Source organism: Flavobacterium chungangense LMG 26729, assembly GCF_000735715.2.
Classification (GTDB): domain Bacteria; phylum Bacteroidota; class Bacteroidia; order Flavobacteriales; family Flavobacteriaceae; genus Flavobacterium; species Flavobacterium chungangense.
In genome coordinates this window covers 57,672-115,342 of record NZ_JASY01000010.1, presented here as the reverse complement: position 1 = coordinate 115,342, position 57,671 = coordinate 57,672, and the positions used below count along the sequence as shown (strand labels likewise).

The following is a 57,671-nucleotide window of genomic DNA, read 5'->3' as shown; positions in this document are numbered from 1 at the left end:
ACTCAAGTAGTTTAGGTATAGACGAAAAAGTCTTTTTAGAATATGGTATGTTAAGAGTAAATGGCGTACTTGAAAATCTGGACGTTTACTCACTTAACGGACAACGTGTGTATCATACCAAATCTGTTACAGAAATAAATTTAAATAGCCTGAAATCAGGAATCTATATTGTCCGTTATAAAATTAATGGTAAACAAGGAGCTGCTAAGGTTTATAAAAAGTAACTCCATAATTTTCTCTTTTAAATAAATACCACGAAGTATATGTTTTCATATACCATATTACAATGAATTAAAAACCAAAAAAATGAAATCATTATTATCAAAATTATGTATTGCTGCTTTATTGTTTTGCAGCATCATTCCTGCAAAGGCACAAATTACACTTCATACCATTGGAGATTCTACAATGGCTACTTACGACGAAAGTACTTCAGATATACGAGGCTGGGGTATGATGTTTCAACAGTTTTTTTCGGCAGGAGTTACTGTTAATAATCGTGCAAAAAATGGTGCAAGCAGTAAAAGTTTTTATATGGAAGCTCCTTATTGGACTACTGTAAAACAACAAATAAAAGCTGGGGATTATGTCATCATTCAATTTGCCCACAACGATGAGAAAAATGGTGGTCTGGATGGAGGAACGGATGCTCTAAATCCAATTAACGGAACAGACTACAGAGGAACAAACCCGCAAACGACTTATAAAGATTACCTAAGAAAGTATATTGACGAAACCCGGGCTTTGAACGCTACACCAATTTTAGCAACCTCTTTGTGTCGAAAATATTTTAGCGGCGGGGCTATTACACGCAAAGGACTTCATGATTTGGGACCTGATTTTAGTCTTCCGGCAACAGACCATACTTATGATTATACCTATGCAATGAAAGAAGTTGCAGCAGAAAAAGGAGTACAGCTTATCGACTTGACTACCTTAACAAAAACACTGGTTGAATCGTATGGAGATGCAGCAAGTACAGCTCAGCTTTATGTTTCTGCAGATTCTACCCACCCAACAGCACTATTAGGAACATTAACTGCCAGATTATGTGCTCAGGAAATGGTAAAACAAAATATTTTAGCTTCTTATATCAACACATCAACAGATGTACTGATTAATCCAACAGCATGTGATTTTGGAAACGCCTATACAGGTCAGACACTTACAAAAGAAGTTAGCATTACCGGTTTTGATCTTACACCTGCTGCAGGAAGTTTTACACTTTCTGTGGATAATGGATTTTTAATAGCTGCAAACAAAACAGATGCTTTTAGTTCTTCTATCAATATGAATTACACAGGCGGAAATCTGGCATTTACAAAATTTTACATCTCAGCTACTCAATCTGTAGGAGGAAATAAAACAGGCACACTTACTGTAACAAACGGAAGTGTTACCAAAACAGTTCCGTTAACTGCTAATTTTATTACATTGACCGGAGGAACTGAAGTTAATCTAATTTGGGGACTAACTGCAAATAACAGCTATATTTTACAAGGACCGGCTACAGCTGTTGATCAAACCCATTCTGGTATGTCTGTGCAATCCTATGCTGCACCTAATACTACTACTGTATGGCCTGCAGATAGTAATGCTTATACCACAAGAAAAACACAAAGAAACCTAATTGATGGTGGTGCATGGCCTGCAGGAGAAATAGATGAAGTATCTACACGTTATATCCAGTTTGGAATTTCAGCAGCTCAGGGTACAGAATTAAATATTGATTTAATAAGTATGTATGTTGGCGCTGCAGGCGGAAATGGCATGAGATGTCGTATTTCTTATTCTACAGATGATTTTTCTACTACTTCAGTCGCAGGTGAGTTTACAAGTATGACATCTAATACCATGTATGCCGTTTCAAAAATACCTGTTCTTAAAATTCCTTATGGAAAAACTTTAAAACTGCGCGTATATCCTTGGTATAGCTCAGCATCGACTGGAAAGACACTTTGCCTCGCAGATGTTAAAATTCATGGAGTAGCTCTTCCTGCCACAAACTTATCTACCGATGATTTTTCGAAAGACAAATTAAAATGGATTGTAAAAGATGGTTTTATCAGGATAGAAAATGCTCCATCAAATAGTAAATTTACAATTTATGACATAAGTGGAAAACAAGTACTTAAATCATCCGTTATTAATGACAATTCATCTCTTGTTGAATTGCCTAAAACCAAAGGTGTTTATATTGGTAAAGTTGAATCTGAAAGTGGTACAAAAACAATAAAATTTTTAGTAAAGTAAAAAAATTTTATGCCCGACATCTAAATAAAATCCAGATTCAGGTCTTCAGAAGAGGATAGAATCATACATAGTAATAGTAAAAACCGATACAATATACTTTCATATAGTGTATCGGTTTTATTTTAGAGTAATTTTGTATCATCCTAAGAATTCTGAAAGCCTTCAAATAAGAAAATACAAATCGTTGATTCTCAAAAACCTTATGCTTAACGCTACCAATTAGTTAATCTTAACCAAATGTGCCTCAATGCTGGCTCTGTCCGATTCGTATTGAGCAGGAAGTTTTAGGTTTTGTCCCAATTCTTCTAAGCTTTCATCAACCATAAATCCGGGGTTGTCTGTAGCAATTTCAAATAAGACACCGCCCGGTTCCCTAAAATAAAGAGAATGGAAGTAGTTTCTGTCAATCTGTGGTGTAATAGACAATCCGTGGGCCTCTATTTTTTCACGGAAGTGCATTAAAATCTCATCATTCTGAACCCTGAATGCCACGTGATGTACAGATCCGTTAGCCACATGGCCTCGTTTTTCTTCTTCCAGTTCTACCAAATCAACAATCGCTGCATTTTCTACCGCAGCTGTTGCATAACGAAAACGGTTAACGTCCTGATCAATTAATTTATAGCCAAATATTTCGGTTAAAATTGCTGCTGTTGGTTTGATATTGTTCAATGTCAGTGTAATATTGTGAAAACCTCTTGTTGCCACATCTGCTTTTACTTCGTCGGTTTCCCAAGGTTTTCTGTTATCGTCGGTTTTAGATTCAATCAATTCTAATTTTAATCCGTCCGGATCTAAGAAAGTAAGGTATTTTTCTCCGAATTTTTCAGACGGTTTATTGTAAATCACATTGTATTGCTCAAAACGTTTCTGCCAGAAATCCAAACTTCCTTTTGGAACAGAATACCCAATTTCTGTTGCCATACCGCTGCCTTTTCTTCCTTGCTGGATTCCTTCGCCCCAAGGGAAAAAAGTTAAGATTGTTCCTGCGCTTCCTACTTCGTCACCAAAATAAAAATGGTACGTTCCCGGATCGTCAAAATTGACAGTTTTTTTGATAAAACGTAATCCTAATATTTTAGAGTAAAAGTCGAAATTGCGTTTAGCATCACCTGCAATTGCAGTAATATGGTGTAAGCCTAAAATTTTATTTTCCATGATTTATATATTTAAATTGTTATTGATTTTCTTTTACAAATTTACCGCTGTTATCCTCCTGCATCGATTAACCTAGATTAAGAAATAAAAAAGGGGCTTTTTTCCAGACAAACTTTAACCAAATAACATTCCGTTTACAGCAATCCCTTGTTTCATAAAAAGTTGGATTTGTTTAGCATATGATAGTGATACGATATATCGTAATTTTATGTTCGGAAAATATTTTATTTTAAAAAACTATAGTCATTCTATAAAAGCCATTTCTTACATTTACGTTTTACCGCATAAAATAGTACGCTTTATGGAAAATCCGAAAGATCAGGCCGCAGTTATGAGGAACAGGCTGCAGGAAAGAGAAAGAGAACAATTGCAGATTTTGTCTATCTGCAAAGCACTTTCAGAAGCTTTAACCCGAAAAGATTTCCATAATGTCATAACCGGTTTAAAACAGCATTTTTTATTTGAAGATTTTATTCTGGCTTCCGCCGAAGAAGGCCAAAAAGACTACCACATATTTTATCAGTTTACCAGTCCGCAGGAATTTTCTAAGGTCTATCCGATTAATGACGGTTTTTTTCACCTCTGTATAGAAACGCCTGAAACCGTTGTTTTTGAATTAAAAACGGTACCGGAGAAAAAAAACAGACTTCCGGTTTATCTGGATTCAGTTCACAATAAAGGTTTCAAGAATGGAATAGGAGTCTGTCTGCCAGAGATAAAAGGCAGCCTAAATGTGCTTTTTTTAGTCTTTAAAAACGCTGCCGTTTTCAGCAGGGAATCTAATAGAACTATTCGTGGCATGGCATCGCAACTTTCGATAACAATCCGGAATATAAAACTGGCAACAGCATTTGAAAGGAATTGGGAAGAATTACAGCTTTTGAAAAATAACTTAAGCGAAAGAAAATCACAAAATATAGCTGTAGAAAATCAGGGTTTTCATGGAATTATCGGAAACAGTGATGCCATGAAAAAGGTGTATGAACTGATTTCTCAGGCAGCCCCTTCAGAATCGACCGTTTTGATTTTTGGCGAAACCGGAACCGGAAAAGAGTTAATTGCAAATGCCATCCATAAATTGTCACTGGTTGCTAACGAAAAAATGATAAAAGTGAACTGTGCTTCGATTCCCGAAAACCTGATTGAAAGTGAATTATTCGGGCATGAAAAAGGGGCTTTTACCGGAGCTTCAGATTTGAGGATCGGAAAATTTGAACAGGCACATAACGGCACTATTTTTCTGGATGAAATAGGAGAGATGCCATTAGAACTTCAGGGAAAACTGCTTCGTGTACTACAGGAGAAAGAAATTGAGAGAATTGGCGGTAAAAATACCATCAAAATTAATGTTCGTATAATCGCAGCCACCAACCGATTTTTGGAAAAAGAAGTTGCCGAAGGCCGTTTTAGAAGCGATTTGTATTATAGATTAAACGTTTTTCCGATTGCATTGCCTGCTTTACGCGAACGTGTGGAAGACATTGAAGTTCTGGCTGGTTTTTTCCTCGAAAGGCATTCAATCAAAATCGGAAAAAAAATGAAAGGTTTTTCAAAAAAAGCGCTCAAAAGCATGACACTGAATGCCTGGCCGGGAAATGTGCGGGAATTAGAAAACAGGATCGAAAGAGCTATTTTATTTGCTAACGAAGAGATAATTAAAGAAATGGCTTTCCCTGAAACTTTCAGAATCGAAACTCAAAATCCTGAATCAGATTTGTATACCAAAACCTTGCAGGAAGTAGAGAAGGAGTATATTCTAAAAGTCGTAAAAAAATGCGGGGGCAGAATCTCTGGTCCACAGGGTGCTGCAGTTTTATTAGGTCTTCCCGGAACGACACTGATTTCCCGAATGCAGAAGCTAGGTATTAAAAAAGAACATTTCTTAAGTTGAAATTATTCGTGCAATGGGTTTAATTTCCCCTGAAATAACAGCACATCACTAAAACCATATATTCTCGCATTTTGTTTTATAATTTTATAAAGATTGACTTTCTTATTCTGGGTTCAATATTTTTCGTTTTATGTCCTTTTCCGGCAGTGTCTTCCATCAATAAGACTGAACCAGTTTCAAAAATTCTTTTTTCTCCAAGCGAAGTTTCGATTTCTACGCCGCCATCCAATAAAACGATATATTGGCGGTCGGGCGCATTATGAAAATCGTAATCGTAGGACGGACTCACTTCTCGAAAAACAATAGATTTTACAGGTTCATCATCAGATAAAAAACCGATGTCGCCATTGTTTCTCAACAAAACTTCAAAATCCTCAAAATGACTTTCGCCATTCTTGTCACTGTATACTCTTGTAATTTGGATCATTATTTTTTAGAAAAAATAAGTGCGTTAGCCGTATCAATTTCGTCCTGACTGATGGTATGGCCCATATTTTCGTAGATTTTTTTGGTCACATCGGCACCCATTTTTTCAAGAAGCGCTTCAGATTGATTCACTCTTTCCACAGGAACATGAAAGTCAGGATCACTCGTTCCGATGAAAATTGGAGTATTCCCAAAATTCCCGTGATAATGTTCTTCGTAAACCTTATCACCAATTAATCCTCCCGTAAACGCCACAACACCACCATATTTGGCAGCATTTCTGGCAGTAAATTCAAGCGCCAGGCAAGCTCCCTGCGAAAATCCGAGGAAATAGATGTTTTCTTTTTCGATTCCGTTTTGCTGTACGGCAATTAAAACCTGAGCAATAGCATAAAGTGAATTTGAAAATGAAGGTTCATTTTCGGAAATTGGCGCTAAAAACGAATAGGGGTACCAGGTTCTGTTTTCTGCCTGTGGCGCGACCAAAGCAAAATCATCAACGTTAAGATATTTAGCAACCGAAAGGATATCATGTGCTCCTGCGCCGCGTCCGTGAAGCAGGATCAAAGCTTTTTTTGCCTCGTTTAAAGGCACGCCTGCTGTAATAGTATCTAAGTTCATAAGCTTGTTTTTAAATTATTTTTTCCAGATATCTTCGTATTCGTCCGGATGTTTTTTGAATTGTGCGTGCACATAAGGACAAAGCGGTAAAACTTTCATATTGTGCTCGCGAACATACAAAACCATTTCGTCCAGAAGTTTTTTGGCATATCCTTTTCCTTCTGCCTCTGGCTCAACGCCTGTGTGGTAAACAGTCAGTAAATCTTCTTTCAGGCTTACGGTCATTTCACCCAGTTTTTTACCTTCTGCATAAAGATTAAAGGCGCCGTGTTTTTTTTCGTCTAATTCTAATTTTATTGTTTCCATAAATTTTTAATGTATGTCATTGCGTTTTGTTTTAAACACAGAGGATTATAGTTTGCAATATTGATAAAAAATGCATTTTATTTATTTAAAGGTACATAGAGATTCCGAATCGGCTCTGTTTGAGAAACTAGTTTCTTTTTAATTTTTTTTCTATGCGCTTAGTTTTTTCTCGCAGATTAAGCAGATCTAAGAGATTTACTTTTAATGCTTTAATTTTTAAATTCTAAAACCTTACACTTTTTGTTTTTACAAAATCAGTTGTACCCTTGTTTTATGCCTAATTTTTTCATTTTTGAATACAACGTCTGTGGCTGTAGGTTCAGCAGTTCTGCAGCGCCACCGGGGCCAGAAACTTTACCACCGCAATTTTGCAGCGCAGTCATTATATGTTCTTTTTCCATTTCTTCCATCGTTTTTAATTTACCGCTGTTTTCCTGTAATGGGCTCACGGTATGCAACGGAAGATCAAACTTTTCGATTTCGTTTGTTTTAGCCAACAGCACATTTCTTTCTATCAAATGTTCGAGTTCTCTTATGTTTCCCGGCCAGTCGTACTGCATCAATTGTGCTAAAGCTGGCGAACTGATTGCTGAAACATTTTTTCTGGCACTTGCAGCATATTTTCTGAGGAAATGATTGGCGAGAACCTCAATATCTTCTTTACGGTCTTTTAACGTTGGTAGTTGAATCGGGAAGACGTTTAACCGGTAATATAAATCCAAACGAAAACGGCCTTCGGCAACTTCTTTTTCTAAACATCTGTTTGTTGCCGCTACCACCCGAACATTAATTTTTAGGGTTGAATTTCCTCCCAGACGCTGAATTTCTTTTTCCTGCAGGACACGCAATAGCTTTACCTGAGAATCCAATGGCAATTCACCAATTTCATCGAGAAAAATAGTGCCGTTATGTGCCTGTTCAAATTTACCGATCCGTAATGAATTTGCCCCTGTAAAAGCTCCTTTTTCATGGCCAAAAAGTTCTGATTCTACCAATGACTGCGGTAAAGCAGCACAATTGACCACCACAATCGGATTGGGCTTATGGGTAGATAAATTATGTATCGAATGTGCAACCCTTTCTTTTCCGGTACCGCTTTCGCCAAGGATCAAAACCGAAGTTTCTGCCGGAGATACAATTTTTATTTTTTCAATTACTGCTTTTAGAAGTTCACTGCTGCCAATAATGCCTTCAATTTCTTCATCTGCAACTTTGGGCAGTGTATCGGTAAAAGTACCTTTTTCTTCATTGTAACGGTATTTTGCAATATCGAGCATCACTGCCAAATCTCTCTCTCGAAAAGGCTTCACCATAAAACCATACGGATGTGTTTCTTTCACGGCCTCAAGAGTTGACTGATTTGTATTGGCCGAAATATAGAGAAATGGAAGCTGTATCTCGCGCAGTTCCCAGGCAAGATCAATTCCGGTAAGGTCACCTTTCAGCATGATATCAAGCAGCACCCAGTCTGGTCTTTTGGCTTCAATTAATTTTCGTGCCTGAACCACAGAAGAAGCAATGCCAATTATTTCGTAACCTGTCTTAATCAGCATGATTTTTAAATCGTTTGCTACTATAAATTCGTCTTCAACTATTAGAATTTTTTCTTTCATTTACCTAAAAGTTATATTGGTTCGCGCAATTACCAGCAATAAAAAAACTGTCTTTTTACAAAAAATAAATGTGATGGCTGACAGTATTTAGGAGATTTATAAATCATTTTTTAAAGGTACTCTATATATTAGAAATCTGCAAAGACACAGCAAGCATGCTTACTTATTCCTGTGATACCAGTAACAAATGATCATAGCAGCTCCCGGCAACAGCAAAGTGGTTAAACCAAAATATTTTCCGGCAACAGCTCCTAAAAAACAGCCTGTAAGAAAACCAAAAATAGTAACCAGCTGTTTCTTAAAGCTTAATAAAGAATCGGCATCATTTGTACCGTTTTTAAGCAGGTTTCCCAAATCAAGCGAAGCCTGGGTTACATTTCCCGTCATCATGGTTGTTGGACCATGAGTTTCTTTGGCAAACAATTTTCCGAAAGCATTTTGTAATCCCATCGCAAAGACAGTTGTCATTGCTACAGTGTACATTGCCCATTCTGAGAATATTTCCAAATATCCGAAAACATAAGAAGAAATTCCGCAAAGCACCAATATAATTCCTTCCCAAAACAAAATCGTGTAGCGGTTGACACTTTTTAAGGCGATTCTTCCGCCAACAATAACGGCAAATATAAAGATGGGAAAAGTCAATAATTTGATCCAGGCATGTACATCAGAACCTTTGATAATCTGATAGGCAAAGACGATAAAGTTTCCTGTAACGTGTGCCGAAAATATCGAATCTGCTGCAACGAAAGTTACGGTATCGCAATACCCTGCTATCATAGTGAGGAGCAGGGTTACGTACCAAATATTTTTTTGAATTTCCATGGTTTATTATTTTAAATGGGCACGAAGCATCCATGCCATTTTTTCGTGAGTTTCTACTAAACCTGTTATAAAATCACTCGTTCCGGCATCCTGAAATTCATTTGCAATATTATTTATGTTTTCGCGCAGATAAATAATAATGCTTTCATGATCCAAAAGCAATTCTTTGATAAAACCATTACTGTCATTTTTTTCTTGTAATTCTTCTGTAAGGTGTGTCAGGGCAAGAAAATCTTTAAGAGTGGCAGGCGTGTAATGACCCAATGCTCTGATTCTTTCTGCTACCGTATCAACAATTTCGTCAATAGCATCATATTGCTGTTCGAAAAAAAGATGTTTGTTATAAAAATCAGGTCCTTCAACGTTCCAGTGTGCTCTTTTTGTTTTAGTATACAATACGAATTCATCTGCTAAAATTTTTGTTAGAACTTCTGCAACTTTGGAGATGTTTTCTTGTTTAATTCCGATGTTTGCTTTCATTTTTAAAGTAGGTTTAATAAATAATAATCAAGTGAATATTTTCCTGCTCCCAGCGCAAGAATGAGTAATAAGGATAACGTGTACATATAAGGAACGTCGCGTACTTCTGGCGAATCTTTTCTGTGAACCACAAAATATCCTACGGCTGTAACACCGATAGTTGGAAGTACGGCAAGTCGGGTTCCAAGACCGAGAATAATAAAAATCGGGACTATGGTATCTGAAAATGCAGCCACTAATCCGTTTAGTTTTTCAGGAAGATGGAGCGGATTCGGAACGTGTTCTTTTTGTCCATTTTCAGTTCGAAACTTCTTCATTCCGTGAACTCTGAATAATTCAACTGCAAGTAAAACTCTAAATGCTAAAAGTGTCGCATTGCTGAGTGCTGATCCTAAATCTGAATACAGGATTTGTTTGATAATTTCAGTCATTGTTTTAAAATTTAAAAGGCAAAACAGGAACAGCCCAATGCGCCCCAGAATGCGTTATAATTATCTACAGGAACATTGCTCATTCTCGCAATATCGTGGCTGTGTGCATGAACATCGCAGCTGCCACTGCAACTGTGTATCTGTGAAGTCAGACCAGGCTTTGCATCTGCTTTAGCGTTTTTCTCTATGGTATTCCTGAAACTGCTTTTTGACGGATATCCGTTATAAATATTTGTGGGAGACCAGTCAGGCAAAATCGGAATACGAGGCGGGGAAAACGAAGAGAAATCTCCATTGGCATACACAATTTTTCCGTCGACAATAGTCAAATCCGCTTCTATCTTTTTGATTTCTTCATCGTCAATGTTAAAATAATCGCGGTCTAAAACCACCAGATCTGCAAACATTCCGGTTTTGATATCACCTTTTTTGGCCTGTTCCTGAGAAAACCAGGCACTACCTCTGGTGTACAATTCTAAAGCGGTCTGTCTGTTTAATCTGGTTTCGTTGTACAATTGCAGACCGCCAATTGTTTTTCCAACTGTCATCCAATACATAGAAACCCATGGATTATAGCTGCTCACGCGTGTAGCATCAGAACCTGCACCAACGGGAACTTCCATTTCAATCATTTTTTTGATTGGCGGTGTGTTTTCGGCTGCTTTTGCTCCGTAACGGTCTGTAAAATATTCACCCTGATACGCCATTCTGCTTTGTATGGCTATACCGCCGCCAAGTGCTTTTACGCGTTCAATATTTCTTTCGTCAATAGTTTCGGCGTGGTCAAAAATCCAGGGCAGTCCGTTGAACGGAATTTCCTGATTTATTTTTTCGAAGACATTCAAAAATCTGGTAATGCTTTCGTTATAAGTGGCATGAAGCCTGAACGGCCAGCGGTTTTCAACCAAAAGACGGACTACTTTTTCCAGTTCGGCTTCCATGCTTTCAGGCAAATCGGGTCTTGGCTGCAGGAAATCTTCAAAATCGGCAGCAGAAAAAACCAGCATTTCGCCTGCACCGTTATGACGGTACATATCGTCGCCCTGATACAGTTTTACAGTATCAATCCAATCTGAGAAATCTTCAAACTCGTGTTTTGGTTTTTGGGTAAACAGGTTGTAGGCAATCCTAACTGTTAATTGTTTCTTTTCGTTCAGTTCATTAACAACTTTATAATCATCTGGAAAATTCTGAAATCCGCCTCCTGCATCAATCACACTTGTGATTCCGAAACGGTTTAGTTCTTTCATAAAATGTCTCGTCGAATTGATCTGATGTTCATACGAAAGTGTCGGACCTTTAGCCAGTGTCGAATATAAAATCATAGCATTTGGGGTAGCAATAATCAATCCGGTTGGTTCACCGTTTGAATCACGTTCAATATTCCCTCCAGGAGGAGCAGGCGTATTATTGTTGTAACCAACCGCTCTTAAAGCTGCCCTGTTCATAATGGCTCTGTCATACAAATGCAGAATAAAAACAGGAGTATCTGGCGCAATTGCATTAATTTCTTCCAGAGTCGGCATTCTGCGTTCGGCAAATTGAAATTCAGACCAGCCGCCAACGACACGAACCCATTGCGGATTTGGCGTACGGTCAACTTGTTCTTTCAGCATTCTTAGCGCATCGGCAAGAGAAGGAACACCATCCCAACGCAATTCTAAATTATAATTTAAGCCCCCACGAATCAGGTGAATGTGCGAATCGTTGATTCCGGGAACAACTCTCTTGTTTTGTAGGTCTATTATTTTAGTTTCTTCAGAAGCAAATTCCATTACATGACTGTCATGTCCAACTGCTATAAATTTTCCGTCTTTGATGGCAACAGCCGTAATGTTTGGAGTCTCAGTATTGAAGCTATGAATTTTTCCGTTGAATAAAATTAAATCTGCTTTCATAATGTTATGATTTAGCGTTAAGTTTTGCAATTGCTTCTTTAATTCCATCACCGGCAACGGTATAAAAAGCCGGTCCGGCAAGCAGAATGATTTTGCTTAAAGGTTTGTGATCTGATAATTTTTTATCTTTTAAATATGTTTGCGTTCTGTAAGCTTCAAAAGAACCCAAAACTACATTGGCTGCAACTAACGCTGTTGGCGAATCGATTCCTGCATCTTTTATATCAGACGCAAAAGAATAATTGCTCACACCCAGACGCAAAGCCTCACGCATGGCAACGCTTCCTACACTGATCATTAAATCCGGTGTGAATTTAGTGCGTTCGCCAAGACCAATGAGCAATAACTTTTTGGCTGCCAAAGTACCTTTTGGAGGTATAATCAATAAAGTTTCAAGCGAGTGTCCTGTAAATTTACCGCTTTTGCGTAATTCGGTAATAATGCCTTTCAGGGCATCATCTAAATGTACCATTCCGTTTAGGTTTGCAGGCAGGGCAGGAGGGTTAAAAATATCGCCTTCTGTGTATTCAAAAACACAGGCAACCTGCAGTTCTGCTTCGGCTGCAGATGGTCCCTGAACCAATCCGTTTACTGCAACTCCATCTACTTTACCCCAGGTTGTAGATGACCCGAGTGCGGCATTTTGTGCAAAAGCAGTGTTAGTTAAGCCTGCATATATTAGAAGAATTAGAATCGTTGTTCTAATTGTGTATTTGTTAAAAAGGACTGATTTTTTCATATTTAGAAATTTAGTTGATGATATAACTGATGTAGATTTTGACGCGGATGACGCAGATTTGCTATCGCAAAAGCACGGATAAAACGGATTTCTAAATAAATTCTTTAAATGAATCTGCGTAAATCCGCGTTTTTGCGATAGCAAATCCGTTTTATCAGTGTTCTAATTCAGTAAGAGTATATTTTTATGCTATTAAAATTTAAATCCAAGTCGGACATTAAAGAAAACACCATCTTTAGAATTTGGAATAATGTCGTTGATAAAAGCACCGGTTTTAAAATACTGTATCCCGCTTACGACTGATATATATTTGTTTACACTATAGACAAAATTGGCTAAATATGCTGTACCGATATACCGTTCGTCTGATGCACTTCCGGTTAGATTTAGTGATCCGCTTGGTCTGTAAATCCCGTCTTGAGTTGAAAATCTCCAGTTAAAAACCACATCCACCTGCATCTTCAGCGTTGACAGTAAATCCATTGTGGCATAAGGATGAATATCGATAAGGTTTACCGGCCCCACCTGTGGGCTAAATCCGAAATAACCTCCTTTTGGAAAGAGCGGATTAAAAGTCTGCAGGCTTCCGTTACCTTTGTTTTTATCTCCCGAGATGTAATCGTTCCGAAGGTTTATAGTGGGTTTGAATCTGATATCTTCAAAAGAATATCCAATATCTATAGATCCAGTCCAGGCATTTATATCGCCGGAACCAAAACTTCCAAACTGATAAGCTGCTTCCAGATTATAAATAAAACCACCACCGTATTTCCAAAACCTTGTGCCAACAGTATGTCTTTGTTCTGAAGCAATTCCTTCTTCAAAAACAGCTGCATCTCTTCTGATTCCGAGGTAATACAAATCCAGGTTTCCTGCTTTTGGGAATATTATTTTGGAATAAGCTCCCCAGAGATTCCGTTTTTTTGATATTTTATTATCAAAAACACCTGTATTGATTTCGTCTTCCATCATAGCAAAACCATCAACTGAAAATCGGGCAGAGGAGTACATTATTTTTCCTCCTGTAAAATACAATCTCGCATTAGGGCCTTCTCTTACCGAAATCAGTCTTCCGGAACCGTAATCGAGTTCCTGTCTTCCGGCACGAACGGTTACTTTTTTGTCTTCCTTCTGATATAAATTCACATCCAAAAAAAGATTCTGTACATTCAACTGATCTTCATCAATACCTCTTGACCCGTTAATTCTTCCGTCCTGCAAAGCACTCCTTAGCTGTACAAATACCCTGAAAGTTTTACCTAAATACAGATCAGCATGAAGATCATAACGCTGGAGCAAAAAATTGTTCTGGCCAATGTTAAGCCGACCCCAGTCTTCATTATTGAAATCAACATATTCATATCTGGCTTCGCCGCCAAATGACAGGTAAAAATTGTTCTCGCTGTTTAAGGGAACAAATTTTAAATTCTCATAAAAATTTCGGGTTGAATCTCTTAATGACCCGTAATTTTCGTCGTAACGCAAAAGCTTAAAACTTTGTGCTGAAACAATACTTCCCATTAAGAGAAAAAGAAAAAGCAGCCTGACGTTTTTTGATATGAATGGTGTTGATTTCAACATTATGAAGGGTAAGAGGTTTTATGTATGTTTCAGGTTGAAATAAAGAAATGAATTAGTGTTTTAGCATGTTGTGCGCGTAGTGAATACCTAAACCGTAAGAACCACCGTGTTTTTTCATTAAATTAGTTACCGGAACATATGTTTCTTCGCGTGCCCAGTCTCTCTGAAGCTCTAATAAGTACTGGATAGAGGTTATAGGTTTTGCCCCAACTTGTATCATTCTTTGCACTGCACGTTCATGAGCTTCTTCGCTTACGTCACCACAAGCATCTGTAATTACATAAACTTCATAGCCTTCTTCGATTGCAGATAAAGCCGGCCCAACGATGCAAACGCCTGTCCATAATCCTGCAAGGACTATTTTTTTCTTGTTTTTGCCTGTAATTGCCTTATAAGCTGCTTCGTCTTCCCAGGTATTCATTGTTGTACGGTCAATATATCCTGAAGTGGCAATTGGGTAATATTCTTCGACTTCAGGAAAAACCGGACCCGAAAAACTTTCTTCGGCAACAGTAGTTACTACAGTAGACACATTAAAGATTTTTGACGCTCCGCAGATGATTGCCACATTGTTGCGCAATTCGCTTAACGCAATATTACTCGTAGCAAATGCCATTTGCCCTTCAAAATCAATTAATACTAAAGCGTGATTATCCGGTGACAATAAGTTTGTAGATGGTTTCATGATTATTTATTTTAAAATGTTATGTTTTATAAATGCTTAATGTGTTGAGAGTTTCCGGATCATTTCGGCGGAAACACTATCGGCATAAATTCCGAAAGCGCTGGTTAAAACCCCTTTCAGGGCATAAACTTCTGAGATAATGCCATACACTATATCTTCGTCTCCCGGATCTGTATCGCCCTCAAAACGAAAAATATATTCGATTTTGAATTCTTCCGGCGACATGGATTGTTTGTTGTTATTACAGCGGATACAATTTGTATCGAGATTAAAGTTTTCTGTAAAACCCTGATTGTTGAGCCATTGTAAAGCTTCTGTAACGGTATCAAATGATGGGGGTTGAAACGAACTCATAATTAATATGGTTTTAAACTAGCCTGCAAAAGCAAACTTTACAGGCAGTCTGATTCATTAAAATATTGTTTGCTTATGCTTTTATAAAAGCCAGAATATCATTATTGATCGTTTCTGCTTCGGTAGTAGGCATACCGTGAGAGAATCCCGGGTAGGTAATTAATTTACCGTTTTTTAAAAGTTTGGCTGCTCTCGGAGCCTGCTCATAAGGAACAATCTGATCATCTTCTCCGTGTAAAACCAGAACAGGAATATCTAAGCTTTTTAGATCTTCTGTAAAATCTGATTCAGAGAAAGCTTTGATACCTTCGTAATGTGATAAAACAGAACCCATCATTCCCTGGCGCCACCAATTTTGTTTGATGCCTTCCTGAACTGTTGTTCCTTCACGGTTCCATCCGTAAAATGCAATTGGAAAATCATAAAAATACTGTGCTCTGTTAAATCCAGTACCTTTTCTGATTTCATCAAAAACAGACAACGGCACACCTTCCGGATTCGATTCGTTTTGAATCATAATTGGTGTAATAGCACTAATGATTACGGCTTTTGCAATACGTCCTTTACCATATTTTGCTGCGTAGCGTATCACTTCGCCTCCTCCGGTTGAATGCCCCACATGAATGGCATCTTTTAGATCAAGTGCAGCTGTTAGTTCAGAGATGTCTGATGCGTAAGTTTCCATATTGTTGTTCTCACCGCTTTGTCCTGAACGCCCGTGTCCGCGGCGATCGTGCGCAATAACCCTGTATCCTTGCTGAAGAAAAAACATCATTTGTGAATCCCAGTCGTCACTTGATAAAGGCCATCCGTGGTGAAAAACGATGGGCTGTCCCGTTCCCCAATCTTTGTAATAAATCTGTGTTCCGTCTTTTACTGTAATTGTACTCATTTTGTATGGTTTTAGATTAATAATTCCCGAGATCAACATCCGGTTCGATTCTGTATCCGGACTTGTTTTGTTAAATTGGTTATGCAAACTTAGGACAGCGGCCAAAAGCTGTTGCTTAATCAAGATTAATAAATAAAAATTCAGTACTGTTTTGCTGTATTCTGAATTTATTGACGTCGCAGAACACTAGCCAAATAACATACCTATATCATGATGGCTTTGGATATAAGGAGTTTGGATGTTTTGAGTGTGTTTTTTTATTACGATATATCGTAAAATTATGAAGAGGGTAATAATAATTTAGGAAATTACCTATCTGTTTAAATTAAAAGTTGCTTTTTAAATCCATTAATTAAAAATAAATTCCGCTTTAAGTTTTGCAGAAATTGTAAGGATTCATGATCCTCAATTAAGAAATAGTGAAGCGTTAACTTTTTTATGGAGAATTATTTAAAAGAATCGGGTTATTTCTTAAGAAATATTTTTCCGTATAAATTCAACATCGATTACAGCACCATAATCATTAAAAAAAGAGGCTTCGCCATCAAGCTGCTGAGCTAAACCACTGATTAAGTTTATTCCTAAAGTTGATGAAGTATTAAAATTTTCAGGAAAACCAATTCCGTTATCCTTAATTTGAAGTTTTACTTTCGAATTTTCCAGAGGCTTCATCACAATAAGAATAACACCTTTTTGATTGTCCGGAAAGGCATATTTAATCGAATTTGTAATTGCTTCGTTCAAAATAAGTCCAACAGAAACAGCTTGTGCTTCGTTTAGATGTAATGGATGAAGATCTGTTTCAAAATTAATATGCTGCATATCAAATGTGTCTCTAAAATTATACAACAGGTCATGGATATAATTTTCCATTTCTATTTCTCTAATGATATCTGTTCTGTATAATTTTTGATGTAAAAGAGAAATCGCATACAATCTGTGCTGGCTTTTTTGAATGGCATCAAAAGCTTCTTTGCTTTTTAAGGTTGAAGACTGCGAATTCAGGAGGCTCATAACAATCTGCAGATTATTCTTTACACGATGGTGAATTTCCTGCATAAGAGATTCTTTTTCGTTTACCAATTTCAGTAGTGTCTCGTTTTTTTGATCTATTTCTCTTTTTTTACTGATTAAAAGATCGTTGTTTTTTTTCTTGGATTGATAACTTATCCCAAACAAAAGGATACTCACTAAAAGAAAAACAACAATGCAAATTCCAAATTTTATAGTACTTTGCGCCTGGATCCTTTTTCCTTTTTCAGTATCCATGTCCAATTTTAAATTAGATAGTTCTTTTTCTTTCTTTTCAAGGCCATATAAAATTTGCAGTTCTCCAATTTGCCTGTTCGTTTTTTCATTAAAAATAGAATCATTCAGTTTTTTATATCTCTGAAAATATTTTATTGCGGCAATATAATTTCCTTTAGCAGAATCAATTTTAAACAAATATAAATTTGCGTCTTTGATTTGGGAAAGCTCCACAATTCCTTTTGAAAAATTCAGCGATTTTTGAAAATTGATCCTGGCATTATCATAGTTTTTATGCTCTTCGTAGAATTTTCCAAACTCAAAATAAGCTTTGGATAAATCAATGATATACATTGCATTACTTTTTTCATACAACTCAATCATTTTTTTGAAATTGGCTTCGGCAAGCTTAACCTGATTATTTTTGTTATAACAATAGGCCAGTGAGCCCAAAATTATTGCTTTGCCACTATCATTTTGAGGAGGATATTCTCTTATAATTTTTTGTACTTGTTTTAGTGCTGCTTTTTCTCTTTTTACTTCAATGAGTTCCTTGGCCAGTAAATCTGTAAATTCATATAAGTTATAATAATCAATTTCTTTCTTGAGTTTCAGCGTTTTAATTGCCTTTCTGAGCCATTCTATACTTAAATTATGTTTGCCGATATCTTTGTACGCAATTGCGAGCTGTTGATAAAAATCTGCATCATAATCAAAATCTCCTGTTTTTTCCATACTTTTTACACAGGCAAGAGAATAATAAAGGCTTTTACCCAAATTTCCTTTAAGCCTGTTCACATCTGCTAAAAGATCGTAAGTGAAATGCAGCTTTTTAAAACCAATTTTTTTATAAACAGCGAGAATCTGGAATAATTCTTTTTCTGCCAGATCTAATCTTCCCTGATTTAAATGAGCATCTGCTTTGTATTTTATGAAATAGGCAAATTTTTCTAAAAGGCCCAGATTTTTGTAAATCAGGGATCCTTTATCAAAACAAATTACAGCTTCTTCAAGAGTTTTAAAGCTACGTGGTGACTGCCAGAATAATCTTTTTCCCTGTACAGCCCATAAGTCGGCTTCTTGTTTATACTGTTTCGTTTTTTTATAATAAGCAATTACTTTTTGAATAATTTCAATAGCTTTTGGGTAGTTGTTTTCTTCAAACAAAAGTTCTCCATAGTAAACCAGGCATTTATGTTTGAGGTTTTCATCGTTAATGCTTTTGCTTAAAACATAAGCACGATCAAAATTAGACTTTGCACTGTCCATATCCATTTTATGGCTTTCCGGTTTGTACAGGAAAACGGCTCCACGATCAAGAAAATTAGTAATTTTTGCTTTAGTGGCAGAATCCTTTTGGCTGACAACAGAATTTGAATATGTCGGAATCTCTACAGAGTAGCAATTGTAACTGAGCATTAAGAATGTAAACACAAGCTTTGCTATACGAATTCTTATCATATTATATGTAAGTAACTATTAGAAAGGATATAGATATTGGATGCCGTTCGCATACCAAATAATTAAGTTTTTAAAAGTAAATAAATTACCGCTTGCAAACAAATAGAAACCAACATCTGCAAATTATTAAAGAATTTACCTGTATAAATGGTCAAAAGTATTTAGCTCAACAACTATAATCCTTCAAAATATTTCATCTCCTGATTTTTCTACTGCCAGCACTAACAACTTCAATATTTGTCAAATGCCATTTTAATTATATGCTAAAAAAACATTCTTAATGCTACAAAATCAAGTGTTATGAATAGAGTATAGACAGTACAAAAAAAGCTACCTTTAGCGGGCAGCTTTCTTCATTTTTTGTAATAGATTATTTGTCTATAAATACAATCTTTTTAGGAGTTTTAAACCTGACTTTTTATTTGTCAAGAGGCTCATAAAATTCTGCTTCCACGATTGGCAATTCGCCGTTCTTTTTATCTCCTGATTTTAATCCCGCCTGATCTACTTTTCCTGTAATTTCAACCAGGTTGATTTCGTTACTGTCTTTAGTGGCGCCAGCTAATTCAATTTTGACTTTTTTACCTTTTGTTGGCTTGCATTCCAGCGTTACATATCCTAAACTGGTTGGTGTTGTACCGTTGAATGCTTCCTTATTGTCTACATAAATTCGTATAGGATATTTTTTGCTTCTCCATCCTGCAAATTTTATTACTGCCTGACTGATTAGGGCTTCACGTTCTAATTCAAATTCAATTACCGGATTTCCGTCTTTAGTGTTTGACCATTCTGTTAACTCATTATCGTCATAACTTTTAGCAGCATCTGCCTGATTCGAAGCAGTTTTAGCGTCAATTATGGCAATCGGGGTTCTTGTCTTTTTAAAAGAAGGTGTACCTGGTGACGGTCCTTTTTTAGTATAAGACGGTAATTGATGATCCGGCATAACTGTCGTGAGTTTTGCATTATCTACAGCAATGGTTTTAATCACCAGGGTTCCCGTTTTAAGATTCTCAGAAGAAGCATTTATTTTAATCTCTCCTTGTTTCTCTCCGGCTCTTACCATAATTCGGTTAACGCCGCATTCAACAGGAATGTTTTTTGAACCGATGTAATTATCCGGTCCCTGTGCGATTCCGCCAATAAATGTTCCCTGTCCCTGAACATCAAAATTAATCATATTCAAAGCTGTCGGACAGCGGTTTCCTTTTTCATCTACGACTTCAACTTCTACAATTGCGACATCACTGCCATCTGCTAATGTTCCTCCCGGTCTTTGAATTCCAGTTAGTTTGACTGCAGTAGGTTTGCCGGCAGTTTTAATTTCTGTTTCACAGATTTTTTTGCCCGTTTTGTCATATCCAACAGCACGAATAGTTCCCGGTTCAAACTTTACATTTTCAAAGGTGAATAAAAACTGATCAGACTGAATGCCTTTTCCTAAGCTTTTGTTGTTGACAAACAATTCAACTGCATCAGCAGATGATACAACAGAAATTTTTTTAGTAACAGAACTGTCGTAATTCCAGTGACCGATAATATGAGCACTAGGATTTTCGATATCTACCCATCCATCCCACATTACTTTATGTGCATAAAAACCATCTTTTGGAAGTCTCATTGGATCCACTTCACCACTTCTTCTGTAATTTTCAGCCCCTCTGAAATGAGTATTACTGTCTGAAAAAATAATATTAACACCGCCTGAGCTTACTCTTGTACCAGTCCCGGGGCGCTCACGATAATAATCATACCATCGTGTTACGTTTTCTATGGCATGAGCATCCTGATTGTGATTATAGGAACTTGCATCTGCTACTTTCGATCCATTGACATTGGTATGACTGGTACCGCCTGTTCCTTCTTTATGAAAAGGGGGGGTAAACTCATCCCAATATTTGCGAAGACCTTCGTCACGACTGTATTCTGTAGCCCAAAAAGGAAGTCTTGCACTTTTGTTGATGTACAGCATTTCTCCGCCATATTCAGCAGTTTTGCTGTCAAGCATTTCCCTGCTTCCTATTGCACGTCCTCCATTAGGGTCGTATTTATCTCTAATTGCCTTCATTTCTGCCATGTGTTCTTCAGAAATGCTTTCATTTCCGCATTCGTAGAATAAAATACTCGGATTATTTCTGTTGTAAATAATAGCATCACGCATTAACTCCGTACGTTGTTCCCATCTTCTGCCTGTAACATCTTTTTCAGAGTCTCCTGCTGGCATCGCCTGAATCAGACCAACTCTGTCGCAGGATTCTACATCCTGTTTCCATGGCGTAATATGCATCCAGCGTACCAGATTACCATTGCTTTCTATCATCTGGCTGTTGCTGTAATCGCTCATCCAGGCTGGCACTGACATTCCCAATGATGGCCATTCGTTACTGGTTCGCTGTGCGTAACCGTGCATCATAATAACACGATCGTTTAACCAGATCATTCCTTTTTCGAATTTGGTTTTGCGGAATCCGGTGCGAATCGTGGTTTGATCTACAACTTTATTGTTTACAACCAATTCACTTTTAACATTGTATAAATAACCGTATCCCCAGCTCCAGAAATTCAGATCCTTCAAAGCTTTGGAAGCTTTTAGATCTTTTATTTCATTTGGTTCTATAGTAGCAGTTTCACCTAAAAAAGTAGCAACTACTTTTCCGTCCATATCAGCAACACTGATTTTTAGTTGTGCATTAACAGCTGATGTCTGTTCATTTTTAACTTGTGAAGAAACATTGATTAATGCTCTCTTTTTTGCAATATCAAAATCAGATGCATAAACGTAAGTTCCGGAGGTGCCTAAACCAGAAAATAGGGGCAAGGTTTGATACACATTTGATTTTATATGCAGATAAACATTCTTAGGGATTCCACCATAATTGGCATTGAAATTTTTATCGTTCCACTGAAATCCCGAGTCTGTCGCTTTCTCCTTGTATTTCCAGTCATTATCGGTTTTAACAGCAATTACATTTTCCTGAGGGAAAGGCTTTATTAATGAAGTAATATCAAAACCAAAAGCCATAGCGCCATTTTCATGTCTGCCAACAAACGTTCCGTTTACATAAATTTCCCCCATCTGTCTTACACCTTCAAATTCGATAAAGACTTTTTGATTTTTAGATTTTGCCGGAAGCTGGAATGTTTTGCGGTACCACGCAATGCCCGTAGACAATCTTGTGATATCTACTTTGAATGCTTCTGCCTGATTCCAGGCGTAAGGAAGATTTACTTTCGTCCAGTTTTTATCATTATAACTTGTATTTTTCGCCTGATCATCATCGCCTGTAAAAAGCCTCCAGTCATAGTTGAAATTGTATTTAATTCCGTCGGGGTTTTGTTTTTGGGCAAATGCAAAGTTTGCAAGCAGAAGCAATACAGTTAAAACAGGGTAAAAGAACGTTCTATTCATTTTGGTCTCTTAAATAAGTTAGTAATCTTTCAAAGCTTCTGCTAAAACCTGTAAGAAGCTTTAGCAAATTTAGTTTTATAGGCTGTTTTTCTGCTATCAAAGATTGCCAATACATATCATATTCTGCCATGTCAGGTTATGATAAGAAAGTGTTTTTTTTTTGGATGTATTAATCTGAAATTTAAGCGTTTAATATGAAATGTAAAATGTAAAATGGCTATTGTTATTTGCCATATTGCGAAGGGCTGCAGCCAAAATGTTTCGAAAATGTTCTTGAAAAATTAGAAGCTTCTGAAAAACCAACCTTATAAGCAATCTGCGAAATACTGAGATCCGAATTTTTCAGAAGATTTTCAGCATGATCCATTCTGACTTTTGTAATAAATTCGTGAACAGTAGAACCGCTAACGGCTTTTATTTTTCTGTATAATTGTCTCTGGCTGATTTTTAATTCATTTGCCAGTATTTCAGCACTAAAATCGGTTTCTTCGATATGTGAGCTGATTATTTCAACAGTTTTGGCAAGGAAAACCTTGTCTAGGTTCGGTGATTCCACCTGAAGCTGACTGACGCTTGTTATATTAGCTAATTTATTTTGGAGAATGAGCCTGTTGTCCAGAACGCTTTTAATCTGAGCTTTTAAGACTTCGACGCTGAAAGGCTTCATCACATAAGCTTCGGCACCTAATTCATACCCCTCAATCTGATTTTCATCAGATCCTTTTGCCGTTAATAAGATGATTGGGATGTGACAGGTTTTTTCGTTCATTTTGAGCTCTTTACATAGTTCAGTTCCCTCCATTTCCGGCATCATTACGTCTGAAATAATGATATCAGGAATGGTCTGTATAGCTGTTTCAAGGCCTTTTTTTCCATTGTATTCCTGAATTATGATATACTCATTTGATAGTTCATTATTCAAATAAGCCTGAACATCAGGATTGTCCTCAACTAGCAGTACTGTTAGTTTATTGGTTTCATCTTGTATAATCGTTAAATTACCAGGCGATTTGTCTTCTAAAGGTTCAATTAGTATTTCTTTACTTCGACTAATAGACGTATCTGATGAAGCGTTAAAAGGCAATGAAATAATAACAGTTGTTCCTTGTCCTACAGTGCTTTTAATGGAAATTGTTCCATCTAAAAATTCAACAAGACTCTTTGTTAATGATAGACCAATTCCTGAAGAATATCCGTGAAAAGGGGCAGGGCCTGAATTATTGAAGGGTTCAAATATTTTTTCTAACTCTTTTGCGTCTATACCAATACCATTATCCTGAACAGTGATTTCTAATGCACTTCTTGTACCGTTCAAATATGCTGAAAGTAAAACAGTACCTCCATCTGGTGTATATTTTAAGGCATTGGATATTATATTGATCAGAATCTGATCTGTTTTTTCGAAATCTAAATAACAATTCAGAGGTTCTTTTTCTATTTCAAGCGTAAAATTGATATTGCGTTTGTCTGCTATATATTTAAAAGTGTCGTAACATTCTTCGATGAATGTATTAAAATTCTGTGTGCTGGAATTTAATTTTAATCTTCCAATTTCTGATTTTCTGAAATCTAAAATCTGCTGGATTAACCTTGTCAGATAGTTTAAATTTCTGTTGATTATTGAAAAATAAAGTGTCTTCTCATTTACTGATAAATTTTTATTTTCCAGCTGTTTTATTGGATCGGCAATCAGTGTTAGCGGCGTTTTTAAATCATGGGAAATATTGGTAAAAAACTCTAATTTCTCCCTATTCAATTCTTCCTGCTTTTCTGTATTCAGTCTTACCAGTTTGATTTCGTTTTTAAGGCGGTCTCTGTACAAAATCTCTTTAAAAACCCAATAAACAAAACCAATTATGAGTACTACAAACAGCATCTTAGCTAGAAGTGTATCATACCATGGCGCACTAATGTTTACTTCTAAAGTGCGGATTGGGGATTTTGTATCATTAGGGGAAATTATCCGGACTTTAAAAATATAGTTTCCCGGCGGTATTTTGTTATAAATTATCTTAGTGGAATTGGTTTTTATCCATTTATCGTCATAGCCTTCGAGCTTATATTCGAAGATTTCTTTATTGGTTCTGTTGTAATTCAGTGAAGCAAATTCTATTGTAAAACTTCGGTTTTCGTAATCGAGTTGAATTTCTTTGGTTTGCGAAAGGTCCTTTGAAAGCACTTTTTTCCCATTAATGAGCTTCATCGGAATCACCTTTTCATTGGCTAAATACAAAGATTTAAAAACAAGTTTATTATTCGCTTCTGCCGTTTTAATTTCATCCGGATTAAAAGCTACATATCCGTTTTTATCGCCAAAATATATTTTCTTTTCTAAAGGATCTTTATAGACAGCTCTTTCTGAAAAGGTCCATAATCCAAACCGGTCTTCTTTCTGGTAATTTGAAATTTTATTCGAAGCAACATCAATCATTGAAATTCCCTGTTTGTGTGCGATCCAAAGATTTCCCTGACTGTCATCCGTTATAGAAGATATGTATGAATTTGGAATTTCAGAAAGAGGCTGGATTTTTTCAATCCGCATAGTACTGGCAGAGGTGGAAATTTTGTTTAATCCTTCACTGGTTCCTGCCCAGATATTTCCGCGTTTGTCTTTGTGTAAAGCAAATATGATATTATCTGAAGTTTTATAATTGGGATTTTTCCGGAATGAATTTAGCGAAACTGCATTATATACCATGCTTTTAGAATCTAATTTTACACGTACAATACCATTACCTTCTGTTGCCAGCCAGAGTTCATTATTACTGACAGACAAAATATCCATTACGCTGTGTTCATTGATCTCTTTTGACAAATTAAAAAACCGGATGCTGTCATCGGCTAAGTTAATACGTGCTATTCCGTTATAAAGACCAATCCACAAGTAATCTGAACCAATAGATTCTAAGGAAAATATTGACCATGTTTCTAATTTGGGAGCCAATTCTTTATTGATTACGGCTTTGCACCGGTTCGTTTTAGGATCGTAGCATTCAAGTCCGGTGATTCCTCCAATCCAGATTCGGCCTTTATTGTCTCTCAGTAAACTGCGTACATTCTTAATACTGCTGTTGGATTTATAAAAAGGATCGTTAGAATCCTGTTCATTATTTTTGTAAATCAGAATCCCTTCATCAGTACCAAGCCAAACTTTTTCTTCGGATTTTGTTACCGCTCTTACCGTTGCCAATTTGGTATTGCCGCTTCCTTTTCTAAAACTGTAATGCAGTTCAAAAGGATTGCGGTTCGGATTGGCTTTATAAATATCTCCGCCTCTGGTTCCTAGCCAAATAATATTCTGATCATCAATAAAAAAATGAGTTATATAATCATCAAGTAAACTTCCAGGGTGATTGATATTGGCTCTATACTGAATCTCTTTTGCTGAGCTCAGATCGTGTGAGGTGAAGAGGTGAGAGGATAAAAAATATCTTTTTCCGTCTACAATTTTATTTTTGTTTAATGTATTAGAATTGCTGCCAAGATCTTTGACGACAGATTTAGGAACATTAGCAAAATTGACAATTTTAAAAGAATTTAGTTTGTAATTGAATTTTACATATTTATTGTCAAAGGTTAAAAACCAAAGCCCTGTTTTTTTATCAGAAATAATATTTCGTATCCGGTTGTTAGGGAGCGATGTATTATCGTTTGGATTGTGATAATAAAAGTCAAATGTTTTGCCGTCGTATCTGTAAGCTCCATTCCAGCTTCCGATCCAGATATAACCTACAGAATCTTTTGCAATACCGTGTATTTGAGTTACGGGATTTACTTCTCTTCCGGTAATTTTTTCAAAAAAAAGATTTTGTGCATTTAAGTTCGTTATGCACAAGAAAGAAATGAAAACAAAACACAAATAGGTCTTTTTATTTTTAACTATATCCATAATCATTTGTTAGACATAATTTAAGTCATGTATCTAAAATTACTTTAAAAGGCGAATATAATGTTATAATTTAAATTCTATAGAGTATCAGATTGCATTTAGTAAATCTGATTCAAATACGATCTCTATAGCTGATTCTGGATTTATATGTTATATTATTTTTACTAGTATAATCTAAAGTCTGATTTTTGGATTTCTACTCCTAAAAATTGCATCAATAATTCATAAGTGTCTAAAAATGAGTATTTATACGTGCTGTAAAATATCTTTATAGGTTTATATTTGAAATATATTTTGATTATTCTAAATGGTAGAATGGGAGTGAAGACACCCATGATATGAGAACTTTTTATCCTGCATTTGTTGAAATGATAAATTAATTATTATTTAAAACTATTAATTCATAATCCTTTAAAAATATGAGTAGTAATATCAAATTCGCTGGCTATCCCGATGCTTTTGTTTATATTGAACCAAACGAACATTCAAAATGGGTAAATCATTTGCTTTGGGGCGAATGGGTTCAAATTATTGAAGAAAATGGTGATTGGGTAAAGGTTAATGTTCGTGGTGCAAAAGATGGTTGGATGCAAAAAAGTCACTTACAGGAAGATAAATTAGTTGAGCTATATTTTGTCGACATTGGTCAGGGTGATGGTTGCCTTGCAATCTTTCCAGATGGCAAGACAAATGAAGGTGTTCCAAAAGACAGGACAATGCTTATTGATGCAGGTCAAAACGACAATATGTTACGGTTTATTAACTGGAAATTCAATACCAAAAATGTTGAGAATCCGCCTTTCAAGTTTGATGATGTAATTATTTCCCACAGCGATGCAGACCATTATGGTGGTTTTCAGGCAATATTTGAAAATCTTCGGTTTGAATTTAAAAAAGTTTATCATAATGGTTTGGTTGAGCGTTCGATTGGTGAAAGTTTGGGTGGTCATGAAAAGATAGGCAAGCTGACTTACCAAACTGATGTTATCGAAACACCTGAACAACTGGAAAAAATAATTTCTAATCCAGCAGCGATTGGAAAAAGGTTGTATCCAAAATTGATGAAGACTGCTGCTGGACGAGGCGCTAAAATTTGTATGATGTGCAATGAAGATAAATTCATTCCTGATTTTGGAGAAAACAGTGAGATCAAAATTCGTGTTCTGGCTCCCGTGGTTGAAAAGCTTGAACAATATGGCAGCAAACGTCTTTTACGCAGATTTAAGAGTAATGATGGCAAGACAAAAAATGGACATTCTGTCGTTTTACGGCTTGAATATGGCAATGTAAAAATTCTGCTAGGAGGCGATTTGAATGTTCCTTCCGAAAATTTCTTACTGGAACATTATGGCAAGGCAGACCCAAAAACAAAAGATCTGGTAAAGCTGAAAGAATTGGTTTCAGAGGCTAATAAGTATTTCGGTGCAGATGTTGCCAAGGCATGCCATCACGGAAGTGGTGATTTTTCGACAACATTTTTGAGGGCTGTAAATGCTGCCGCAACGATTGTTTCGAGTGGCGACGATGAGCCACATTGCCACCCGCGTCCAAACACCTTGGGGGCATTGGGAAAATATGGGAGGGGTGAATTTCCACTAATCTTCAGTACAGAAATGGCACGTTCTGCGAAGGAAAAAATTAAATGGCCAAGTGAAATTAAAAAGGAAATCGAATACTTGCAAAATGAACTATTAAAGCTAGCCTCAGAAATTGATAGTGAGAAAAAGGCAAAGAAAGAATTACAACTTGAAAAGAAAAAAAAGGATCTTTTTTTAAAAATCGGCAGAACAGTAGAGGTTTATGGTATGATAAACGTACGCACAGACGGTAAAAAAATTTTAATAGCCCAAAAGCTAGAACAAGTTTCAGACAGAGGTTTATGGGATATCCATCTTTTGGAACCAGTAGAACAAGAAGATGGAACAACTATTCTTGTGTATGCTGATAATATGGAAAAACATGAATAAATACATCAAAAATAATTTTAAGAGGAATACATAAATATTTAAGTCAATATTTGGAATAAAAAACAATCTACAAAATATAAATCATGGCACTTATCAATCCACACATTAACTTTAACGGAAATGCCGAAGAAGCATTCAGTTTTTACAAATCAGTATTTGGCGGAGAGTTTGCAAAGATTATACGATTCAAAAATATATCAAGCCCTGAATATCCAATTCCGGAAAATGAAGCAAATAAGATCATGTATATTGCTTTGCCTATTGGCAAAAACCTTTTAATAGGTAATGACGTTCCGGAAAGTATGGGACAAGTAAATGAAAATGAAAACAGGTCAAAAATAGCCATTAGTGCAGAAAGTCCTGAAGAAGCTGACAAATTATTTAACGAACTTTCAGAAGGGGGAAGAATTGAAGTGCCTTGGGATTCAAATTTTGGAATGTTTAGGGACAAATTCGGAATTGAATGGATAGTTGATTTTGACCCGAAATAGAAGGTATCATCATAAAATATTATATGTGAATGTTTGTCACTTCTTACCATTTTATTTGATATGTAATGAATTTATAAAGATGCTTATAAATACAGCTATTGTAAAAACCCTGAATATCAAACATATAATATCTAATCTTCATTTTTTTTTATTTTTATGTTATTTTTTGTTTGTACATCTCACATTTATTCCTATATTTGCACCCGCAAACAGCGTTCAATAAAGCTACTATAGTTAAGCAAAACACTGTAAAAATGGCCTCGTGGCGCAACTGAATAGCGCATCTGATTACGGCTCAGAAGGTTACTGGTTTGAATCCAGTCGAGGTCACTAAATTAAAATCCCATTTCTAACGAAATGGGATTTTTTTTTGTTATAAATTATATTATTAGCGGTTAAATTTTTAAGTTATTTAAAACTTATATTTGATTGTACAGATGCTGGAGAACCAAGTAACTAATCTTTTATAAAAAAATTAATGAGCAATCGATTTTCTTCCAGTAACCAAATTGAAATCGTATCTACATTTTCAGATCTTGTACACACCAATTTCAAGGGCAAAATAAATGCACTATGCTGGCACAGAAATTTAGATGGCGATTTTAATGAGATCGTAACCAAGTTATCTTTAGAAGAAAATATAACCGAAGTTTATCCTGCAGATTTAATCGCACTCCAACTATCAGAAAAAGGTAATATGGCAAGGGAAATAATCTTAAATGATTTACAAGTATTAACTGATTTTGGAGCTTCGCCTTCTCTTAATTTAATAAAGTGTTATGAGCGAGATGATGAATTTGACTTCATATCTACTGATGTGTATTCGTTTCATGTTGATCGCTCGCCCATTACAACAGATACTTTTTTATGTACCTATCACGGAGCAGCGAGTGATATAGTATCGAATTCGCAGGCTGAGCAAAAAATTCTAATTCCGGAAATCCGATCAAAACTAAAGGAACTGTATGATGGACCATCAGAAGAATTCGAAAACTTTTTGAAGGATAATTATTTTGATTTGCATTATCAGCTGCATCCAGCTGCAGAACCTATAAATTTAGGATTAGGGCATCTTTGGCGACTGGCTGTAGATCATCCAAAACAACAAGTGCTGCCTTGTATTCATAGAGCACCAATAGAAAATGAAGGTGAATATCGATTGTTGTTGATTTGTTAGATGACATTGGAGACTGCTATAGAAAGTAATGTAGTAAATTATATTAAAATTTTCAGCATTGAGCAAGTCTATTAAAGACAAAAAAATGTGTACATTTGATATATGAACAAACAGACGTCTTTTTCGGTATGTGGAGAATCATTGTCGGCTCCAATGCACATATGCGGTTTTTTCGATTCCAGAGAACAGCAATATGAGGTAATCATTCCTTACATTATGGAGGGTTTGGAAGCCAATAATAAAGTAATTAACATTCTTGAGGGAGACCGCCATAGCGAACATTGCCGATGTCTGGCTGGTAATGGAATATCAATTACTGAAAAACTGTTAAGTGGTCAGTTAGAAGTACTCGCATCTGAAAACACTTATATAAAGAATGGAGAGTTTGCTGCTGAAAAAATGTACAAAATGCTCGAGCAAACTTTATTATCGGCTTCGAGGGCTGGTTATGATAGCGTTAGAGCGTGCGGCGATATGGTATGGGCTCTCAAAAACCTGCCTGGAACTGATGAACTCTTAGAGTATGAAGCCAGACTTAATTTGCTAACTCCACAACATTCAGTTTCACTAATTTGCATGTACGACATTAATAGTTTTAGCCAAAGTGCAATTACAGATGCATTACTTACACATCCTTACGTAATCAAGGACGGAAAAATCAGCAAAAACCCACATTATGTAGAGCCTTTGGAATTGCTTTCTAGTATTTCGAATTCTCGATCTGGTGCGCTTAAATCGTAAATAATTTTCTTATTAGCTTTTAAAAAGTCGCTTACAGCGAAAAGCTACCATTAAAAATTGTATTGATACTTTTTACTGTAATAAATAATTCATTTATAACTCCAAAAGAGTTACCTAAAATTCAACATTTATAAAGGAACTGGAACACTATATTATATAAGATAGAATTATCTACTAATCAATTTCTCAAGCCTCACCATCATTTCATCTTTCTCTTTCAACATACGCTCAAATAAAACAATTTTTTCTTCGTGTAGTTTTTTTAATTCTTCGATAGGATTGAAATTAAATGTAGAATTAGGATTTCCAACACAAGCATTATCTCCAAAAGTATTAGAAATAACATTCACCGCTTGCTCTTCATCAAAATTCTGAAAAGCTTCAACAGGAATTTTTAATACTGCAGAGATTTGTTTCAGCAGATTATCTTCAATTACATCTTTCTGCTCCAGTAAAGAAATTTTCTTTTGATTCCAGTCTTCACCCAAATCATAAGCCAATGCTTCCTGCTTTATGTTAAGCATTTCTCTGAAGCGTTTTACGTTTCTTCCCTGATGTATTTTCTGTTCCATAATGAATATCAATTTTCTAAAGGCTCAAAGATAAAGCCATTTGGATTAAAAATCCTGAGTTTCAAAGATAAAAAAATATCTCATAAAACATCCTTTTATCAGATATTACACCCCTTTTATTTATGGTTTAGTTCAATGTTTTCTGCTAGAATATTCACTTTTCGAATAGATTGTCTTTTTAAAGAATACAATTTCGCCGGTGAATTAGAAATTATGTCTTTAATAGGGAAGAGGAGAGCAGGATTCGAAAACCGCTTAAGAAATTAAAAACTCTGTTGTATAGTCGCAAAAAAGGTACCAAATCCACTCCTTTATGCAACTCCAAATCAATCCTATTTAAATTCTCTAAAGAAAATTTATCTGTTTTTTTTATCATTGCACTCATAAAAAGACAAATAACCTTTAAAAATACATCAAAAAGGAATAATTACCTGATTTTAATTCTAAATTAAAATTATTCATCTTTTATTTTGAAATTTGCAAGGTAAAAAAACTAAACACCCTCATCAAATGAAAGCGAACATACAAGAAGAAACAATATTAAACGAAAACCAAGACATTGAAAACACCCTGAATACCATCAAGAATGATTTTACATTCACATTAGAGAGCACTTGTTTAGATGCAAACTATCACCCAGCAAGTCAAACGCGTCTGACAACCAATTTTGCAAACCTGGCCAGAGGAGATAATCGCCAACAAAACTTGCGTAATGCCTTAAATATGATTAACAATCGATTTAATGCATTGGCTCATTTGGATAATCCGAAAGGTGACCGTTACCATGTAGAACTTGAAATCATCACAGTAACGATGAGTATTGATGATAAGAATGGTATTAACAATCTGCCAATGATTGAAGTTTTAAAAACGAATATTTTTGACCGTAAGACTAATCAGCATATTGAAGGTATTGCCGGAAATAATTTTTCTTCTTATGTGCGTGATTATGATTTCAGTGTTTTATTGATTGAGTACAATAAAAATAAATCTAGTTTTTGTGTTCCTGAAAATTTTGGTGATTTGCACGGAAAACTTTATAAGTGCTTTGTGAGTTCAACCACTTATAAAGATTACTTTAAGATGTCACCGATCATTTGTCTAAGTGTATCGAGCAACAAAACTTATACTCGCACAGAGTATCAGCATCCGGTTCTGGGTTATGAATATTTGCAGTATCAGTATTCTCTCACTGATGAATATTTCTCTAAAATGGGCTTAAAAGTTCGTTTTTTCATGCCTCAGAACAGTGTGGCGCCGATGGCTTTTTATCATTCCGGAGATCTACTTGCTGATTATACTGATCTTGGACTAATCAGCTCAATCAGCACAATGGAGACTTTCCAGAAGATTTATCGCCCTGAAATTTACAATGCAAATTCAGTGGCCGGGAAAATCTATCAACCTAGTCTTAAGCACGAAGATTATTCACTGACTCGTGTGGTTTATGACCGCGAAGAACGAAGCCGACTGGCTGTTGAACAGGGCAAATATGCAGAAGAGCATTTCATTACCCCTTACAAAAGTGTCCTGGAACAGTGGTCTGCCAATTTCGCTCTTTAATTATACAACAACACATTAAAATTATTTTATTATGAAAAAACTATTATTACCCACCTCAATTGTTGGAAGTTTACCCAAACCTGCCTGGCTTGCACCACCTGAAAAGCTTTGGTCACCCTGGAAATTAGAAGGAGATCAGTTATTTGAAGGAAAACAAGATGCTTTGCGCATTTCTTTACATGAACAACAATTGGCAGGGGTTGATATCATTAGTGATGGTGAACAAACACGTCAACATTTTGTAACGACTTTTATCGAGCATTTAAGCGGTGTAGATTTTGAAAATCGTAAAATTGTAAAAATTCGTGACCGTTATGATGCGAGTGTTCCTGTTGTTGTAGATCAAGTTGCACGTCAAAAATCAGTTTTTGTTGACGATGCTAAATTTTTACGTAAACAGACTAATAAGCCTATAAAATGGGCATTGCCTGGCCCAATGACAATGGTAGATACTTTGTACGATGATCATTACAAAAGCCGGGAAAAATTGGCGTGGGAATTTGCAAAAGCGCTAAATGAAGAAGCAAGAGAACTTCAGGATGCAGGGGTAGATATTATTCAGTTTGATGAACCTGCATTTAATGTATTCTTTAATGAAGTAAACGATTGGGGGATGGCAGTATTAGAAAGAGCTATTGAAGGTTTAAAATGCGAAACTGCTATACATATTTGTTACGGTTATGGAATAAAAGCTAATAATGACTGGAAAAAGACATTGGGTTCAGAGTGGCGTCAATACGAAGAAATTTTTCCGAAAATTCAAAAATCTAAAATTGATATTGTGTCATTAGAATGTCATAACTCAAATGTACCTTATAGTTTAATGGAACTGGTTCGTGGTAAAAAAGTAATGGTAGGTGCAATTGATGTGGCAACCAACACTATCGAAACACCTGAAGAAGTTGCTGATACCTTACGTAAAGCACTGAAGTTTGTAGATATCGAAAATCTTTACCCTTGTACAAATTGTGGTATGGCTCCGTTATCCCGAAGCGTAGCAAGAGGTAAGTTAAGTGCTTTAAGCGCAGGAGCAGAAATTATACGCAAAGAATTGGCTGTTTAGTCCAAATCTATAATTAGAAAATAGAATCTTTTTTGATTCATTCTGTCCGTAGAGTTTAGCTACTCTACGGACTAACAAATAAATCTAGAGAATCCGACCTCGGATTGCTTCTTTAAACCTCTTTTCGTCTAGCCATACTTTGAGCGATTATGCTGGCAGCAATCAATTGCAAGGCATGGTAAAGCATGAGTGGCAACAATATGATACCGGTGATGGTACTGTGCTGAAAAAGCACTTTTGACATAACAGTGCCGTGTACCAATGACTTTTTAGATCCGCAAAATAAGACCGTAATACGATCTTCCTCTGAAAAACCAAGCAAGCGACTGAGTAGCCCGACACAAAGGAATACGGCAAAAAACAAGACCATCATCCCTGTGGCGAGTCCGGCAAGTTCAAGTGCAGTGAAGCCTTCGAAAAGATGCTCGGAGAATGACTTACAAAACGACGTGTAAATGATGGTAAGGATGACTGCCTGATCAAAATATTTGAGCTGTTTTTTATATTTTTCAGCAATGGCGCCAAAACGTGAGTTCAGGCCGATTCCAATGATGACAGGTAACAAGACTTGAAGAACCAACTTTATAACAATATCAGTGACATCAAAATCACCTGTTGCAGAAGCTATGAACAACCCAACCCAGAGAGGCGTAACGACTACTCCAATCAAACTGGAAATGCTCGCATTGAAAATGGCAGCGGGAATGTTGCCCTTGGCGATAGAAACCATGACCACGGAAGAGGAAACTGTAGATGGTAAAGCTGCCAAAAAAAATACACCCAACCAAAGCAACTCGAAGCCGGCGTTGATGAATAAGGGACGAAATGCCAAAACGATGAGCGGAAAAAACAAAAAGGTTGTCAACTGGACGACAATGTGCATTTTCCAGTTGGCAAGCCCGGATTTTAGTTTTTCAACACTCAGTCGCAAGCCATAAAAAAAGAAAATAAACGACACGCCTACATTGGCAATCTCTTCCAGCGAAACAGGTTCTTTGATCATACCTGGCTTCGGCAAAAAATAGGCCAGCAGAATCATGGTGGCTATCATTAACAGGAAACCGTCGAAACCTGCTTTACGTAATACTTCTAATAATTTCTTCAATGTGCTCTTTTTTTAGATTTTTATACGGCAAAAATAAGTTTTACAGGTCGTTAAATCTTCAATATAATTAAAATAAGACTTTTGTATTGTTTTTTATTATATTTGAAGATTATTATTCTTTTTTACAAATTAATTCAACCTATTTTAAGTAAAATATTCTATGGAGCAGATAGACGATATTGATCTTCAATTACTAAATATACTTCACGATAATTCTAAATACACGGTAAAAGAACTGGCAAAGATGGTAAATCTTTCGGCATCGCCTGTTTTTGAGCGTATAAAAAGGTTAGAAAACAACGGTTATATTAAGAAATATATAGCCCTGCTGGATGCAGAAAAACTAAACAGGGGATTCATCGTTTTCTGTAATATCAAACTTAAACAGCACGATCGTAATATTGGAAATCAGTTTGTTAGTGATATTATGAAAATAGAAGAAGTTGTGGAATGTTACAATATTTCAGGTGATTACGATTTTTTAATGAAAGTTTCTGCCAAAGACATGAAGCATTATCAGGATTTTGTGTTTAATAAATTAGGATCAGTTGAAAGCATAGGAAGTACACAAAGTACCTTTGTTATGTCGGAGATAAAAAACACGTATGGATAGTTCTATGAAGGTTTATTTAGTTGGAATTGACAAAGTTTTTTATCTATTGTATAAGTTTTTCCTAAACTAAGAGCTTGATTTCGTCAAGGTCTCGCTTTTCCAAATTAAGTAGTGTACTAAGTTTTTACCGCAAAACTTGTGTTGTCAATTATTTTTAAAATTCGCCTTAGCTTTTGTGGCAGAAAATGTATTAAGGCATCGATTTTTTGCCAAGATTTTGCCATAAAGATGTATTGACCCGAAATTTTATTCGGTTTTAAAAATTTAAAAAGTAGTATAAAACAAAAAAACCTGCGAATCTTACGATTTACAGGTTTTATCTTTTTTGTGGGGAGAGCAGGATTCGAACTATTCGCTTGAAACTGCTGTCAATGCCACTTTTATTTATGTCTTGAACCACTGTGCACCGATTCTGCACCAAATTCAATTTTTTACTTTTTCAATATTAAATCATGCACAAAACTTAAAATACTAACGAACTAATAAGAAGTTGTATTATTCTTTTTGCTTTACAAATATATTATAAATATTTAATATGGAGGCCTTAAGTAAATTTTGGCTTTTTTATAAACTTTGAAAAGTCTCTTTTTAAGCTCTCATCGGAGAAAGAGGGATTCGAACAAAACCGTTGTATCCCGCTTTTATACTGCATTTCTAATATTTTTTTAACTGCTGCGCCACGATTCTGCCACGGAAACTTTCGCTGTTTTTATCAATATTGAAACTTCCAGACCGGCTTAAATCCGTTTAAAATTACGTTATAATTCTTAATTGATTGAAAGACAAACTTAAGCATTTTTAAGACAAATTAGGACATATTTTACGAAACCTTTTAAGTAATATGACAGAGAATTGAAGAAAAGTAAATATTAACTTTTGTGGCAGAAAAGGTATCAAGTCCACGTGATGACAATATTAAAGTAAATATTATAAAATTATCCTAATTTACAAAATAATGACCATTGATCCTACCGCCAACACTTTTGGTGGAAAAATCTATAGATTTGTAATTACTACCTTTTATATATAGTTTTTTTTTTAATTAGCTTAATCAATTAAGCGTCAATTAGACTAAAGTTAACACTAAACAGACCTTTTACCAGCCATCTTAACTGTATACATTTGCCTGAAATGAATTACAGTTTAAATGAAAATTACCATACTTTTTGTGCTACTATTAGCTTCTTTTTTTGGATATGCACAAATTCCGGTTGAAAGAGATTCTATCGAAAAAGTTATAACCAAACTTCCTGCTTTTTCAATTTATAAGGATAATTATTTTGTTACGGGTGGAAACCTAGGAGAAAAGCCTTCAGAGAACACAATGGATGCAAAATTCCAGTTTAGTTTCAAACAGCGTTTATCTAACAAGGCTTCAATTTTTGGGACTTATCCTTATCTTACTTATACGCAAAAATCATTTTGGAAAGTTTACAAAGCATCCAGCCCTTTTGAAGAAAGCAATTATAATCTCGGTTTGATGTTGTTGAAACCTGTTTTTCGAGACAATCGGTTTTTTGGTGCCTTAACATTTTCATTAGAGCATGAATCGAATGGTCGTGACAGCATTTATTCCCGAAGCTTAAATATAGTCTCTGTTGGATTTACCAGAATTTTTTCTCCCAAACTTATTGTGAGTGTAAAAGCATGGATTCCTTTTTTAATTGATAATAACCCGTCTTTGCCCAAATATATAGGGTATGGTGAAGGACAGCTGCAATGGGTGATCAATAAAGACCGATTGTTTTTTGATTTGGCAGTCAGGAAAGGAGCAGACTGGGATTTTAAAGGAAGCATTAATACAGGAATCAGTTACAGACTTACCAAAAATGCCAATCAGCTAATTACATTACAATGGTGGCAGGGCTATAGCGAGAGTATGATCGATTTTAAATCAGAGCGCGGAATGCTTCGTGTGGGATTTGTACTCAAGCCTACTTTTTACAGGTTTTATTGATTATGACATTAGATAAAACGGCAAAATGACCAATCTTGGCTGTAAATTAACCTTTTTGTACAGGACTTATGTGAATATATTTGTTTACACTCAAAATTATCACTGCGTGAAGAATACGAATCTTTTTCCTCTAAACTAAAATTTTAATAGTGGAAGTTATGAAGAACAAATTACAGGATATAATAAATACGGCCTCACTGCTTTTTGCAGGTAAAGGAATCAAGAAAACCTCTGTTGATTTAATCTGTCATAATTGCGGTATTTCAAAAAAGACATTCTACCAATATTTTCCTGATAAGGAAACTATTGTAAACGAAATAGTAAAAAAGGCACTGGTTAATACAGAGAAACATATTGATAAGCTGAGAAAAATAATGGCTGATGCTCCAACAGAATTGAGTACTTTTTTTATGTATATGCAGTGTAACCTGTCTGTATTTACGCCTGTTTTTATGAGTGATCTTATGAAGTTTTACCCAAAAGTATACGATTTGATGCTAGAGTCAAAAAAAAGCAAGTTCCTTCCTTTTTTTACTGAAAATGTAAAACGAGGCATTTCTGAGGGGTATTATAGAAAATCCCTGGATGCTAGTATAACCGCAGCACTTTATTTCAAACAGCTTGATTATGCTCTTGAAGATGAAATAATGCTGTCGGAAAAGTTTAAGTTCTTATCCTATATCAATAGTTTTTTTCTACACGGAATTGTAAACAGGACCGGGGCAGAAGTACTGGTTTCTTCATTTGATGAAGATAATTCAGGCTTATAGAAAATAAACGTATTCACAACTCATATTAATAAACTATCTAATTTAACAGACCATTTTATGACTTTATATCACGCCATAATTGCGGCAACCAATTTTTCTGACACGGCCAATAATGCTGTCACTTATGCTGCTGGTTTTGCAAAAGCTACCGGTACAAAATTGATCCTTTTTCATTCTTTTTCATTATCTATTCACAGTGCCAATTCCAGAATATCCAGTGAAGGAATGCAGCAAGAACTTGATCAAACATCGTTGAGGCTTGAAAGATTGGGTACTGAAATAGCTACTTTGTTTGAAATTGAAGTAGAGTGCTTTTGCAATTATTCTTTTTTAGAAGACCAGCTTCATAATTTAATAGAAGATACTAATGCACAACTCGTTGTTATGGGTATGGCAGACCGTTCTCTGGAGCAGGATTTAATGGGTAATGCCACGACAGCAATCATAAAAAATACCAATATTCCGGTTTTGGCAGTTCCCGCAAATGCCCGTTTTTTAAACTTAAAAAAAATACTTTTTGCTTTTGATAATGAAAGTTTATCGTCTATAGAAAAATTAAGCTGGTTTGCCTCTATAGCAGAATTGTTAAAAGCAGAAGTAGAATTTTTTAGTGTTAATGAAAAAGTAGAAGAGCTGCTTCTGGAACAGGAAAAGATAAACTCGCAGGAAGAACAATCTTATATGGAAGTAAAGTTTGTTTATAAAAACATTCGATCAGGTGCAGTGATCAATGAAATAAAAAAGGAAATTAAAAATTACAATGCTGATATTTTGGTAATGGTGCCACAAAAGTATGGCTTTTGGGATTCGATTGTTCACATCAGTAAAACCCGTATTATGGCCTCTGGTCTTGATATTCCGTTGCTGTCTCTTCCTAATTTTTAATTTTTTTTGATGAAAGAAAACAATATTTGATTTTGATATAGATCTATAGAAATAGAAAGAAAGATGAATGCAACCATAACAGCTGTTGGCGGGTTTGTACCTGCTTCAATATTAAATAATGAAACCATTTCACAGATAGTAGATACAACTGAGGAATGGATTGAAATAAGAACCGGAATAAAAGAAAGAAGAATAGCCATGAGTAATTCTCAGGCTGTTTCTGATCTGGCCTCAGCAGCAATAGATAATTTAATGCAGCATTATGAAGTCGATCCTGCTGAAATTGAAGGTCTGATACTGGCTACTGCAACACCCGATCATATTCTGGTGCCTGCGGCGAGTAAAGTTTGCGAAAAAAGTGGTCTTGTAAATGCTTTTGGTTTTGATATAAATGCAGCTTGCAGTGGTTTTTTGTATGCACTTGAAATGGCTTCAGCAATGATAGAAAGCGGGCGTTACAGCAAGATTCTGGTTGCCGGGGCAGACAAAATGAGTTCTATAGTTGATTATGAAGATCGCAACACCTGTATTCTTTTTGGAGATGGTGCCGGAGTTGTTCTTCTGGAGAAAAGTACTGAAGAGTCCGGAATAATGAAAACGATTTTAAAAACAGATGGAAGCGGCACAGAAGCATTGCTTGTACCTGCCGGTGGTTCGAGATTTCCTGCCAGTATGAAAACCATTTTACACCGAGAACATTATATCAAACAAGATGGTTCTTTTGTATTTAAAAAAGCGGTTGAATCGATGAGTGCTGCCTGCAGCGAAGTGCTGGGACTTAATAATTTAGATAGTCCTGATATCCACTGGGTTGTGCCGCACCAGGCAAACCTGAGAATAATTAAAGCTGTGAGCGAGAATTTAAACATTGATTTTGAAAAATTTAAAGTTAATATTCAAAAATACGGCAATACCACATCGGCTACTATTCCGCTATGTTTATGGGATTTTGCAACTGATTTTAAAGCCGGGCAAAATATTTTGCTTACAGCTTTTGGTGCGGGATTTTCTTGGGGTGCCGCCTGCATGAAATGGGGAGTGCTCCGAAAAGAAAGACCTGTAGCAATAAAAATAATCGCTGTTGAAAAGGAATTTGTCAGCGCAGAATAAAGTCGCTAAAAAGATAATCCATGTAATAAAAAAATACTGTATTCTTTAATTATTGTTGGTTGTGAAAGTCTTCAAATATTTTTTTTGAAGGCTTTTTTTGTTGAAATTTTTTCACGCATATTTTAAAAAGATTTGAGCAGATGATTCTATTAATTTAAATCTGCGTGATCTGCGGACAAAACACTTCTCCCGACAGTTCAATGTTATTTATTTAAATATCTAAAATATTTGCTGGGAATAAATCTATCTCAAAGACGCAAAATCGTAAAGTTTAAAACCATTTTCTATGTGACTTTGCGTCTTGGCTAGAATGATAACTATAAGCTATAAAAAAAGTTTAACTCGCTGTTGTGGGAGATTAAGCAGATTTCTATTTGTTTTAACCCAAAAAAGCCGATTATAATTATAAAAAATTACAATCGGCTGTCAGCTGATTTTTTGGTCGTAATTAAATTACTTTAAATCGTTGATCGCTTTTTTATAGATGGCTTTACTGATTTTGTACGCTGCATTGGCATCAATGGTTTCTGCGTACGCCTGCTGCCATAATACCTGAGCTTCAAGTACATCTTTTCCCACTACGGTTCCGGCATCAAAACGGTCATTGTTCAGACGTAAGTTTTCATCGGCACTGCTCAAGGACTCCTTTGTCAATGCAACGCGTTCTTTAGCCTGGGACAATTGTAAATAGGCGTCCTGAACTTCGAGTGCAATTAATTCCTGGGTTTCTTTCAGGTCGGTTTTTCGGGCTTCGGTTTTAAAATCCTGTTCCTTTACTTTCAGTTTTCGGTTTCCCCAGTCAAAAACCGGAATTGTCACATTCACCAAACCGTAAAACGCCGCCATATCATTTTCTCCGTTAGAAAAATTAATTCTCTTTCCCGCAGCATAAAGTCCGTTGGCGCTTAATGCCACGCTTGGTTTTCTGTTGGCTTCAAGCATTTTAGATTCTAGTTCGCTGATTTCTACAGCATTTTTAAGAAGAGCGGTTTCCGAGCGATTCTGCGATTTTAATTTTCCCTCTTCTTCAAAAGGTAATATAAAATCTTCCTTAAAATCGCCTGCTGCGCTAAAATCAGCATTTGGAGTTCCCATTATTTGGGCAAGGCTCATTTTTGCAAGACTCAATCCGTCTTGTGCTTTTTTTAAATCCAATTGTGCTCCATTAAGCTGTACTTGCACGCGAAGCACATCATTTTTATAAATCAATCCGGCATTGAAAGAGTTGTTTAAATCGGCCAGTAAAGTTTCTAAAAGACTAATATATTTTTTAGATAAAACAACTTTTTCGCTCAGGTCAACAATTTTCCAAAACGTAGTTTCTGTTTTCAGCAGCACTTCATTTGTAGCAAGCTGATTTTGTACTTCGCTTATTTCAACGGCTTTTGAGGCTGTTTTTTTAGCATAATTTATTTTCCCGCCAGCATAAATAACCTGTGTTAATCCCAGAGATGCATTGCCGCTGTACTCGGGCAGAATAGCGCTCAGAGGATCACTTACATACAATCCCATAAGTCCTGCATCCAGAGAGGGTTTGTTAATAGTATGTGCTGCTTTTTCTGCAGCCTGGGCAGCCTGGGTATTTTGTACGGCCTTTTTGATGCTGTTATTGTTTTTGACCGCCATTTCTTTGGCCTCTTCCAACGTGAGTACTTTTTCCTGCGCCCTTGTTTCTGACAAGGTCAAAAAAACAATCAGGCCGAAGAAAATTTTAATATTTTTTTGAATTTTCATGATAGCTATTTTAAAGAAGCGGCTCAGGCTATCAAGACTGCTATGGATAAATCGGAATCCCTTATATTTAATCAAAGCTTTATAGCAGTCTGATAACTTTATGAATTAATGCCCTTCATGTGATGGTTTGTATAATATTTCGTCATCATTATCAGGGTGATAATGTTCGCTGTGCGGTTCTGGTTTTACAAATTTGTAGTAAAGAATAGGAACCACAAATAGTGTCATGATCATCGAAACAACTAATCCAACGGCCAATACACTGCCTAAAGGCGCCCAAAGGGGCGATTTTCCGGCGATCATTGGGATTACTCCAACGGCCGCTGCTACAGAAGTCAGGAATATTGGTCGCATACGTCGTTTTCCTGTAGCAATTGCGGCTGCTTTTATAGAATAGCCGTGCAGGTGTACCAATTCATCGGCATAATCGACCAAAATAATTCCGTTTCTAACTACAATACCAATAAGACTTATGATTCCCATAAAAGCGGTGAAACCCATTGGATTACCTGTTAATTTAAGGCCAAGGAAAGCACCCAGCAGACTTAAAGGAAAAGTGGACAGTACAATTAAAACTTTGGTAAAATTTTTAAATTGAAAAAGCAGTACCAGAAAAATCATAATCAAACTTATTCCAAGAGACATCATCATTCCCGGGCCGGTTTCATTCGTGCTTTCAAATTCTCCGCCATAAACTAATTTTATGCCGTCCGGCAGTTTAATTTTATCAATTTCAGGCTGTACAGCAGCCATTATTTTGGCCGCTTTAATTCCTTTTTGTGCTTCGGTCATTACAGTAAGGGTTCTTAAACCGTTTCTGTGGGCTATAATTCCTGTATGCCATGCAGGTGAAATGTCTGCGACTTCTTTCAAAGGAACTTTTGTTCCGTAAATTGTCGAAATGGTAATGTTTTCCAACTCGGTAAAATCGGCGCGGTTTTTAGAATCAAGGCGCAGTAAAATATCAATAGGTTTGTCTCCTTCATACAAAGTAGAAACAGGATATCCTTTAAGACCCGCACCAAGAGTTTGTGCCACCGCAGAGCTGGATACTCCCAAACGTTCTGCTTTATCTTCTTTAAGAACCACTTTTACCCCATAATAATCTTCCTGATAACTTGATCTTGTCCAGTTGGTGCCTTCAGCTTTTTCCATGATAGCGGTAACCTGCTGAGCAATATGTTTCTGGGCGTTCATATCATCACCAATCACACGTACTTCAAGCGGTGCCGGACTTTCTTTCATAGACAATTGTCGAACCCGTATGTACCCGTCGGTTAAAAAGCCGTTGAACTTCTTGAGGTATTCATCTGCCAGCTGCTGTGTTTCTTCTTTTCCGGCTGTCGTAATAAAGATTTGTGCAAAATTACGTCTTGGGGTTTCGGGAGCATAAGTCGAGTGAAATCGGGGAGAGCTGGTGCCGATAAAACTTGCGGTGCTCAGTACTCTTTCGTCGGATTTAATTTCTTTTTCAATTTGCGTTACGGTTTTTTCAGTTTGTTCTAAACTGGTACCACTTGGCAGCCATACTTCCAGATTAAATTGATTTCTTTCTGCAGTGGGGAAAAGTTCCTGCTCCACGCTGGAAGCTATTATGATTGCCAGAATCACAGAAAATAATCCTGCCATAAGTGTAGCTTTTGGCCATCTAAAGCTAAATTCTAAACCGTTATTAAAAACAGACTGTAATCTGTCGAGCATATTTTTCTTTACAGGACGGTCGCTTACTTTATGTTTTAATCCTTTTTTAATGAAGATATAACTCATGTAAGGCGTTAAAAGCACCGCAACAATAAAGGAAGTAATTAAGGATACCGCCACCGCTATAGGAAGCGATTGAATAAATTCTTTGGCTATTCCGTTAAGAAAAAAGGCAAGCGGAAGAAAAGCAAATATAATAGCCGCTGTTGCAGTAAAAATAGGCAGTAACAATTGTGTTGCACTCTGCCAGCCTGCCGTCCAGGGATCTACGCCTTCATCTAGTTTTTCAATATAATTGTCTACGACCACAATGGCATTATCCACCACCATTCCCAATACAATAATTAAGGCTGCCAGTGTTACCTGATGAATTTCTATACCAATCATATTAAGAACCCCAAAGGTGATTACAATAGCTATAGGACAAGCTACGGCCGATACCATTGCGACTCTAAAAGGCAGCAGAATAATAACCACAACAATTACAGAGAAGATCGCAATAGCAAATTCAAGCATAAAATGGCTGATGCTTTCTTTTACCACTTCGGGCTGATCTACAATGGTTTTGATTTCTACATTGGGTGGCAGTTCTTTTTTTACTTCATCAATTTTTTCACGAAGTTGTTCACCAAATTCTACAATGTTTTTACCGGGCTGCATCTCTACAGTCAGCATCATTACTTTTTGATCTCCCAATTTTATAAAACTTGAAGGTTCTTCGTAACGGCGTTCAATTGTAGCTACATCTTTCAAACGTACTATTTTTCCCTGCGGACTGCTGTACACAATCTGATTGCCGATGTCGGCTTCATTTTTATATTGATTTTTTGCAAATACAGAAATTTCACCATTATCAAGGGTAATTCCGCCGGTGTAATTTGTTCCGTTTTGCGCCTGTAATACCTGGGCAATTGTTGCGAAATCAAAACCGTACTGGTGCAGTTTTTCATCCTGAACAGTCACATAAATCTGCTGTTTTTGTCCCCCGTAACGTTTTATTTTTGAAGTTTCTGGAAGTGTTTTCAGTCCGTCTTCCAGTTTATCAAGGTATTTTTCAATTTCAGCATAACTTCTTCCCGGTGCAGATACGGTAATCATCTGCGCCACAACATCACCGAAATCACTGTTTACAATCGGGCCGACCATTCCGGGCGGCAATGTGTTCTGCATTTTGAAGGTTGTGTTAAGTCCGTGCTGAAGTGTTGCCCAGAATCTTTTGGTATCTTTTACATTTTCATTCAGTTCGCAGGTAATCACAACCTGACCTTCTTTAGTTTCTGATTTGGTTTTTTCTTTTCGAACTTCCTCAAAACTAAAAAGATATTGTTCAATTTTATTGGTCAGCTGTTTTTCAACCTGCAATTCATCAGCTCCGGGAAGTGCTGCTATAATTAATCCGCTTCTTACCGTTATTTTTGGGTCCTCGCTCCTGGGCATGTTGAGCAGGGCAAACAGTCCAAAAATCATCAGTAAAACCGTAACTACAATGGTAACCTGACGGTATTTCATTGCGGCTTCTATGAAATTTATTTTTACTTTTTTCATTTTTATTGCATTGACTATTTAAGACTAAAAAGAAATTTCCTGTCCATCTTTAAGATTTCGCTGTCCGTTTATAATGACTTTATCCCCATTATTCAGCCCTTTGGTTACTATAACTTCGTTCCCTTTAAAATTCCCAAGGCTTATTCTTTTTCTTACGGCTTGTTTTTCAGAAGCAATAAAAACATAATTAATGTCATCAGCATCCCGAATTACCGCTGTTGCCGGAATTGTAATGGCCTGTGTCATTCTGCCGGTTTCTATTTTGATATCGCTGATCATTCCCGGAAGTAGAACGCCTTTCGAATTATTCAGCAATACCTTTACATCAAAAGTTCGGGTTGCTGCATCGGCACTTGGATTTATAATGGTTACTTTTCCGTTGAAGTTTTGGTCAAGCGATGCAATTTTTATCTGAGCCGGAATTCCAATTTTAATGGTGCCAATTTCATTTTCGTTAATCGAAGCTTTGGCATACACATTATCTGTTTTCATGATGGTAAAAGCGGGAACTCCGGGTGCGGCACTTGCGCCTCTTTCAATAAATTTGGCAGTTATAATACCTGTAAAAGGAGCATAGATTTTAGTGTCTTTTAACCTTTTCAGTGCGATGCTGCTGTTGGCTTTGGCCTGTTCCAAAGTTATTTTTGCAGTAATATGATCCCGCTGCGGAAGACTTCCTTTTGTATATAAAAGATCGAGTCTTTTAAAATTATCTGCCGCTTGTTCAAGGCTGGCATTGGCTATCGTGTAAGCACTTTGGTATTCTTCTGTTTCTATTGAGGCAAGCAATTGTCCTTTGGAAACATGCTGTCCTTCCTGAATGGCAACGTTATTTACTCTTCCGGAAACCGAAAATCCCAATGATACGGTGTTATCAGCCTCAATTGTTCCGCTGTAGCTGAATATTTCCGGTTGTGAAGTTGCATCTACAGTTTTTACACTGACTTTTGTGATGATTTTAGATTCGATTTCATTTTTTTTCTTTCCGCAACTGCTCAGCAAAGCCATTATTAGAAGAAGCGTGATGCTGTTTTTTAATGATTTAGGCATAGGTAATTAGTTAAATTTTACTTTTTGATTTAAATTAAGACTCTTAAACAGCTGTCCTGTGCAGCATAATATGTTAAAGAAAGTACCCGTGGGCGTCTCAGCAGTTTGTCTGGAATTATCCAAACCCGAAGTTTTTGTGTAGTTCATTTTATCCACTATAATTTGATTAAATATATAGTGCAAAGATGTGTTGAGAAGGAAATCAAAAAAAGGTCATTTTAATGACATAATTGGTCAGAAACAGTTTTTTGTGGAAACTGTTCTTAGAATAATAAAACTTACCGAAAATATAAAAGAGACTTGAAATAAACCGTTCTGTTTCATTAAATAAATGAATTTGGGCTGGTTTTTCTTAGAATAAGTAAAAAGGGAGATTGGATTTTATTGGGCTAAATCGATTGTAATGCCCAAGAGGACTTTTATCGTTTTTTACGATATTCAGAAGGAGATAATTTCATATGTTTTTTAAAGAATTTACCAAAGAAAGACTGATCGCTAAAATTAAGTTCCTCAGCAATTTGTGCAATGCTCAGCGAAGGATTGGATAGCAGAATGCGCGCTTCTGTAATAATGGCTGTATCGATAAGTTCGCCGGTTGTTTTACCGGAAACTTCCTTTAGTATTTTTGACAAATGTCCAGCAGTCATAAACAATGCATCAGAGTAAAATTTTACCTTTCTTTCGGTAATGAAATTCTCTTCCAGCAACTTAAAGAACTTGGAAGTAAGTTCTTCCTTGCGGGTCATTTTTACCTTTACGTCAGAATTACTTTCACGATAGATTGAAGCTAATTCATACATTAATAAATTGAAACTGTGTGTTAAAAGTTCTTTCCCATGAAAAGGATTTATCTGCGTATTTTTTTTATGCAGTAATTCGATTAACATTTTTATATGGCTTACTTCGTCGCTTTTGAGTTTGAGATGAGGGACACTTTTGGATGCAAAAAAATCGAACGCATCCATTTCATTTTTATTTATACTGTTTTCCAAAGCAAAATTGAGTGTAAAACTTACTCCCATCATGACGACACTATTTTTGATTTCTAAAATACTGATGATGTTATGGGGAGAAATAAAAACCATATCATCTGTCTCTAAATGGTACTTTGCCAGATTAAACTGCATTGTAACTTCACCTGAATGTACTAATAGAACAGTGTAGCTTTCAGACCTGAATGGATAGGAAAAAGGGCTTTCAAAAAATTCCTCTTTGGTATTATAAATATGAAGGCCTTCCGACTGCGGAATCTCTCCTAAAATTTTAAAAGTATCGTTTATAGAATGCCTTTTTATATTTATTTTATCCAAGGATTTTTTTTTGTAAAGTTAGTATTTTAATATAATTATTGGTTTTTATATTAGTTGTAACGACAAAAAAATAAAAATTTTATATTTTTTGTGGAATGACTAACAAGAATAAAAATGAAATATACCATCATAATTCAGTGAATGAGAGTGTTTATGTGATGGCTCTATGAAAAATCTGAAAATAGATTTAAATGTGTTTCCGTATCGTTTGTTTGATGAGAATTAGTTAAAAAGAAAGTATTGTAACTAGCGAGAGCTAGCTGCACATTCGAACCTAAACCTGTCAGCACTTGATTGGCAAGATATTTAATTTTTACAAAATAATTTGTGCAACGATTCTGCCACAACTTCGACTAGTGAAATAGCTGTAAAAACCGCCTTAGTTTTTTGTGGCAATAAAGGTATTCACTCCGGCTCTAATCTGTTAATATATTGGAACTTCATTTTTAAATTATTTTAGAAGCGCGATGTGATTGCGGTTTAGTTTAACTAATCCTCGCTGCTCCATTTTTTTTAGTAATCGAGATACAACTTCTCTGGAGGTGTTTAATTCAGTTGCAATTTCCTGATGAGATAGTTTAACTTCAGTGCAGCCGCATGCTTTTGAATGTCTTTTTAGATAAAATTCCAATCGCTCGTCTGTCGAACGAAATGCTATATTGTCAACAATTTCCAAAATTTCTTCAAACCGGTTCCGGTAGGTTTCAATTACAAATTCGTACCAGGAACGGTGTTCCATCATCCATTTTTCCATTAGCGGAAGAGGAATCATTATCACTGAAACATCTTCGACGACTTTGGCCATGATCTGACTTTTTTCACTTTTGGCTGTACAGATCATTGAAATGGCACAAGCCTGTCCAGGATGCAGGTAATACATTAAAAACTCGCCACCATCTTCTCCTTCACGATAAATTTTTATTTTTCCTTCTAAAATTAAAACGGTATTTTTAATGTATTGTCCTGTACGCATCAGAATAGCGCCGGCTTCAAAATTTTGTTCGCTTGCATTTTCTTCAATCGCCGACAATAGTTCGTTGGAAAAATTTGGGAATATTTGTTTTAAGGTGTTTTGCATTTGTGTAATTATAGGAATTAATATTTCTCAGATACCTTTTACTGAAATATGCTTTTTTCTATCATGCAGTAAGTTAAAGTGCTGCAAGGGATGAATACGTCTATATAATTTCTGAAAAATTTCAGTTAGAATCTTTTCTAATAATCTGGCTCTAAAATGTGCAGCCTGTAGTGAAGGACTGCACATCAGATATCCATTGACCTTCTCCAGTAAATTGTGCAACATGATTTTTTCCGACATCGCGGAGGTAAAAAGTGACAACCAATCCTTGGTGATTAAAAAATCATTTGTAGATGATTTACCATGTGTTTCCCCTGAACTGAGAAAAATAGTGCTATAATTCAATAGCTGGTGTAGTATCTGCAATAGTTTTCATTGCTGTCTTTTTTTAAACTATTATTTTTTAAAGTTTTTGATTCCGCTTTGAAGCCAATTGTAATATTCTTCTATATCAGGATTATAAGCTGAAGTTTCTGTCAAAGATGCACTATTGTGATCTACAATTACATAAAACGGCTGAGCATTTGCCTTATAGGTTTTAATTTGAAGGTCGCTCCATTTATTTCCGATCGTCTTAATTTTCTTCCCAGTGGTTTCAGAAACATACTGTTCCGTTTCAGGAAGTTCTTTTTTATCATCAACATATAAAGAAATCAGCACCAGGTCGTTAATTAAAACTCCTAAAACTTTCGGGTTCGACCATACCAGCTCTTCCATTTTCCTGCAGTTTACACAAGCATATCCCGTAAAATCCAGCAATACTGGTTTCTCTATTTTTTTAGCGTATTGCATTCCTTTTTCATAATCATGAAACGTTATGATGTTCTGCGGACCATATTCTGCTCCTTCTGGAAGCGAATTATTAGAAGTCTCGGCATGAACTTTAGAACCTCCAACTCCGTCCGGAGATTCACTGTAATGCATTGGAGGAGGAAAACCACTGATTATTTTAAGTGGAGCACCCCAAAGCCCTGGAATCAAGTAAATTGTAAAAGTCAAAACAATCAGTCCAAAACTTAATCTTCCAACAGAAATATGATTTAAAGGAGAATCGTGCGGCAGCGTAATTTTTCCCAATAAATAAAAAGCCAAAACCCCAAAAACAGCAATCCAGATCGCAAGGAAAACTTCTCTTTCCAGCCAGTGCAGCTGCAGAACCAAGTCGGCATTGGATAAAAATTTGAAAGCTAAAGCCAGTTCTAAAAAGCCTAAAACAACTTTCACAGTATTCAGCCAGCCGCCTGATTTTGGCAGTGCATTCAGCCAGCCTGGAAACGCAGCAAATAAAGAAAAAGGCAATGCAATAGCTGTTGAAAACCCTAACATCCCTACAATTGGCGCTATACCACCTTTTGAAGCCGCTTCAACCAATAACGTTCCTACAATTGGGCCTGTACATGAAAAGGAAACAATGGCCAACGCCAGAGCCATGAAGAAAATACCAATTAAGCCTCCCTTGTCTGCCTGAGAATCGACTTTGTTTGCTAATGAATTTGGCAGCATAATTTCGAAAGCACCCAAGAAAGAACAGGCAAAAACAACCAGTAAAATAAAGAAAATGATATTGAACCAAACATTCGTTGAAAGTGCATTCAAAGAATCTGCTCCAAAAAAAGCCGTTACAATCGAACCTAATAAAACATAAATAATGATTATAGAAAGTCCGTAAATCAATGCATTGCGAATTCCGGCAGCCTTAGTTTTACTCTGCTTGGTAAAAAAACTGACCGTCATTGGAATCATTGGGAAAACACAGGGAGTCAGTAAGGCTGCAAAACCTGATAAAAAAGCAATTATAAAGATACTAACCAGACCTCTTGAATCTTTCTTGGGTTTTTCCGGTGCGTCTTTAACAACGGGAGTTTCAGCAAGTGGAGTCTTTTTTGCATTGGGCAATTTAAATACTAACTCTTCCGAGGCAGGCGGCAGACAATTTTTATCATCACAAACCATGAATTCAACTTCTGCAGTAATATCGAAAACATCATTAGAATTAAATTTTACTTTTTGGCAAAAAAGTGCTTTATCTTCAAAATATTTTATTTTCATATTGAAGATCTTATCCATTACTTCATGCCCTTTTTCCTCAGTAGTTTTATCAATAAGTTCAAATGGCTTTTTTGAATTGTCAAACGTAAAAAGGGTAGGTGAGGGGCCTCCTTCTTCGATATACTGTCCGTATAAATGCCATCCTGATTGTATTGTGGCTTCTGCTTTTAAAATAAATTCCGTTTCTGAGATTTTCTCTACAGAAGTACTCCACTTTACGGGGTTATACATTTGCCCAAACACGCAGCTGCTGAACAAAACCATAAAAGCAATAATTGTATTTTTCATTTTTTTTGATTTTTTTAAAGAAAGAGCTGTAAAAAACAGCTCTTTCATGCCTCCGTGAAATAATAACTAATTCATAATTTTATAATAATTTGGGAAGGCAGCTTATATTTTATTGAATCGGATTGCCATCTTTATCCAATGAACCTGATTTAATAATTATCATTTTATCAAGCTGGACATATTTAGTTATGGCATCATTAACTTCTTTCAAGGTAACTTTTTGAATATCTTTTGGATACTGCTCGATGTAGCTTGGCTCCAAACCTCTTTCGATGAAACTCAAAATAGTACCTGCAACCCCATTTGTAGTAGAAAGTCCTACTTTAAAACTTCCAATTAAATTAGTTTTTTTATTCTCTAATTCTTCAGCTGTTATTCCTTCTTTCACCCATTTATTTAACTGAACCATCGTGGCATCCAGTCCTTTTTGGAATAAAGACGGATTGAAAGAAGCATTTACCATCCAGTAGCCTCCAGTCATGATATTTCCGCCCATTGAAGAAGAAATACTATAGGTTAAGCCTTCGCTGTCACGAACAGTCTGCATTAAACGGCCGGCAAAACCTGCACCTAATGTATAATTGGCGATGTAAAACGGAATATAATCCGCGTCCGCTCTTTTTAAACCTGTATATTGTCCAATGTATAATTCTGCACTGGGTTTTTCAGCGATGGTAATAACTTCTGTTTTGGAAGGCACTTTTGCAGTTTCTTCAAATTTTAAAGTTTCTGAAACGCCGCCATTCCAATTTTTAAATGATTTTTTTAAAGAATTGTTTAAGTTTGCTCCTTCAGTATCGCCTACAATCACTAAATGCATCGAAGCTGGCCCAAAATATTTTTTATGGAATGCTTTTACGTCATCTAATGTGGCATTTTTAATATTGGTCAAATCTTCTTCTACACTTAAACTGTAATTTGGATTTCCTTTTGGATAAATTGCCTGCGTTAGAGCAATACTTCCCCTTTGGCCTGGATCGTTTAAACCTTGTTGAATATTTCCAGTATACTGCTGTTTTAGGTTTTCGAATTCCTTTTGGTCAAATAAAGGATTTCGGATTTCTTCTGCCAATAAAGCAATCACCTGATCTAAGTCCTTTTTAAGACATTTAAAATCAATATATATATATGTTGTATTTGCATTTACATTTAAATACACTCCTAATTTTTCTAGTTTTTCAGAGAATTTAAATTTATCATTGAGTGTAGTTCCTTTTGACAGCATAGAAGCTGTTAAGGAAGGAATCATAGGATTTTTAGTTTCATTGACAAAATTTCCTAAAGAAATACTTGCAGCAACAGTTACGAAATCTTTAGCCGAAGTTTTTACGGAAACTACATCAATTCCCACTACTTTTTCTCTTTTGTAAGCCGGAGCACTTTTTTCGATTGCTATTTCATTAACAGCAGCATCTGCCATAGTGTTTTTTTGCTGCAATGAAGCTCCTGATGAAGTTTCTTCGTGAACATGTCTGCCTTCCGGGTGTCTATAATAAAAAGGACCAGTAGAAGGAATGAAATTATTTGCCTGCGGCTCACCCTGACTTTGGGTTCCGCTTTGTTTTGGAATAAAATAACCTGTTGTGCTTTGGTCTTCCACCAGGTATTTTTGCGCTACACGAAGTACATCTGCAGGCGTTACTTTTTTAAGTTTGTCTACTCCTGTGATATAAATGGTCCAGTCGCCTGCGGCAATGGCTTCGTTTAGTTCAGAGGAAATAACTCCTGAACCGTCTCGGGCTAAAAGGGTCTCTGCACTTATTTTGGCTGTTACGCGATTTATCTCATCGGTTGTTACGCCGTCTTTTTTTATTCTGGCAACCGCTTCTGCTATTTTAGAGTCGATATCTTCATGATTTGAAGTGGTTGGAAAACCTACACCAATCATAAAAAGGCCTACCTCTTTAAACTGGGATACATTTGCATAGGTATAAATTCCCAATCCGCTGTCTACGAAAGTTGTATTTAAAATTGCCGAAGGTCCTGATCCAATAATTTCTCCTAAAATTTTCAAGGCTGCAAGATCTTCATTTAAAGCACCCGGAATTTTATATGCTTTGTTAACAACGCCTAATTCTCCTGTTTTTTTTATAATAATTTTGCGAGGACCGTATTGTATCGGTTCTTCAGTGTAAGGTTGAGGCATTGCATTTGGGGCTTTTGTAATCCCGCCAAAATACTTATCCACTAAATTAAAAACATTCTCTTTTTTAAAATCACCAATAATGGTCAACGTTGCATTATCCGGCCAGTAGTAAGTATTGTAAAAATTACGCAAAACTTCAATCGGCGCTTTTTCAATATCCGATTTCCAGCCTATTGTAGCATGATGGTAGGGATGCGCAATATAAGCCGATGACCAGATTTCCTGATTCAGTATACTGTTTGGGTCATTTTCGCCGCGTTCAAATTCATTGCGCACAACCGTCATTTCAGCTTCTTTATCCTCTTTTGTCAATAAAGAATTGCGCATTCTGTCGGCTTCAATCTGCAGCGCTAATTCAATTTTATCGCTTGGCAGCGTTTCGAAATAATTGGTGCGGTCATACCAGGTTGTCGCGTTTAACTGTGCACCGGTATTTTGAAGGACATCTGTAATTGTATTTCCGTTATTCTTATTGAAGGTCGGTGTTCCCTTGAACATTAAATGCTCTAAAAGATGTGTTGAGCCCGTGTTTCCCAAAACTTCATTTTTGGATCCTACGCGATACACAATTTGTACAGTTGCAACGGGTGAAGCATTGTCCTGAAGAAGCAGAATATTCATTCCGTTTGGCAGGTACAAATATTCTTCTATTCCGCCTAATTCTTTGATTTTTTTGAATTTATCTGCTTTACTCTGTGCTGAAATAAGGGTGCAGAAAGCCAGTGAGCAGAAGCCCAGAAAGATGTGTTTTTTCATTTTTTTGATTGTGAAGTTTGTTGTTATTTTATGAAACGATTATTACAGTAATAATCGTTTCATATTTTATAGAAGAATTAATTACGATTTATTAAAAATTTCTTTCAGTTTAGACTGCAATTCTGCTTTTCGAAGATTTTTAGCGACTATTTTTCCATCAGGTCCGATTAAGTAATTTGTTGGAACTGCGTTTACACCGTATAAACCAGCTACTTCATTCTCCCAGCCTTTCAAGTCAGAAACATGAGTCCAGGTAAGACCATCTTTTTCAATGGCTTTTTCCCAATCCTTCTTTCTGTCATCCAGAGACACTCCCAAAATTTCAAAGCCTTTATCATGATAGGTATTGTAAGCCAAAACTACATTAGGATTTTCTTCCCGACAAGGACCACACCAGGAAGCCCAAAAATCTACTAAGACATATTTTCCTTTATAATCAGATAATTTTACTATTTTCCCACTTACGTCAGCTTGAGAAAATAGGGGAGCCATTACTCCAACTGCCGTTTTTTCATTAATTTCAATGGTATTTTTTATTTTTTTGCCATAAAAGGATTTTTGAATTTCAGGAGTCAGAACATCATAGTATTTTTTTACTTTCTCTGGTGATCCGGAAGTAGCCACTCTTTCATTAATAATCAAGGCTGCAGCTAGTTTGTCTTTGTGAGAGACAATAAATTTTCCTGTTACATCATCGACAAACTTTCGGATATTTTCCCAGCGTTTGTTCAACATAATTTCTTGAGAGGGAGTCAATTTTACTTTTCCGCTCTGGGTCAAAGAGTCATCTGTTTTGTAATAAGGTTCCATTAATGCTGCAATCTTTTTATATTCATTTTCATAAAAAGATTTGTAAATAGAATCCTGGGTAGCACCCGATACTTTTGCAAAAAACAGGGAATCTTTTTTGGCTTCGAAAGTTATATCTTCATTGTCCAATAAAAATTGAGCTCCATTTTGTGCTTTATTTAGTTTTATAGAGTAAAGTAAAGGCTCCTCTAATTTTCCCTTGAATGTAAAGTTTCCGTCTTTAATTTGAGTAGAATCTGTAATTGTCTTATCTCCATCGGTAAATTCTAAATAAACGGTGCCTTCCTTTATATCGGCAAATTTTCCGTTTATAGTATAACCTTCTTCTTTATTTGAGCACGAAACTATTGTTGCGGCTACTGCAAGACCTGACAAAATTAATTTTTTCATTTTTTGTTTGATTTTTGAAACTTCCCTATCGAAAACCGAATCGGGAAGTTTTATTTTTAATTCTATTTAAGTATTGTGGTTAAATAAATCCTATTCTATCATCTTATTTAACAACATTGAAAGAAAAAAATCCTATTACAAGCTTGCCAGATTTAATTTATCAAAAAATGCTTTTAAGTTTACCTCGTCTGAAGGTCTTATTGCATTTGCATCTATAATATTTCCTTTAGGATCTAAAATTATAAATCTGGGAATTCCCGTAATTTGATACCCTTTGATAAATTCGGTATTGAATTCATTATCAGTTATCAATTGAATACCTTTGAGTGCATTCTTTTTCACCATTTCTTTCCACTTCTGCTTATCCTTTTGAGCATCTACAGAAATACTGACAAATACAATGTTTTTACCTTCATATTGTTTTTCAAATTTCTTCAAATATGGTATTTCTCGTTTGCATGGTCCGCACCAGGTTGCCCACACATCAATATAGACATATTTGCCTCTTAAATGATTTAAGGATGTTGTGCTGCCGTCAAAGTTTTCGTAGTTTTTGAATACCGGTGATGGCTTTCCTTTATCTAATTTAGCAACCGTATTATAGAGTTCTTTTACTTCTTTATGGTGCTTTTTATTAGTAGACAGACTTAAAAATTTATCTAAATCGATTTTTTTAGTAGTACTGGCAGGAAGGCTTGATAAGATGTTTGAATATAGCAGTTCATTTTTTACTTTTTCATTGGTAATCTCACCGCTTGCTCTTACAAATGCCTGAAAATAGAATACTTCATCTTTTGTGCTAATTTCTTGAGCTTTCTCATAAACAATCTGATTTACAATACCTCTATAATCCGAAGAGTAAAAATAATCATCACCACTATTAAGGTTAATATCAATTATTTCTTTGTTAAAGTCTTTAGAAGTTTGAGTTACAACATTATTATTAGTGTTTGTATTTTTGTAAATCAGTTTTTTAAGTAACCTATTGTAATTCAACGAACGCAGCTCACTTTTTTTTATTTCCTCTGGAATATTTTTATAAGTATCCAAATTTTTCTCTAATTCTTTCTGATGACTGTTTATTTGATCTACAAAAGCAGCTTCCGGCAGAGAAAAAAGTTTATTGTCGTTTGCAGAGAAAGAAGTTTCTTTTTTTGTTTTACTGGCATAGTAATTATTCAAATCGGCTTCGTCTCCTGAAAAAACAAAAGGAGAATCCGCATTTTTTTCATCAATTACAAGACCCACATTTGCTCCTTTTTTAAAATAGATGGGAGTGAAATTTTGATCGGTATATAGATTATAAACTCCCGTATCAATATCAAGAGTATCCGCAAAACTGCCATTATTTTTTATTTTAATTTTTTTAGAAAAACCACCGCTGGACATTACAGAAAAATCTTTTGCCGTACTGTTTTTTATTTTTCCAGACAGAATGGTATACACTTTCGTATCAGTCTCATTTTTACAGGACCAAAACAAAGTTAACATTACAACTACTATATATTTTTTCATTCTTATTTATATGAAATTTTACTGCGAAACGATATAAACTAAAATTCGTATCCGGGATTTTGAGTAAGATTCGTGTTGAGCCTTCTTTCCTCGGCTGGAATTGGATAGAGTACAGATGTAGATTTCCATGTGTCTTTGATAACAGAAATTACATCATCTGCTCTTGTTAAGGCAGAATTGTTTAAACTTGGTGTACGTTTCAAGTCAAACCAGCGATGTCCCCACTCGCCAAATAATTCAAACTTTCGCTCATTTTCAACAGCAAGTAAAGTTTGAGCTTGGTTTAATCCAGACAAACCATCTAAACCGGCTTTATCCCTAATAACATTTAAGTCGGCTAGGGCACCGCTGGCACCATCAATATTATTAAGATGTGCGCGAGCTTCAGCTCTTATCAAATATTGTTCTGCTAAACGCAGTACAACATCGTACTCATCACCATTATTCTCTATATCCTGATATTTATAAATGGTGCTGTATGACATAGAACCTATAGTGATTTCTTTTGTCCATACACTTTTTCTCAAATCATTGTCTTCAAAAGAATCAGCCATCGTATTGGCTAAATAAAAATCAGGAATATATCCCGGTTTTTTTTGATAAATAAAACCCAGATTTGAAATACCTCTTACATTGTGAAACTGCAATATGGTTTCATTGCTGCTATTTAAAAATTTATTGCTTAAGTCAACTAATTCATAATTTGCGTTAGTGATTAGTTTCGTGGCTTCTATCTCAGCATTTAGCCAATCTTTTTGATATAAATATACTCTGGCAAGAAAAGCATTAGCGACCGATTTATTGATTCGTGTTCTAAAAGATGTTGACGGGTAGTTTTCTCCCAACAACTCCTGAGCTTCGATAAGATCTTTCGTAATTTGTATCCAAACTTCAGCAGAGGGTGTTCGGGGAAGTTCGGCATTTTCAATTACATTAGAACCTAGCGGAAGGGGAATGTCTCCAAAGGTGTTTACCAGATAAAAGTTAACAAATGCACGCATAAATTTAGCTTCACCTAAAAGCTGATTTTTAACGGAAGGAGTTAAAGTAGTGGATTCTGTCAAACCTTTAATGGCTAAATTGCTTTGCATTATAACTGCGTACGAAGGCATCCATATGTTGTAC

At 35.9% G+C, this 57,671-nt stretch carries 43 protein-coding genes and 1 tRNA gene (2 of these 44 cut by a window edge); 15 read left to right on the top strand and 29 right to left on the bottom strand.

Translation table 11 applies throughout. The annotated features are described in order from the left end of the window. Nucleotides 1-224, top strand: partial view of a pectinesterase family protein gene (locus JE46_RS16995; protein WP_055726144.1) — the 3' portion only. Its footprint begins 2,500 nt before the window's first position; the window shows 224 of its 2,724 coding nt (coding positions 2,501-2,724); its start codon lies off the left edge, out of view; it ends in the stop codon at nucleotides 222-224. Nucleotides 225-306: 82 nt separating this feature from the next. Further along, the gene (locus tag JE46_RS16990) at nucleotides 307-2,253 is read left to right on the top strand and encodes a GDSL-type esterase/lipase family protein (protein ID WP_051872914.1); all 1,947 of its coding nucleotides are present in this window, start codon (nucleotides 307-309) and stop codon (nucleotides 2,251-2,253) included. Between the two features lie 219 nt (nucleotides 2,254-2,472). Here JE46_RS16990 and JE46_RS16985 read toward each other — a convergent pair whose 3' ends face one another. Then, nucleotides 2,473-3,411 carry a ring-cleaving dioxygenase gene (locus tag JE46_RS16985; protein ID WP_031456475.1) on the bottom strand — a complete coding sequence of 313 codons (939 nt, stop codon included), beginning with the start codon at nucleotides 3,409-3,411 and terminating at the stop codon, nucleotides 2,473-2,475. 301 nt (nucleotides 3,412-3,712) lie between these two features. Here JE46_RS16985 and JE46_RS16980 point away from each other — a divergent pair, with 301 nt between their 5' ends. Further along, on the top strand, nucleotides 3,713-5,302 hold the full coding sequence (locus JE46_RS16980) for a sigma-54 interaction domain-containing protein (protein WP_167343446.1): 1,590 nt from the start codon (nucleotides 3,713-3,715) through the stop codon (nucleotides 5,300-5,302). A gap of 76 nt (nucleotides 5,303-5,378) precedes the next feature. Here the strand turns inward: JE46_RS16980 and JE46_RS16975 are convergent, their stop codons facing one another. The 16 genes from JE46_RS16975 to JE46_RS16900 form a co-directional block, all read right to left on the bottom strand. After that, the gene (locus JE46_RS16975) at nucleotides 5,379-5,729 is read right to left on the bottom strand and encodes a cupin domain-containing protein (protein WP_031456473.1); all 351 of its coding nucleotides are present in this window, start codon (nucleotides 5,727-5,729) and stop codon (nucleotides 5,379-5,381) included. Then, nucleotides 5,729-6,349, bottom strand: a complete 621-nt coding sequence (locus JE46_RS16970) for an alpha/beta hydrolase (protein ID WP_031456472.1) — start codon at nucleotides 6,347-6,349, stop codon at nucleotides 5,729-5,731. The genes JE46_RS16975 and JE46_RS16970 overlap by 1 nt, the downstream gene beginning before the upstream one ends. Nucleotides 6,350-6,364: 15 nt before the next feature. Then, entirely contained in the window at nucleotides 6,365-6,655 is a 291-nt protein-coding gene (locus tag JE46_RS16965) for a GNAT family N-acetyltransferase (RefSeq protein ID WP_031456471.1), read from the bottom strand. A gap of 254 nt (nucleotides 6,656-6,909) precedes the next feature. Continuing rightward, complete coding sequence (locus tag JE46_RS16960) at nucleotides 6,910-8,268, bottom strand: sigma-54-dependent transcriptional regulator (protein ID WP_031456470.1); 1,359 nt, start codon at nucleotides 8,266-8,268, stop codon at nucleotides 6,910-6,912. 159 nt (nucleotides 8,269-8,427) lie between these two features. Beyond that, nucleotides 8,428-9,093 (bottom strand): YoaK family protein, encoded by a 666-nt coding sequence (locus JE46_RS16955; protein ID WP_031456469.1) that lies wholly within the window; start codon nucleotides 9,091-9,093, stop codon nucleotides 8,428-8,430. 6 nt (nucleotides 9,094-9,099) lie between these two features. Beyond that, complete coding sequence (locus tag JE46_RS16950; protein ID WP_031456468.1) at nucleotides 9,100-9,573, bottom strand: Dps family protein; 474 nt, start codon at nucleotides 9,571-9,573, stop codon at nucleotides 9,100-9,102. Between the two features lie 2 nt (nucleotides 9,574-9,575). Further along, entirely contained in the window at nucleotides 9,576-10,004 is a 429-nt protein-coding gene (locus tag JE46_RS16945; protein ID WP_031456467.1) for a DoxX family protein, read from the bottom strand. An 11-nt stretch (nucleotides 10,005-10,015) separates the two neighbouring features. Beyond that, on the bottom strand, nucleotides 10,016-11,902 hold the full coding sequence (locus tag JE46_RS16940; RefSeq protein WP_031456466.1) for an amidohydrolase: 1,887 nt from the start codon (nucleotides 11,900-11,902) through the stop codon (nucleotides 10,016-10,018). A gap of 4 nt (nucleotides 11,903-11,906) precedes the next feature. Then, entirely contained in the window at nucleotides 11,907-12,641 is a 735-nt protein-coding gene (locus JE46_RS16935) for a M17 family peptidase N-terminal domain-containing protein (protein ID WP_035136738.1), read from the bottom strand. Between the two features lie 192 nt (nucleotides 12,642-12,833). After that, a complete protein-coding gene (locus JE46_RS16930) occupies nucleotides 12,834-14,222 on the bottom strand; it encodes an alginate export family protein (RefSeq protein WP_031456464.1) in 1,389 nt (462 codons plus the stop codon). Between the two features lie 52 nt (nucleotides 14,223-14,274). Continuing rightward, nucleotides 14,275-14,907, bottom strand: a complete 633-nt coding sequence (locus JE46_RS16925; RefSeq protein ID WP_031456463.1) for a hydrolase — start codon at nucleotides 14,905-14,907, stop codon at nucleotides 14,275-14,277. Between the two features lie 36 nt (nucleotides 14,908-14,943). Continuing rightward, complete coding sequence (locus JE46_RS16920; RefSeq protein WP_031456462.1) at nucleotides 14,944-15,261, bottom strand: hypothetical protein; 318 nt, start codon at nucleotides 15,259-15,261, stop codon at nucleotides 14,944-14,946. Between the two features lie 73 nt (nucleotides 15,262-15,334). After that, on the bottom strand, nucleotides 15,335-16,153 hold the full coding sequence (locus tag JE46_RS16915; protein WP_031456461.1) for an alpha/beta fold hydrolase: 819 nt from the start codon (nucleotides 16,151-16,153) through the stop codon (nucleotides 15,335-15,337). A gap of 471 nt (nucleotides 16,154-16,624) precedes the next feature. Beyond that, complete coding sequence (locus tag JE46_RS16910; RefSeq protein ID WP_031456460.1) at nucleotides 16,625-18,820, bottom strand: tetratricopeptide repeat-containing sensor histidine kinase; 2,196 nt, start codon at nucleotides 18,818-18,820, stop codon at nucleotides 16,625-16,627. Between the two features lie 460 nt (nucleotides 18,821-19,280). Then, a complete protein-coding gene (locus JE46_RS16905) occupies nucleotides 19,281-22,271 on the bottom strand; it encodes a glycoside hydrolase family 2 protein (RefSeq protein ID WP_031456459.1) in 2,991 nt (996 codons plus the stop codon). Between the two features lie 223 nt (nucleotides 22,272-22,494). After that, nucleotides 22,495-26,160 (bottom strand): hybrid sensor histidine kinase/response regulator transcription factor, encoded by a 3,666-nt coding sequence (locus JE46_RS16900; protein WP_031456458.1) that lies wholly within the window; start codon nucleotides 26,158-26,160, stop codon nucleotides 22,495-22,497. Between the two features lie 419 nt (nucleotides 26,161-26,579). Here JE46_RS16900 and JE46_RS16895 point away from each other — a divergent pair, with 419 nt between their 5' ends. From JE46_RS16895 to JE46_RS16875, 5 genes are all read left to right on the top strand, one after another. Beyond that, nucleotides 26,580-28,127, top strand: a complete 1,548-nt coding sequence (locus JE46_RS16895; protein WP_031456457.1) for an MBL fold metallo-hydrolase — start codon at nucleotides 26,580-26,582, stop codon at nucleotides 28,125-28,127. 83 nt (nucleotides 28,128-28,210) lie between these two features. Further along, nucleotides 28,211-28,618 (top strand): VOC family protein, encoded by a 408-nt coding sequence (locus tag JE46_RS16890; protein ID WP_031456456.1) that lies wholly within the window; start codon nucleotides 28,211-28,213, stop codon nucleotides 28,616-28,618. Nucleotides 28,619-28,874: 256 nt separating this feature from the next. Next, nucleotides 28,875-28,948: transfer RNA gene (locus JE46_RS16885), tRNA-Arg, on the top strand. A gap of 148 nt (nucleotides 28,949-29,096) precedes the next feature. Continuing rightward, nucleotides 29,097-29,795 carry a hypothetical protein gene (locus JE46_RS16880; protein ID WP_031456455.1) on the top strand — a complete coding sequence of 233 codons (699 nt, stop codon included), beginning with the start codon at nucleotides 29,097-29,099 and terminating at the stop codon, nucleotides 29,793-29,795. Nucleotides 29,796-29,897: 102 nt separating this feature from the next. Next, a complete protein-coding gene (locus JE46_RS16875) occupies nucleotides 29,898-30,536 on the top strand; it encodes an MEDS domain-containing protein (RefSeq protein WP_031456454.1) in 639 nt (212 codons plus the stop codon). Nucleotides 30,537-30,703: 167 nt separating this feature from the next. Here JE46_RS16875 and JE46_RS16870 read toward each other — a convergent pair whose 3' ends face one another. Next, nucleotides 30,704-31,108, bottom strand: a complete 405-nt coding sequence (locus JE46_RS16870; RefSeq protein WP_031456453.1) for a helix-turn-helix domain-containing protein — start codon at nucleotides 31,106-31,108, stop codon at nucleotides 30,704-30,706. A 510-nt stretch (nucleotides 31,109-31,618) separates the two neighbouring features. Between JE46_RS16870 and JE46_RS16860 the strand changes: the two genes are divergently transcribed. Further along, the gene (locus JE46_RS16860; RefSeq protein ID WP_083480892.1) at nucleotides 31,619-32,671 is read left to right on the top strand and encodes a DUF1852 domain-containing protein; all 1,053 of its coding nucleotides are present in this window, start codon (nucleotides 31,619-31,621) and stop codon (nucleotides 32,669-32,671) included. Nucleotides 32,672-32,702: 31 nt separating this feature from the next. Continuing rightward, the gene (locus JE46_RS16855) at nucleotides 32,703-33,734 is read left to right on the top strand and encodes a methionine synthase (protein ID WP_031456450.1); all 1,032 of its coding nucleotides are present in this window, start codon (nucleotides 32,703-32,705) and stop codon (nucleotides 33,732-33,734) included. 112 nt (nucleotides 33,735-33,846) lie between these two features. On the opposite strand, the gene JE46_RS16850 is transcribed toward JE46_RS16855, so the two are convergent. Further along, nucleotides 33,847-34,839, bottom strand: a complete 993-nt coding sequence (locus tag JE46_RS16850) for a bile acid:sodium symporter family protein (protein WP_031456449.1) — start codon at nucleotides 34,837-34,839, stop codon at nucleotides 33,847-33,849. A 160-nt stretch (nucleotides 34,840-34,999) separates the two neighbouring features. Here JE46_RS16850 and JE46_RS16845 point away from each other — a divergent pair, with 160 nt between their 5' ends. The 5 genes from JE46_RS16845 to JE46_RS16825 all read left to right on the top strand — a co-directional run bounded on the left by JE46_RS16845 (nucleotide 35,000) and on the right by JE46_RS16825 (nucleotide 40,174). After that, nucleotides 35,000-35,452, top strand: a complete 453-nt coding sequence (locus JE46_RS16845; protein ID WP_031456448.1) for an Lrp/AsnC family transcriptional regulator — start codon at nucleotides 35,000-35,002, stop codon at nucleotides 35,450-35,452. 1,147 nt (nucleotides 35,453-36,599) lie between these two features. Further along, nucleotides 36,600-37,409: a phospholipase A gene (locus tag JE46_RS16840; protein WP_031456447.1), complete on the top strand. Its 810-nt coding sequence runs from the start codon at nucleotides 36,600-36,602 to the stop codon at nucleotides 37,407-37,409. Between the two features lie 158 nt (nucleotides 37,410-37,567). Next, nucleotides 37,568-38,179: a TetR/AcrR family transcriptional regulator gene (locus JE46_RS16835; protein ID WP_031456446.1), complete on the top strand. Its 612-nt coding sequence runs from the start codon at nucleotides 37,568-37,570 to the stop codon at nucleotides 38,177-38,179. Between the two features lie 57 nt (nucleotides 38,180-38,236). Continuing rightward, the gene (locus tag JE46_RS16830; RefSeq protein ID WP_031456445.1) at nucleotides 38,237-39,064 is read left to right on the top strand and encodes a universal stress protein; all 828 of its coding nucleotides are present in this window, start codon (nucleotides 38,237-38,239) and stop codon (nucleotides 39,062-39,064) included. Between the two features lie 63 nt (nucleotides 39,065-39,127). After that, the gene (locus JE46_RS16825) at nucleotides 39,128-40,174 is read left to right on the top strand and encodes a beta-ketoacyl-ACP synthase III (RefSeq protein ID WP_035136737.1); all 1,047 of its coding nucleotides are present in this window, start codon (nucleotides 39,128-39,130) and stop codon (nucleotides 40,172-40,174) included. Nucleotides 40,175-40,627: 453 nt separating this feature from the next. On the opposite strand, the gene JE46_RS16820 is transcribed toward JE46_RS16825, so the two are convergent. The 10 genes from JE46_RS16820 to JE46_RS16770 all read right to left on the bottom strand — a co-directional run. Then, a complete protein-coding gene (locus JE46_RS16820; RefSeq protein WP_031456443.1) occupies nucleotides 40,628-41,908 on the bottom strand; it encodes a TolC family protein in 1,281 nt (426 codons plus the stop codon). A 105-nt stretch (nucleotides 41,909-42,013) separates the two neighbouring features. Further along, nucleotides 42,014-45,154 carry an efflux RND transporter permease subunit gene (locus tag JE46_RS16815; protein ID WP_051872913.1) on the bottom strand — a complete coding sequence of 1,047 codons (3,141 nt, stop codon included), beginning with the start codon at nucleotides 45,152-45,154 and terminating at the stop codon, nucleotides 42,014-42,016. A 24-nt stretch (nucleotides 45,155-45,178) separates the two neighbouring features. Next, the gene (locus tag JE46_RS16810; protein ID WP_031456441.1) at nucleotides 45,179-46,204 is read right to left on the bottom strand and encodes an efflux RND transporter periplasmic adaptor subunit; all 1,026 of its coding nucleotides are present in this window, start codon (nucleotides 46,202-46,204) and stop codon (nucleotides 45,179-45,181) included. A 419-nt stretch (nucleotides 46,205-46,623) separates the two neighbouring features. Further along, complete coding sequence (locus JE46_RS16805; protein WP_051872912.1) at nucleotides 46,624-47,514, bottom strand: helix-turn-helix domain-containing protein; 891 nt, start codon at nucleotides 47,512-47,514, stop codon at nucleotides 46,624-46,626. A 451-nt stretch (nucleotides 47,515-47,965) separates the two neighbouring features. Next, complete coding sequence (locus JE46_RS16795; RefSeq protein WP_031456438.1) at nucleotides 47,966-48,592, bottom strand: Crp/Fnr family transcriptional regulator; 627 nt, start codon at nucleotides 48,590-48,592, stop codon at nucleotides 47,966-47,968. Between the two features lie 396 nt (nucleotides 48,593-48,988). Continuing rightward, nucleotides 48,989-50,929, bottom strand: a complete 1,941-nt coding sequence (locus JE46_RS16790) for a protein-disulfide reductase DsbD family protein (protein ID WP_031456437.1) — start codon at nucleotides 50,927-50,929, stop codon at nucleotides 48,989-48,991. Between the two features lie 109 nt (nucleotides 50,930-51,038). Next, the gene (locus JE46_RS16785) at nucleotides 51,039-53,831 is read right to left on the bottom strand and encodes a M16 family metallopeptidase (protein ID WP_031456436.1); all 2,793 of its coding nucleotides are present in this window, start codon (nucleotides 53,829-53,831) and stop codon (nucleotides 51,039-51,041) included. Between the two features lie 81 nt (nucleotides 53,832-53,912). Continuing rightward, a complete protein-coding gene (locus JE46_RS16780; RefSeq protein WP_051872911.1) occupies nucleotides 53,913-55,031 on the bottom strand; it encodes a TlpA disulfide reductase family protein in 1,119 nt (372 codons plus the stop codon). 135 nt (nucleotides 55,032-55,166) lie between these two features. Continuing rightward, nucleotides 55,167-56,546: a TlpA family protein disulfide reductase gene (locus JE46_RS16775; protein ID WP_031456434.1), complete on the bottom strand. Its 1,380-nt coding sequence runs from the start codon at nucleotides 56,544-56,546 to the stop codon at nucleotides 55,167-55,169. A gap of 38 nt (nucleotides 56,547-56,584) precedes the next feature. Next, nucleotides 56,585-57,671 carry the 3' portion of a RagB/SusD family nutrient uptake outer membrane protein gene (locus JE46_RS16770; protein WP_031456433.1) on the bottom strand. 323 nt of this gene lie beyond the right edge of the window, so only the last 1,087 of its 1,410 coding nucleotides appear in the window; the start codon falls outside the window, past its right edge — the gene reads right to left on this strand; it ends in the stop codon at nucleotides 56,585-56,587.

Excerpts from the sequence above, each read along its gene's own strand:
- JE46_RS16990 (WP_051872914.1), top strand. The coding sequence starts at position 307 with ATGAAATCATTATTATCAAAATTATGTATTGCTGCTTTATTGTTTTGC.
- JE46_RS16985 (WP_031456475.1), bottom strand. The coding sequence starts at position 3,411 with ATGGAAAATAAAATTTTAGGCTTACACCATATTACTGCAATTGCAGGT.
- JE46_RS16980 (WP_167343446.1), top strand. The coding sequence starts at position 3,713 with ATGGAAAATCCGAAAGATCAGGCCGCAGTTATGAGGAACAGGCTGCAG.
- JE46_RS16975 (WP_031456473.1), bottom strand. The coding sequence starts at position 5,729 with ATGATCCAAATTACAAGAGTATACAGTGACAAGAATGGCGAAAGTCAT.
- JE46_RS16970 (WP_031456472.1), bottom strand. The coding sequence starts at position 6,349 with ATGAACTTAGATACTATTACAGCAGGCGTGCCTTTAAACGAGGCAAAA.
- JE46_RS16965 (WP_031456471.1), bottom strand. The coding sequence starts at position 6,655 with ATGGAAACAATAAAATTAGAATTAGACGAAAAAAAACACGGCGCCTTT.
- JE46_RS16960 (WP_031456470.1), bottom strand. The coding sequence starts at position 8,268 with ATGAAAGAAAAAATTCTAATAGTTGAAGACGAATTTATAGTAGCAAAC.
- JE46_RS16955 (WP_031456469.1), bottom strand. The coding sequence starts at position 9,093 with ATGGAAATTCAAAAAAATATTTGGTACGTAACCCTGCTCCTCACTATG.
- JE46_RS16950 (WP_031456468.1), bottom strand. The coding sequence starts at position 9,573 with ATGAAAGCAAACATCGGAATTAAACAAGAAAACATCTCCAAAGTTGCA.
- JE46_RS16945 (WP_031456467.1), bottom strand. The coding sequence starts at position 10,004 with ATGACTGAAATTATCAAACAAATCCTGTATTCAGATTTAGGATCAGCA.
- JE46_RS16940 (WP_031456466.1), bottom strand. The coding sequence starts at position 11,902 with ATGAAAGCAGATTTAATTTTATTCAACGGAAAAATTCATAGCTTCAAT.
- JE46_RS16935 (WP_035136738.1), bottom strand. The coding sequence starts at position 12,641 with ATGAAAAAATCAGTCCTTTTTAACAAATACACAATTAGAACAACGATT.
- JE46_RS16930 (WP_031456464.1), bottom strand. The coding sequence starts at position 14,222 with ATGTTGAAATCAACACCATTCATATCAAAAAACGTCAGGCTGCTTTTT.
- JE46_RS16925 (WP_031456463.1), bottom strand. The coding sequence starts at position 14,907 with ATGAAACCATCTACAAACTTATTGTCACCGGATAATCACGCTTTAGTA.
- JE46_RS16920 (WP_031456462.1), bottom strand. The coding sequence starts at position 15,261 with ATGAGTTCGTTTCAACCCCCATCATTTGATACCGTTACAGAAGCTTTA.
- JE46_RS16915 (WP_031456461.1), bottom strand. The coding sequence starts at position 16,153 with ATGAGTACAATTACAGTAAAAGACGGAACACAGATTTATTACAAAGAT.
- JE46_RS16910 (WP_031456460.1), bottom strand. The coding sequence starts at position 18,820 with ATGCTCAGTTACAATTGCTACTCTGTAGAGATTCCGACATATTCAAAT.
- JE46_RS16905 (WP_031456459.1), bottom strand. The coding sequence starts at position 22,271 with ATGAATAGAACGTTCTTTTACCCTGTTTTAACTGTATTGCTTCTGCTT.
- JE46_RS16900 (WP_031456458.1), bottom strand. The coding sequence starts at position 26,160 with ATGGATATAGTTAAAAATAAAAAGACCTATTTGTGTTTTGTTTTCATT.
- JE46_RS16895 (WP_031456457.1), top strand. The coding sequence starts at position 26,580 with ATGAGTAGTAATATCAAATTCGCTGGCTATCCCGATGCTTTTGTTTAT.
- JE46_RS16890 (WP_031456456.1), top strand. The coding sequence starts at position 28,211 with ATGGCACTTATCAATCCACACATTAACTTTAACGGAAATGCCGAAGAA.
- JE46_RS16880 (WP_031456455.1), top strand. The coding sequence starts at position 29,097 with ATGAGCAATCGATTTTCTTCCAGTAACCAAATTGAAATCGTATCTACA.
- JE46_RS16875 (WP_031456454.1), top strand. The coding sequence starts at position 29,898 with ATGAACAAACAGACGTCTTTTTCGGTATGTGGAGAATCATTGTCGGCT.
- JE46_RS16870 (WP_031456453.1), bottom strand. The coding sequence starts at position 31,108 with ATGGAACAGAAAATACATCAGGGAAGAAACGTAAAACGCTTCAGAGAA.
- JE46_RS16860 (WP_083480892.1), top strand. The coding sequence starts at position 31,619 with ATGAAAGCGAACATACAAGAAGAAACAATATTAAACGAAAACCAAGAC.
- JE46_RS16855 (WP_031456450.1), top strand. The coding sequence starts at position 32,703 with ATGAAAAAACTATTATTACCCACCTCAATTGTTGGAAGTTTACCCAAA.
- JE46_RS16845 (WP_031456448.1), top strand. The coding sequence starts at position 35,000 with ATGGAGCAGATAGACGATATTGATCTTCAATTACTAAATATACTTCAC.
- JE46_RS16840 (WP_031456447.1), top strand. The coding sequence starts at position 36,600 with ATGAAAATTACCATACTTTTTGTGCTACTATTAGCTTCTTTTTTTGGA.
- JE46_RS16835 (WP_031456446.1), top strand. The coding sequence starts at position 37,568 with ATGAAGAACAAATTACAGGATATAATAAATACGGCCTCACTGCTTTTT.
- JE46_RS16830 (WP_031456445.1), top strand. The coding sequence starts at position 38,237 with ATGACTTTATATCACGCCATAATTGCGGCAACCAATTTTTCTGACACG.
- JE46_RS16825 (WP_035136737.1), top strand. The coding sequence starts at position 39,128 with ATGAATGCAACCATAACAGCTGTTGGCGGGTTTGTACCTGCTTCAATA.
- JE46_RS16820 (WP_031456443.1), bottom strand. The coding sequence starts at position 41,908 with ATGAAAATTCAAAAAAATATTAAAATTTTCTTCGGCCTGATTGTTTTT.
- JE46_RS16815 (WP_051872913.1), bottom strand. The coding sequence starts at position 45,154 with ATGAAAAAAGTAAAAATAAATTTCATAGAAGCCGCAATGAAATACCGT.
- JE46_RS16810 (WP_031456441.1), bottom strand. The coding sequence starts at position 46,204 with ATGCCTAAATCATTAAAAAACAGCATCACGCTTCTTCTAATAATGGCT.
- JE46_RS16795 (WP_031456438.1), bottom strand. The coding sequence starts at position 48,592 with ATGCAAAACACCTTAAAACAAATATTCCCAAATTTTTCCAACGAACTA.
- JE46_RS16790 (WP_031456437.1), bottom strand. The coding sequence starts at position 50,929 with ATGAAAAATACAATTATTGCTTTTATGGTTTTGTTCAGCAGCTGCGTG.
- JE46_RS16785 (WP_031456436.1), bottom strand. The coding sequence starts at position 53,831 with ATGAAAAAACACATCTTTCTGGGCTTCTGCTCACTGGCTTTCTGCACC.
- JE46_RS16780 (WP_051872911.1), bottom strand. The coding sequence starts at position 55,031 with ATGAAAAAATTAATTTTGTCAGGTCTTGCAGTAGCCGCAACAATAGTT.
- JE46_RS16775 (WP_031456434.1), bottom strand. The coding sequence starts at position 56,546 with ATGAAAAAATATATAGTAGTTGTAATGTTAACTTTGTTTTGGTCCTGT.